Source organism: Novosphingobium sp., assembly GCF_027486195.1.
Taxonomy (GTDB): domain Bacteria; phylum Pseudomonadota; class Alphaproteobacteria; order Sphingomonadales; family Sphingomonadaceae; genus Novosphingobium.
Map to the genome: position 1 here is coordinate 57,322 of NZ_JAIXPP010000070.1, position 50,085 is coordinate 107,406.

The following is a 50,085-nucleotide window of genomic DNA, read 5'->3' on the forward strand; positions in this document are numbered from 1 at the left end:
GTGCAGATGGCGCTGATCGAACTGGAACTCGCCGGCCGCCTGATACGCCATGCCGGCGGGCGCGTCTCGCTCGCCTGAAGCGGCAGAACCTGCGCCGCTGGTTGGCAATAGTTCGGCATCAATTGACGCTACCGATTTTTACCTATTATGATCCGATTCGGACTTTGCCGGACGGCGAGGACAGGGGGACAGGATCATGAAAAGCCGCAATTCCATTGCCTTGGCGCTTGCGTTCACTTCGCTCACGCTGCCCGGTTTCGCCCATGCGGGAGATACACCGCCAGTTAAGATTTCCGGCAAGGAAGCCGTGAAGGGCGCCACGGGCGTCGCCGTCGCGGCTTTCAACGTGGGTTTCATTTTCGAATCGACCGATCAGACCAAGGCGACCGGCGGGCTGATGGGCGCGTTCGGTGGCACCACCAAGGCCAAGTCTTCGCTCGTCGGCGTTACGCCTGAAATGATGCAGAAGATCGCCGATGCCGCCTACGCCGATTTCACCGCCAAGCTTGCCGCGGCGGGCCTTGTGGTCAAGGATCCCAGCACCGTCTTCGCTGCCCCGGAAATGGCCAAGCCCCATGGCCAGACCTCACCACTCGATGTCGGAATCGCGCTTGAAAAGAACAGCAAGGGCAAGGCGACCTATGTGAAACCCGCCGTGCTGCCCACGCTGATCATGGTTGCAGGCGATTTCCAGGGCAGCGGCCTTTCCAGCATGGGCCTTGCGATGGATGCCGGCCAGGCAGGCTATGCCCTTTCGCAATACGCCAAGGCGGCAGGGGTGCCGGTGGTCGACGTCACCTACCTGATCGATTTCTCGGACCAGAAGCGCCCCGGCGCGTTCAGCTTCGGCGGGCTTGAGGTCAACGCCAATCTCTCGGTCGTGCCGGGCTATAGCCGGATGACCGTGTTCGGCGCCAACGGCAAGACGACGACGGTCACGCTCAATCAGCCGGTCTCGGTCGATGGCGATTTCATCGACAAGCGCGATGCCTCCAGCGGCACGGCCAAGACCACGCAGGCCGCCGCCAACGTTGCGGGTGGACTCATGGCGGCGATGGGCCATGGCGGCATGATGTTCGGCAAGACCCGCAAGTTCGAATTCAAGGCCAAGCCCGGCAATTACGAGGACGGCGCGGGCAAGGCAGCCGGTCTCGCCAACGATGTGCTGATAGGCCAGATCAACGCCTTGAAGTGACAGGGGGGAAGTGACAGCGGGCGTTCCGGACTGGACTTTCCTGAAAAGCTGCGCAGAACGCGGCGCTTGACGCGGGGCGCTTAGGGTCTCCACCCTCGCGCGTACGTGAAGCAGGAAAGTTCAGCCACACCCCATGCAGCTTGTCATCGTCGAATCCCCGGCCAAGGCCAAGACCATCGAGAAGTATCTCGGCCCCGGCTTCAAGGTCCTCGCGTCCTATGGCCACGTCCGCGATCTCCCCGCGAAGGACGGTTCGGTTCGCCCGGACGAGGACTTCGCGATGGATTGGGAGCTCTATGGCGACAAGGCGGCGCGGGTGAAGGCCATCGTCGATTCGGCCAAGGCCGCCGATCGCCTGATCCTCGCCACCGACCCTGACCGCGAGGGCGAAGCGATTTCGTGGCACGTGCGCGAGCTGCTGGCCAAGCGCAAGGCGCTGCCCAAGGAAGTCGAACGCGTCACGTTCAACGCGATCACCAAGGCCACCGTCACCGAGGCTATGAAGCACCCGCGTGAGCTCGATCAGGACCTGATCGACGCGTACCTCGCCCGCCGCGCGCTGGATTACCTGTTCGGCTTCACGCTTTCGCCCGTGCTTTGGCGCAAGCTTCCCGGCGCCAAGTCCGCTGGCCGCGTCCAGTCGGTCGCGCTGCGCCTGATCGTTGAGCGCGAGCGCGAGATCGAGACTTTCAAGACTCAGGAATACTGGTCGGTCGTCGCCACACTTGAGCAGGGCGGTACCCCGTTCAAAGCACGCCTCGTGCGCTTCGAGGGCGAGAAGCTGGAGCGCCTCTCGTTAGGTAACGAAGGGATTGCCCTGCGCGCCAAGGCCCTCGTTGAGGCCGCGACCTTCCGTGTCGAGGAAGTTGATACCCGGCCGACTCGCCGCAATCCTTATCCGCCGTTCACCACCTCCACGCTCCAGCAGGAAGCCGCGCGCAAGCTCGGCTTCTCGGCCAGCCACACCATGCGCGTCGCACAGACGCTCTACGAGGCGGGCGCGATCACCTACATGCGTACCGACGGCGTGCAGATGGATTCCAGCGCGATTCAAGCCGCGCGGGCGGCGATCAGCACGCGTTATTCCGGGCACTACCTCCCCGAGAAGCCGCGCATCTACGAAACTAAGGCCAAGAACGCGCAGGAAGCGCACGAGGCGATCCGCCCGACCGATTTCAGCCACGACCGTTACGGTAACGGGGATGAGGCCCGGCTCTACGACCTCATCTACAAGCGCGCGATGGCCAGCCAGATGGCCTCGGCGCTGATCGAACGCACCAGCGTTACCTTGCGCGAGGGCACCGGCAAGCACGAGCTGCGCGCGACCGGCCAGGTCGTAAAGTTCCCCGGCTTCCTCGCGGTCTACGAGGAAGGCCGCGACCAGAAGGCCGACGGCCCGGACGACGGTGAGGACGAGAGCAGCCTGCTGCCGATCATGAACCCCGGCGATACGCCCGCCAAGCGCGGGGTGGATGCCACCCAGCACTTCACCCAGCCGCCGCCGCGCTATTCCGAAGCCAGCCTCGTCAAGCGGCTTGAGGAACTCGGCATCGGCCGCCCCTCGACCTATGCTGCCACGCTGCAGGTCCTCAAGGACCGCAACTACGTCCGTACCGAGAAGAACCGCTTCTTCGCGGAGGAAAGCGGCCGCCTGCTGACCGCCTTCCTCGAACGCTTTTTCGAGCGTTACGTTGCGTACCAGTTCACCGCCGGCATGGAAGACGAGCTCGACGACGTCTCTGGTGGACGCGCCGCGTGGAAAGCCGTGCTCGAAGCGTTCTGGCGCGACTTCAAGCCCAAGTCCGACGAGGTGATGGAGAAGAAGCCGAGCGAGGTGACCGCCGAGCTCGATACTTTCCTTGAGGACTATCTCTTCCCCAAACGGGAAGACGGCAGCGATCCGCGCCTGTGCCCCAAGTGCCAGGCCGGCCGCCTCTCGCTGCGCGGCGGGCGCTATGGCGCCTTCGTTGCCTGCTCGAACTATCCCGAGTGCAAGTTCACCCGCAAGTTTGCCCAGGGCGGCAGCGAGGGTGAGGGCGGCGAAGGTGAAGATTCCGGGCTCGGCAAGGATCCGGTCAGCGGCCTTGAAGTCTCCCGTCGCACCGGCCGCTTCGGGCCCTACATCCAGCTCGGCGATGGTAAGGAAGCCAAGCGCGCTTCGATTCCCAAGGACATTCCCGAGCTCGATCTCGAATGGGCCCTCAAGCTGCTATCGCTCCCGCGCGAGATTGGCGTGCATCCGGAAACGGGCAAGATAATCACTGCAAGTATAGGGCGTTATGGCCCATACCTCGCGCATGATGGTAAGTATGGCCGACTTAAGTCGACGTCTGAAGTGTTCGAGACCGGTATGAACGCCGCCGTGGTCAAGCTCGCCGAAGCCGCCGCCGGGGCAGGGGCGCGGGGCAACCGCACGCCGGTTGAACCGATCAACACCTTCGGCCCGCACCCGACCTCGGGCGGTGAGATGAAGCTGCTGGCGGGCCGCTACGGTGCTTATGTCACTGATGGCACCACCAACGCCACGCTGCCCAAGGACGTGAAGCCCGAGGAACTGACCCTCGAACAGGCCATCGCCCTCATCGACGCCCGCGCCGCCGCTGCGCCCGCCAAGGGCAAGAAGAAGAAGGCTGCGCCGAAGAAGGCTGCCGCCAAGGCTCCGGCCAAGAAGCCTGCCGCCAAGAAGGCGCCTGCCAAGAAAGCCGCAGCGAAGAAATCCGCAACGTAACGCCATCCCAGCCCTCTCTCCTTCAGCGGGAGAGGGCTTGGATGAGGTGGATTTCAGCGCGGTGTAGCAAACCAGATCGTGTGCTTCGGCCCCTTGCCGTTAGAGCGCGCCGCGACGCGGATATCCTCGACCGCGAAGCCGTTCTTCTCCAGCCGCCGGGTAAACGCCGGGTCCGGACCCGCCGACCACACCGCCAGCACCCCGCCGGACGTGAGCGCCCGCCGCGCTGCCCGCAGCCCTGAACTGCTGTAAAGCGCGCCATTGCCATCGCGCACCACGCCGTCCGGGCCATTGTCGACATCGAGCAGGATCGCATCGTAATCGCCTTGCGCCCCGTCGATCACGCTGCCCACATCGCCCATGATCAGCCGCACGCGGGGATCGTCGAGGCATCCAGCTGCGACTTCCGCCATCGGCCCGCGCGCCCAGTCGATGATCTCGGGCACCAGTTCGGCCACCACGAGCTCTGCCTTTGGCCCCAGCACCTCCAGCGCGGCGCGCAAGGTAAAGCCCATGCCATAGCCTCCGATCAGCAGCGCCGGAGCAGGCCGTCCTTTCAGCCGACGAATCGTCTCTGTGGCGAGCGCGATTTCCGATCCGCTCATCCGGCTGCTCATCAGCTCGTTCTGACCCATCACGATCATGAAATCGCGGTCGTGGCGAAAGAGCCTGAGTTCGGTGCCGCCCGGCACTTCAGCCGTACCGAGCAGTTCACGCTGTATCATGTAGTAGTCCTTCCAGGGCGCCTCAGCGCAGGCTTTGCGCCACAGTATCCAGCTCTTCCTGCGGCACGATGATCGCGCCGCTGCGCGGGCTGTCGAGATCGAGGATCGTTACGTAGGCTGCCGCCAGCAGCGTGAAGAATAGCACAGAGCTGATCCCGCTGCGCCAGTCCGCGCGTCCGGTGGTGAAGCCCAGCAGCGCCGTGCAGGCACAGCAGTAAAGCGCCAGCAGCGCCAACACTTCGCTGGGAAGCCGAGCCGATCGCGCGGCATGGCGCTCGGTCGTGATGTCGCACATCGCGTTGTAGGCCTGCACCAGCACCGGCCCGCGCGTATCAGGCGGCATCGAGCGCAGTGCGGCAAACAGCGCATCGCCAAACGTACCGCATTCGCGCGCACTGGCCGAGTGCGCCGCCTGCCACGCATCGTCGGGCGCATTCCGACCGACTGCCGCACGCGTTCTGGCGTAGTGCGCCAGTTCTGCAGCAAGTGGCACGCGCTGGCGCTCCTCAAGCAGCGCCAGCCGGGTCGACATCGTGCCGATCGCATTTGCCTCCTCGATCACCAGCAGCCGCCGCGTCTCGTATCGGCCGATGGCAAGGCTGAAGGCAAAGGCCATGAGCAGCGCAAGCAGTCCGAATGCGCCCGAGAGCACATAGCTTTCGCCAGCTGTCTCGGTGCCCGTTCCCGCCCGCCGGTGCAGCGCCACGCCCAGACGCCACAGCGCGATCATTGCAAGAAGCAGTCCCACGCCCGGAAGCACCAGTGCAAACGCCGCCCCCATCGCCGCCTCCCTTACTTCACCCAGTCGAGCCCGATTTCCTCGTAGATTTCCTTGGCCTCGGCCCAGCCTTCCTCCACCTTCACATGGAGGAACAAGTGGACCTTCACGCCCAGCAATTCGGCCAGTTCCTTGCGTGATGCCTCGCCGATCGCTTTCAGCTTCGAGCCGCCCTTGCCGAGCACGATCGCCTTCTGGCTGTCGCGCGCGATCACGATCTGCTGGTGAATCTCGATCGAGCCATCGCGCCGCGTCGCGTAGCTCTCGGGCCGCACCGCGCTGTCATACGGCAGTTCGTCGTGCAACTGGCGGTAAAGCTGCTCGCGGGTGATTTCGGCGGCGAGCAGACGCTCGCTCGCATCGGAGACCTGATCTTCCGGATAGTGCCAGGCGCCCACCGGCATCCGTTCGGCCAGCTTCATCTTCAGCTCCGGCACCCCGTCACCGGTCAGCGCCGAGACGAAGAACACCTCATCGAACCCGCCCTGCGGCGACAGCTCCGCTGCCATCTCCAGCAGCGGTTCCTTGGCAATCGCATCGACCTTGTTGAGCACCAGGATCTTGCGCTCAGTGCGATCCTTCAGGCTCTCCAGGATGGGTTCCAGATAGTCGCGCTTCTTCTTGCGGCCATCGACCACCAGCAGGATCGCATCCGCACTTTCTGCGCCTTCCCACGCGGCGTGAACCATGGCGCGGTCCAGCCGCCGCCGCGGCTCGAACAGGCCCGGCGTGTCGGCCAGAATGAGCTGCACCCGCTCGCCGCCCGGCAGATCCTGCAGCGCGATCCCCATCAGCCGCGCGCGCGTCGTCTGCGCCTTGGCCGAGACGATTGCCACTTTCTGGCCGACGAGTGCGTTGACCAGCGTTGATTTACCCGCATTGGGCGCGCCGATCACCGCCACGAGTCCGCAATGTTCCGTCATGTTCGTATCACCCATAGCGCGCCATGAACGCCGCTGCTGCGCCGCGCTCTGCTTCCTGCTTGCTTGAACCTGTTGCCTGTTCGGCGCCGACGCCGGCCACTTCGACCCGCACGGTAAACACCGCCGCGTGATCCGGTCCGCTGCGCTCCAGCAGTGTGTAGACCGGCGGCTTGCGGCGATTGCCCGCCGCCCATTCCTGCAGCGCCGCCTTGGGGTGCTTGCGCTGCCCTGCGCCGCCCGCCATCGCCGGTTCCCACGACTTGCGCACAAAAGCGCGCGCGGCATCGAAGCCGCGTTCGAGGAACAAGGCCCCGATAAGCGCTTCCATCACATCGCCCAGCACATTGTCGCTCTGCCCAGCTCCATCGCCGCGGGCCTGCTTGCCGAGCCGGATATGCGGAACCACGCCCAGCGTGCGCGCGACCTCGGCACAAGTCTCGCGGCTGACGAGCACGTTCAAACGCTGCGAAAGCTTGCCTTCCGCCGCGTCGCTCAGTTCGTGCAGCCATTCCGCGATAGCGAGGCCGAGTACGCGGTCGCCAAGGAACTCGAGCCGCTGGTAATCGCGCACTTCGCCCATCGATCCGTGTGTCAGCGCTTCGTGCCACAGGTCGGGCCGGGCAGGGGCCTTGCCGGTCAGCGTGGCGATGAAGCCCGCGGTCTCCTCCGTAAGATTGGCGATCAGAACGTGCCCCCGATGCGGTCCGCGCGCAGCGCGGTGAACCATGTCCAAGGCAGGAACCAGTTGGCGCTGCCGTCGGTCGACCACATCACAATCGTGGCGCGGCCGATCAGGTTATCCTGCGGCACGAGCCCGATCCCGCCGCCCTCGACCGCCGGGAAGCGGCTGTCCATCGAGTTGTCGCGGTTGTCGCCCATCAGGAACACGTGCCCCGCTGGCACCACCACCGGCGGCGTATCATCCTGCGGCCGGTAGCCCAGATCGAGCACGTTGTACGACTTGCCGCCGGGCAGGGTCTCGCGGAACTGCGGATAGTGGCAGCTCTGGATCCCGTTCGGCTCCACCGCCTCGAACTCGGGCGCGATGCAGCTGGTGTTGGGCGACTGCCGGATCACGAAATCCGCAACCTTCACCTTGGGCACCGGAACGCCGTTGAGGTGCAGCTGCCCGCCGATCATTTGCACCGTATCCCCCGGCAGCCCGATGACGCGCTTGATATAGTCAACGTCATTGCCCGGCGGTGCCTTGAAGATCACCACGTCGCCGCGCAGAGGCTGGTTCGCCAGTATACGCTTCGGCAGCAGCGGCAGGCTGAAGGGCAGCGAGTAGGACGAAAAGCCGTAGGGCCACTTTGCCGCCAGCAAGTAATCGCCGTTCTCCAGCCGTGGCAGCATCGATTCCGAAGGGATGTTGAAAGGCGAGAACACGAAGCTGCGGAAGAATGCCACGATCAGCACCAGCTTGATCACGAACACCGGGAAGCTGTCTTCCTTGCGTTCCTTCTTCTTGTTCGCAGCCGGCGGCGGCGCATCCTGCACCGCAGGCGCCACGGTTGCCGTGCTCTCAGGCGTGTTTTCGGAGGGTTCAGTCATCGCAGCGGTCATGTGGAGGGGCCTCGCATCCGTCAAGCGCAGACTGCACGGATAGGGCCACGCAGACGAATTTAGCAGCCGCGCCGGTCGGCGATACCTTGCGCTTGGTCGAATGGGCGGGGTACGCCCGCATATCCCCTGGAGACGACACAATATGGCCGCCACCGATACCGCCCCGCTCTGGACCGCGCTTGAAAGCCTGCCTCGCCCCACGTTGACCGAGCTTTTCGCGGATCCTGCGCGGCTCGAGCGTTACGCGACTGTGCTCGATCTCCCCGGCGGCCCGATTCGCTTTGACTGGTCGAAGACGCACCTTTCGCCCGAAGTCGAAGCCGTGCTTGGCCAGATCGCGGAAGCGGTCGATCTTGCAGCCAGCCGCGAGGCTCTGTTTGCCGGCGCGCTCATCAACAACACCGAAGGCCGCGCCGCCACCCACACGGCCGAACGCGGCGTCGGCAATCCCGCCGCAGCCGAGGAAGCCGAGCGCTTTCATGAGCGCATGGCTGCGCTGGTCGAGGCAATCCACGAAGGTCTGCTGGGCGAGGTGAAGAGCCTCATCCACATCGGCATCGGCGGTTCCGCCCTCGGCCCCGCGCTCGCCATCGACGCGCTCGCGCGCGAGGATGCGAAGGTCGCGGTCCACGTCGTCTCCAACGTCGATGGCGCGGCGCTTGCGGCGGCCGTCGCCCAGTGCGATCCCGCCACCACCTTGATCGCGGTCGCCTCCAAGACTTTCACCACCACCGAAACCCTGATGAACGCCACCAGCGCGCTCGACTGGCTGCGTGAGGGCGGGGTGGAAGACCCCTATGGCCGCGTCGTCGCGCTCACTGCCGCGCCCGACAAGGCCGTGGCCTGGGGCGTCGACGAAACGCGCGTCCTGCCCTTCGCCGAAACGGTGGGCGGGCGTTATTCGTTGTGGTCCTCGATCGGCTTTCCCATCGCCCTCGCGCTGGGCTGGGACGGGTTTGCCGCGTTCCTCGCCGGCGCTGCCGCGATCGACCGCCACTTCCTCGAAGCCGCGGCCGCTGAAAACGCCGTGATCCGCGCCGCTTTCGCCGATCTCTACTACACGCAGGCGCGCCACTGCGGCAGCCGCGCGGTCTTTGCTTATGACGAGCGCCTCGCGCTGCTCCCCAGCTACCTCCAGCAGCTTGAAATGGAATCGAACGGCAAGCGCGTGACGGCTGGCGGCACCCCGCTCGTGCGGCCCAGCGCCCCCGTCACCTGGGGCGGCGTCGGCACGGATGCCCAGCACGCCGTGTTCCAGCTGCTCCATCAGGGCACGCACCTGATCCCGGTCGATTTCCTCGCCGTCAGCGTACCGGGCCATGATTTCGACCCGGCGCACCATCGCACGCTTCTTGCCAACTGTTTTGCGCAGGGTGCCGCGCTGATGGCCGGCAAGGCGGGCGGCGACGATCTGGCGCGCGACTATCCTGGCGACCGCCCCTCGGCCACGATCCTGTGCGACGAGCTCGGTGCCGCTACGCTCGGAAGCCTGATCGCCTTTCACGAGCATCGCACGTTCGTCTCGGCAATGATGCTCGGCCTCAATCCGTTCGACCAATTCGGCGTCGAGCTCGGCAAGGCCATCGCAAAGTCGATCGAGGCAGGTGATGCCACCTTCGATGCCTCGACCACGGCGCTGCTCGCGGCGGCGGGCATCGACGGTTAGCTCTTGGGCTGATCAGGGCGCGGCGGTCGCCTCGGCGGTCGGATGCGCCTGATCGAACCGCACTGCACCTGTGATCCAGACCGCCGACAGCAGCCCGATCGCCAGCAGCGTGCCGATCACTACCATCTTGATGAGGCTCCTGTCCTTGTCGCCGCCGCTGACTTCTTCGGTGTCGATATGCACCTCTTCGCCTTCGTGTTGCATGACAGGCCTTCCCGGAGCGGCCGGATTGGCCGCGTGGCGCAATAACGCGCCAGCCGCCGCCGATGTTCCGCGTCCATGCCGTGCGGGCTGCGAAACCTTGGCAATGGGGCATTGTCGCGGCGCCCCCCGATACCCCATATGGGCGCACGCCTGAGGAGCCTTTTGCATGACCGATACCCAGTACGATTATGATCTCTTTGTCATCGGTGCCGGGTCTGGCGGCGTGCGCGCCAGCCGCGTTGCCGCCAGCCACGGCGCGCGCGTTGCGGTGGCCGAGGAGTTCCGCGTCGGTGGCACATGCGTGATCCGTGGCTGCGTGCCCAAGAAGCTGCTCGTTTACGGCTCCCACTTCGCCGAGGAACTGCAGGACGCGGCCAACTACGGCTGGACGGTCGAAAACACCACGTTCGACTGGCCGACCCTGCGCGACGCTGTCCTGCGCGATGTCGACCGGCTCAACGCCGCCTACACTTCCACGCTCGAAACCCACAAGGTCGAGCGTTATCTTGAGCGTGCCGTCATCACCGGCCCCCATTCAGTCCGGCTTGCCTCGGGGCGCGAGATCACCGCGAAGCACATCCTCGTGGCGACAGGCGCCTGGCCGGTCATGCCTGAATTCGAAGGGTCCGAGCACTGCATCACCTCGAACGAGGTCTTCCACCTCGAACAGTTTCCCCAGCGCGTGGTGATTTCCGGCGCGGGCTATATCGCTATTGAGTTTGCCGGTATCTTCAACGCGCTTGGCAGTCACGTAACGGTGGTCAATCGCTCGGAGACGCTGCTGCGCACCTATGACGAAGCCCTGCGCGACCGGCTGCTCCAGATCACCATGGCGCGCGGCATCCAGTACCGCTTCAACTGCCCGTTCGAGAGGGTCGTCAAGCGTGAGGATGGCCTGCTCGAAGTCTGGCTCAAGGGCCAGATCGATCCGATCCTGGCCGATCAGGTCCTCGTCGCCACCGGTCGCCGCCCCAAGACGGACGGGCTCGGTCTTGAAACGGCAGGCGTCAAGCTGGGCGAGAACGGAGAGATCCTCGTCGATGAGCGGGCCCAGACCAGTTGCCCCAGCATCTATGCAGTGGGTGACGTAACGGACCGCGTGCAGCTCACTCCCGTCGCCATCCGCGAAGGCCAAGCCTTTGCCGACCGCGTGTTCGGCGGCAAGCACGTAACGATCGACTACAGCTGCATCCCGAGCGCTGTGTTCTCGCAGCCCCCGCTTGCCGGAGTTGGCCCGACCGAGGGGCAGGCGCGCAACAAGTACGGTTCGATCAAGGTCTATTCGTCGGATTTCCGCCCGATGAAGAACATCTTCGCCCATCGGCCCGAGCGCGGGCTCTACAAGATGATCGTCGATGCCGCGACCGATCGGGTGCTGGCGATCCACATGATCGGCCCCGAAGCGCCGGAAATCCTGCAGGCTGCCGCCATCGCGGTGAAGGCCGGGCTGACCAAGGCCGATTTCGATGCCACGGTCGCGCTGCACCCGTCGATGGCCGAGGAACTTGTGCTGATGAAGTGAAGGTTGCACAATGCAACCGACCCGTTAGTCTTCCCGGAAAGATATCCGGGGAGCACTGCGTGAACTTTCAAGGCAAGACCATCCTGCTGACAGGCGGCACCGATGGCATCGGCCTGCGCCTTGCCCGCCAATTGCGGGGCAAAGGCGCCAACCTGATCATTACGGGACGGACACCGGAGCGGATCGCGGCCGCCGGGGCAGAGGGCTTCGAAGTCATCCCAGCTGATCTCGCCGGGCCGGAAGGGGTGGAGGCCGTCATTGCGGGTCTCGCCGGCCGGCCCATCGATGTTCTCATCAACAACGCCGGCATGGGCGCGGCGCATGATTTCCGCGAGGCGCCGCCGCTCGAAGCGGACGACGAGCGCACGCTGTGGCTCAATGTGCACGCGCCGATCCGCCTGATCGGCAGGCTGATGGATACCTTGCGTAGCCGCCCCGAGGCGATGATCGTCAACGTCACTTCGGGCCTTGCCATCGCCCCCAATGCCGGCTCGCCGCTCTACTGCGCAACGAAGGCCGCTTTGCGCAGCTACACGATGGCTCTGCGCGCCCAGCTCAAGGGGACCGGCGTGCATGTACTCGAGGCGATGCCTCCGCTCGTCGATACCGCGATGACCGCCGGGCGCGGCAGCAGCAAGCTCAGCCCGGAGGAATGCGCCCGCCAGATCATCGCCGCAATGGAAGGCGGCAAGAATGAGGCCAATGTCGGCATGGTGAAAGTGCTGCGCGCGGTCTATTCCGTATCGCCTGCACTAGCCCGCTCCATCATGCTCCGCTTCTGAAGGAAACAGCCATGAGCAAGACAGTCCTCGTCTCCGGTGGCAGTGGCTACATCGCCGGGTTCATCATCCAGCAGCTGCTGGCCGAAGGCTGGACGGTCCACGCCACCGTGCGCAGCCTGAAGCGCGAAGCAGAGCTGCGCCCGCTGCTCGGCGGCACGGCGGAAACGCTGAAGTTCTTCGCTGCCGATCTTACCGCCGATGCCGGCTGGGCCGAAGCGATGGAGGGCTGTAGCCATGTGTTGCACGTCGCCTCGCCGTTCAGCAGCAAACCGCCGCGCAATCCCGATGAACTCATCATCCCCGCTCGCGAGGGCACTGTGCGCACGCTGCGCATCGCCAAGGCTGCCGGTGTTACGCGTTTCGTCCAGACGTCATCGGTCGCGGCCATCGCCTATGGCCACGGCAAGGGTCACCACCACTTCACCGAAGCCGACTGGACCAACATCCACAGCCGCGATGCCTATGCCTACGTCAAATCCAAGACCGTTGCGGAACGCGCTGCGCGTGAGTGGATGGCGAAGGAAGGAGCCGGCATGGAGTTCCTCTCCATCAATCCCGCCGCCGTGCTCGGCCCGGTCTGGAGCCCTGATTTCTCCGCCTCGATCGAGATGGTGAACCAGTTGCTCTCCGGCGCGCTCCCCGGCTGTCCCGATCTCGGTTTCGGCATTGTCGATGTGCGCGATCTGGCCGATCTCCACGTCCGCGTGCTCACCGAACCGGGGCTGGATGGCGAACGATTCATCGCCTCGGGCCCGTTCCTCAAGATGATCGAGGTTGCGCAGATCCTGCGCGCTGGGATGCCGCTGGAGGCGCGCAGGGTACCCACCCGGCGTCTGCCTGATTGGCTCGTCCGCTTCGCCGCAAAGTTCAATCCGCTGATCCGTCAGGTCGTCGGTGAGCTTGGCAATGTGCGCGATGCCAGCGCCGCCCACGCGCTCGAACGCCTCGGCTGGAAGACCCGCCCGGCAGAGGAATCGATCATCGATTGCGCAAAGAGCCTGATCGAACGCGGTATCGTGAAGGTCTGACGGGGGGTAGGGGGCTCGCCCCTCAGATCCCCGCGAACCACTGATACCCGCGGTGATCCTCCCAATAGCCACCGCCGCCACCGTGGATGCCATCAAGCGAGGCGACTGCCTCCACGCGCATCACATACTTGGCCTGCTTGTAGCCCAGCTGCCGCTCGACCCTGAGGCGCAGCGGCGCGCCGTGCCCCACGGCGAGCAGTTCGCCGTTCATGTGCGTCGCCAGGATCGTCTGCGGGTGGAAGGCATCAATCATGTCGATGCTCTCGTAATACGGAATACCCCCGGTGCTGTCCGCGCAATGGAACACCACGTACTTCGCGTTGGACGACATTCCCGCGCGCTTCAGGATCAGGCCGAGCGGCACGCCCGACCATTCGCCGATCGCGCTCCAGCCTTCCACGCAATCGTGCCGGGTGATCTGCGTGCGGCGCGGTGCCGACATCATCTGCGCCAGACTGATGCGCAGCGGATGTGCCACCATGCCGTCCACGCTCAGCGTCCAGTCGGCGAACTTGTTGGCGGCAAGCGCGTTGTACGCGCTCGTCCCCGGGTTCTGATTGCCGTTTTGGCGGAATACCGGCGACATTTCTGCCCGGCTGAACTCCTCCGCCAAGGCATTGCGGTCCGTTACGAGACGCTGGGCGCCATGGGTGGCCTTCTCGCCGAGGCTCAGCGCCGCTTTCACCGTGGGGGAGGCGTTGATCTGGTCGCAGCCCGCCAGCAGGAGCCCCGCGCCGCCCATCAGCGCGTTGCGCCGGGTGATCAGCGATGAGGGCGCGGGCATGATGATCCCTGACTTGTCGTCGCTCATTTCGAACGCTCCTTCGGCAGACGGTACCAGCCCGTGATGATCGAGCGCAGCTCGTTCAACGGCCCCGCCAGCACCACCGCCAGCAGATGAACCGTAATGAACAGCGCGAACCCGGTCGCGCAGAGGAAATGGATCGAGCGCGCCGAGGGCCGCCCGCCGAACACGTCCGCCAGCCACGGGAAGGCCGCGTTCAGCATGGGCGACATCGTGCAGCCGGTCAGGATCACCACCGGGATCAGCACGAAGAGCACGCCCAGATAAGCGATCTTCTGGAGCGGATTGTAGGCCCGCGCCGCATCACCGGTGGGAAAGCGCAACCGGGCATGTTCCTTGATGTCGTGCCACAAGTGCGAAAGGCTGCGCTCTTCACGCTTCAAGGCAAGATCACGCCGCAAGTGTCCGGAAACAATGTTGTAAAGCATGAACAGCGTCGCGCTGATCAGCAGCACCCAGGCAAACGCGAAGTGCCACTGGCGCGCATCGGCAAGGCTGTAGGTCGAAGGGATCGTCACCAGCGGCGGGAAGGCGTTCGCCGTGTTCTGCGCATAACCAAGTACGCCCGTCGTCGGGATCTCGATCCCCAGCACATAGAGGAAACCGCTGGTGCCGCGGTTGCCGATCACCAGCCACGGCGTATCGAGGTTCGCGCCGTACTCGCCCCAATAGAGCCGGGGATGTGCATTGAAGATCATCATCCCGCTCATCAGCATCACGAAGATGGAGAGGGCATTGATCCAGTGCCAGATCCGCACCGGCAGTTTCGTGCGGTAGATCAGCGGCGAAGCGCCCGCCTCTGCCCGGCTTGTCGGTCTGCCAGCCTCGCTGTCAGCAGTGTGTGTCGCCAAGTTCCCGCTCCCGCCAAGCCGCGCGCAGGCGTCAAGCATGCCCTACCGGGATGGAAGAGCAAGCGCCGCACAGACCGGTTCGGTCCGGCCTCGCAAAACGTTACATCACGCAGAAAAAATCACGTCAGTCTTCGTACCACCCGACGTCGACCGTCGCCACCTCGCCAAACCGGGCGCCTTTGGTGATCGATTGCCAGATGATCGGCCACGAGGTGCCGATCATGCTCAGGAATGGCCAGGGGTCCCGCTTGTCCCAGCTCACATCGCGTGTGGTAACGAGGGTTCTGAGCGCGGGGAGGAACCCCTTGCGCCGCAGCATCGCCCCCTGCGTCTCGGTCAGGCAGGCATAGAACTGCTGCAAGGTCCGCTCTCGCCGCACCCGCACCGGCCCAGTCCAGCCGGGCTCCAGCACTGCGCGGGCAATGTCCGCGCCTTCCCAGAAATGCACCCCGCTCGTCGCGCGCGGATTGCACTCGATGGCGTAGGGCACACCCGCCGCGTCGATGATGAAGTCGAAGGAGATGAACCCGCTCCACCCCGTTTCCGCCACAAAGCGCGTGACCCATGCTTCGATTGCCGGCACGTCCACCCGCTCGAACGCCACCGCGACCGAGCCGGACATCAGTGCCCCCCGGTAGACCATGGTAGCCGCCACGCGGCCGCCTTGAGCAATCGTGCAGGTGCTGTGCTCCTGCCCCTCGACAAACCGCTGCACCACCATCGGCTGCGCCGGATTGGCCGGGGGCAGGGGCTCGCCGCCGCGCAAGATGCTGAGGCCATTGCCCGAACACGAATAGACCGGCTTCACCACCACCGGACCGGACCGCGCGAGCGCCTCCGCTTCCGCGCTCCCCAGCGGAGCGCTTTCGGGAACCGCCAGCCCCATCGCCGCCGCCTTTTGCACAAAGCTGGCCTTGTCATGCAGCGCCAGCACTTCGCGCGGCGGCATCGTGAACAGCCGTGTGCCATCCGGCAGCATGCCCGCCAGATGCGCCACATGCATGGTCTCTTCCGAGACAGGCACAACAAGGTCCACACCCTCACGCTCCGCGATCTGAGCGAGCGCCGCGAGATAAGCCGTCTTTCCGGCGCTTGGTGGCGGCACCTTGAATTCGCGCGCTGCGTGCCGCGAAGCCCCCGCCAAGGTCCAGCCATAAGGCTCGGCCACCAGCACCCGGCACCCGGCCTTGCTGAAACCCCGAGCCAGATCGAGCGCCTTGGGCAGCCGTCCCAGCGTGAGCAGCACTGTCGTCATGACCTCACGCCCGCTTGGTCACTGGCGCCACCCGCACCATGATCTGCTTGGCAGGACGCGTCGTCAGCCGCGCCGCCGGGCGCACGGCGCCTGCGTCCTCGATATGGAAATCAAACCGGCGAAACAGCCGCGCGATCAGCAGCACCGCCTCGGTCAGCGCGAATGCTGCCCCGGCGCAGACGCGCGGGCCCTGTCCGAAGGGAATATAGGCCCCCGGCGTCAGCTCGCTCTCGCGCGCGGGCAGGAACCGGTCGGGATCGAACACATCCGGGTCTTTCCAGAAGCGCCGATGCCGATGCAGCACCCACGGCGCCACCATCACCAGCGCCCCGCGTTTCACGCGCCTGCCGCCGATCGTGGTCGCTTCGGTCGCCACGCGCGGCAGGAAGGTGATCGGCGGATAGAGCCTGAGCGTTTCACGAAACACGTTGCGGATCGTCGGCAGGTGCTTGGTTTCCTCGAAACCGATGGGGCCATCCTCGCCCGCCACCACGCGGATTTCCTGCCGCACCCGCGCCACCAGCTGCGGTTGCATCGCCAGCAGATAGAAGGCCCAGGTCAGCGCGCTTGCGCTCGTCTCGTGCCCCGCCAGAAACAGCACGCCCAACTGGTCGATAAGCTCCTCGCGCGTAAACGCCGTCCGCGTGAAATCATCGCGCGCCGCGATCACCGCCGCCGCGATATCGTCAAAGTGCTCGCCGTTCGGTCCCACATGGGTATCAAGCAGATCGCCCAGATGCCCCCGGATGCGTCGGCAAGCCTCCAGCACGAAGTCCTTTTGCGGCACCGGAGTCCAGGCCGGCGCCATGATCAGCCGCCGGATCTCGACTTGCGCGACGCTATGCTCGAACAAGGTGAAGGCATCGAACACATCGTGCGCCGCCCCGGTTTCCAGCCCGGTGCTGAACACCGTGCGGCAGATGATGTCCGCCGTCAGGTGGCTCATGGTAAGGTCGAGCGAGAACGCTGCGCCGTCCGCCGCGCGCGCTGCAAGCATCTCCTCGCAGGCCTGCGCGCCTTCCTGCATCGCCGGAAACGCGCGGTTCACCCGCATCATCGTGAAGGCCGGATCGATCATCCGCCGCTGCCGCTGCCATACCTCTCCGGACGAGACGAAGATCGAATCACCGATCAGCGGCGCGAGCGCATCGACCATCAGGTCGCTCTTGGGAAAGATGCCTTCCGGGTCAGACAGCACCCGCCGCACCTCGTCGGGCCGGTTCACGATCAGGATCGAGCGCCGCGAATAGCCCAGCGGGCCGACATCGCAGCGATAGGCGCTGGCCGGAAGCAGGCTCAGCAGATCGCCATCCCCGCGCAACGCCACGCGCAGCAGCGCGGTCACCGCGCCCAGTGAAGTCGGGCGCGGTGGCCGATAGCGGACAGGGCTTGCAGTCTGGCTCACAGTCTCGCTCACAGGGCTCCCCACTTGCTCTCCCGGTGTAATGTTATGTTTACACGGGGCGTGTCCAGTGGAATAGTCGCATGAAGACGAACCGGGGGACGTGATGGAACTGCTGCTGTTCCGCTGCCTGATAGCGGCGCATATCGCCGCCGGGGCAACCGGGGCTATCGCCTTCTGGATTCCGGTCGTCGGCCGCAAGGGCGATGTGAACCACCGCAAGTGGGGCCGCATTTTCACCAAGGCCATCCTGATCACCGGCTGCCTCGCGCTCGTGATGAGCCTTTTCACGCTCTACGATCCGATGGCCGTCCATCCGCACCTTGTCGGCAAGTTCGATGCCGATTTCGTGCGCGGCATTTTCGGCGTGATGATGCTCCACAATGCCATCCTCACGCTCAATCTCGCCTGGTATGGCTGGCTCTGCGTGCAGAACCGCCGCAACGTCGCGGCCAATCGCACCCCGCTCAATGTGGCGCTGCAGGTCCTTGTGATGATCGCCGCCGTCGTCTGCGCATGGGACGGCGCGCGCATCCATCAGCCGCTGATGATGCTCATTTCGGTCGTCGGCATGGCGACGGGCATTACCAATCTCGTGTTCCTCTTTTCGCGCAATCCTTCGCCGGTGATGTGGCTGAAGGAGCATGTGAAGGCGCTCGTCGGCGCTGGCATCTCGGTCTACACTGCCTTCCTCGCGTTTGGTTCGGTGCGGCTGTTCCCCGCGCTCGCGCTCCATCCGGCGATGTGGTCGGTCCCGCTCGTCACCGGCCTCATCATCCTCATCTACCACCGCATCCGCATCGACCAGAAGGCGGGCATCAGCGTGATCCCGAGGCTGCGTTCGCGCCGCGTCGCGGCTTCGGACTGACGTGGCGGCGAGAAAGGTCGTTGTTGTCGGCGCCGGCATGGGCGGCCTTGCCGCCGCTGCCGATCTTGCCCGGCAAGGTCTCGATGTCACCGTCGTCGAACGCGCCGCGAGCGTCGGTGGCAAGATGCGCCGGGTGGAAAGCGGCGGTCTGTCGATCGATGCCGGCCCCACCGTCTTCACCATGCGCTGGATCTTCGATGGCCTGTTCGGCGATGCGGGTGAGCGGCTGGAGGACCATCTCGGCCTGATCCCGGCCGAAACCCTCGCCCGCCACGCCTGGCAAAACGGCGGCAACCTCGATCTTTTCGCCGATGTGAACCGCTCCGCCGATGCCATCGGAGACTTTGCCGGGGCCGCCGAAGCTCGCGCCTATCTCGATTTCTGCGCCCGCAGCGCGGATATCTACAAGACGCTCGCCGCTTCGTTCATCGCGGCGGAGCGCCCCTCGATCCCCGGCCTCGTCGCGCGGCTTGGCCCCTTCGGAATCCCCGCACTGATGCGCACCGTGCCCATGCGCACCTTGTGGGGCGCGCTGGGCGATCACTTCAAGGACCCGCGCCTGCGTCAGCTGTTCGGGCGCTATTCCACGTATGTCGGCTCCTCGCCCTGGGCCGCACCTGCCACGCTGATGTTGATCGCCCATGTCGAACAGCAAGGCGTCTGGCTGGTGCGCGGCGGCATCCACGAAGTCGCGCGGGTGATTGCCGGGCTTGCCGCAAAGCACGGGGCGACCTTCCGGTTCGGTGCGCAGATGGACCGGATTATCGTCGAAGGCGGCCGCGTTGCCGGGGTAGAGCTGGGGGGCGGTGAACGCCTCGCCGCCGATGCCGTGGTGTTCAACGGCGATATCTCCGCGCTGACCGACGAGGTCCGCCCGGTTCCCGCGACGGCACCGCACAAGCGCTCTCTCTCCGCCGTCACTTGGTGCATCTCGGCGCGCACTTCGGGCTTCGATCTTGCCCACCACAACGTCTTTTTTGCAGACGATTATGGCGCAGAGTTCGATGCCATCTTCAAGGATCGCCGCATTACGCAAACGCCCACTGTGTATCTCTGCGCGCAGGACCGGGGGGAGGGGAGTGACCACCACGCTGGCACGCCCGAGCGCCTGCTAGCGCTGATCAATGCGCCTGCTGATGGTGACAGCGGCCCGCTGCCCGATACCCGGATCGCCGATCTCGCCAGCCGCTGTGTCGGCCTCATGAAGGATTGCGGGCTCGAACTTACGGCAACCGACGAGCCCGTCATCACCGACCCGTCCGGGTTCCACGCGCTCTTCCCGGCCAGCGGCGGCGCGCTCTATGGCCGCGCCAACCACGGCATGATGGGCAGCTTCGCGCGCGCCGGGGCGCGGGGGAAGGTCCCGGGGCTCTACCTCGCGGGCGGCAGCGTACACCCGGGGCCGGGTATTCCGATGGCCACGATGTCTGGCCGCATCGCCGCTGCGCGCCTTATCGCCGATCTCGCCGGTGACCGGCGCACGGTCATGCTGCCGGCCGACCAGCCCCCTTTGCGTTGACCAGGGCCTTGAGGCTCATGCGCGACCACTTCGGATGCGGCACGGTGTCCGGCCTCCCCAGAGCTTGAAGCCCCGCACGCAGCACCCAGCCGAGCTTCTCCTCGCGCGACGTGAACACGCGGGCATCCCACACGCGCGGGCCGCCCGCCGCCACCTTGCGCGCTATCGCGCCATAGATGCCCGCCGCCGAAAGGATCGCCCAGCGCTGGCGATACCCTAGCCGCGCCGCGCCGACCCGCGCCGAAGCTTCGTAGTCCGCCGCCAGCGCGGCAAGCCGCTTGGCCACATCGACGAGCGCAGCGCGGTAGCACGGGCGCAACTGCTCGCCCGGTGGAATGTCGGCCTCCGCCAGCCATTCGGCGGGCAGATAGCAGCGCCCGCCGCGGTCATCCTCCGCCACATCGCGCGCGATATTGCCGAGCTGGAAGGCCAGCCCCAGATCGCAGGCGCGGTCGAGCGTGTCGTCATCATCGGGCGCCACGCCCATGACAACCGCCATCATCACGCCGACGGCACCCGCGACATGGAAGCAATAGCGCAGGAGGTCCGCCTCGCTGCGCGGGGTCCAGTCCTCGGCATCCAGCGCAAAGCCGTCGATCACGTCCTCCGCCATGCCCCGCGTCAGCCCGCATTCGCGCGCGACCACGCCCAGCGCATCGAAGTTGGGATTGCCGGTCGGCAGCCCCGCCATGGCAAGATCGGTCAGCCTCCGGATCTGCGCGAGCCGCTCTGCGGCATCGCCCCCCGGCGTCGTCCCCAGTTCGCCGCCCAGGTCCTGCTCGTCAGCAATGTCGTCGCAGGCGCGGCACCAGGCATAGAGCAGCCAGACCCGCTCCCGCGTCGTCTTGTCAAACAGCTGCGAGGCTGCCGCAAAGCTCTTCGATCCCCGCGCGATGGTCTCACGGGCATGGGCAACAAGGGCAGCGCGATCCGGTTCCGGCAGCGCTGCAGCAGGTTCAGCCACGCCGCCTCACAAGTCTTTCGCGGACATCTGGATGATCGGTGTATGCGGCACATGCGCCGCCATCCGCGCCAGCAGGACATCGAGCGCATGCTCGGCCAGAATGATCCCGCCATGCACCGGCCGAATGAAGCCGACTTCGATCATGTGCGTCTGGAAAGCGAGCAGCTTGTCGTAAAACCCGAAGGGATTGAGCAGGCCTACCGGCTTGCTGTGATAGCCGAGCTGTGACCAGCTCACCGCTTCCCACAGCTCGTCCATCGTGCCCACCCCGCCGGGGAGCGTCAGGAATCCGTCCGAAAGGTCGGTGAAGGCCTGCTTACGCTCGTGCATCGTCTCCACGATGGTCAGACTCGTGCAATCGGGATTGGCAACCTCGGCTTCGGCCAGCGCGCGGGGGATCACGCCGATCACCTCGCCGCCCGCCTCCAGCGCACCTGCAGCGACCGCGCCCATCAGGCCCAGCCGTCCGCCACCGTAGACCACGCCGATCCCGCGCGAGGCCAGTTCGGCCCCCACATCGCGTGCCAGCGCAACATAGCGCGCATCTGCCGGCGATGCCGAACCGCAATAGACTGCCAGCCGTTTCACGCTGCTCTCACGCCCCCAGCAAATCCTCGATCATCAGCCCTGCGGTCGCCTTCGCGCTGCCGACCACGCCGGGTATGCCTGCACCCGGATGAGTGCCCGCGCCGACCAGATAGAAGTTCTTGATCGCGTCGTCACGGTTGTGCGCGCGGAAATACGCGGATTGCGTGAGCAGCGGCTCAAGACTGAACGCGCTGCCCTGATGCGCCGAAAGATCGATCGAGAAATCCTTGGGCGTATAGGAGAACTTCGTCACGATCCGGCTGTGGATATCCGGGATCAGGCGGCGGCCCACCTCGTCGAGCACGCGCTTTTCGAACTGCGGCCCGATTTCGTCCCAGTCGATCGGCAGCTTGCCCATATTCGCCACCGGCACCAGCGCATAGAACGTGCTCATCCCCGGGGGCGCCATGCTCGGATCGCTGACCGAGGGGTGGTGAAGATAGATCGAGAAATCCTCGGGCAGCACGCCGTGCTTGTAGATGTCGTCGAGCAGGCCCTTGTAGCGCGGACCGAACAGGATCATGTGGTGCGCAATACCCGGCCAGGTGCCTTCCACGCCGAAGTGCACAACGAACAGGCTAGGCGAGAACTTCTTCTTCTTCAGCGACTTGGCCCGCCTCTGCGCATGTCCGTTATCGGGCATGAGATCGGCATAGGAATGGACGATATCGCCGTTGGAAGCGACCGCATCGAAGTTTTCCTGCCAGCCGCTTTTCGTCCGCACGCCCGTCACCCGGTTGCCCAGCGAGTGGATGTGCTCCACTGCATCGCCCATCCGCACCGTGCCACCGAGGCGCTCGAAGTGCTTGACCATGCCGGCGATCAGCTTGTTGGTGCCGCCCTTGGCCCACCACACGCCGCCGTCCTTCTCCAGCTTGTGGATCAGCGCATACATCGCGCTCGCGGTCATCGGGTTGCCACCGACCAGCAGCGAGTGAAAGCTGAACGCCTCGCGCAGCTTTTCGTTTTCGATATAGCTCGAGACGATGGAGTAGACCGAGCGCCAGGCCTGATAGCGGATCAGCGGCGGCGCGGATTTGATCATCGACGCAAAGTCGAGGAACGGCACCGAGCCGAGCTTGACGTAGCCTTCCTCGAACACCCCGGCCGAGAACTTCAGGAATTCGGCGTAGCCGGCCACGTCGCGCGGGCTCAGCTTGGCGATCTCGGCGTTCAGCACGGCCTCGTCGTTGGTGTAGTCGAAGTTGGTCCCGTCGGCCCAGTTAAGCCGGTAGAACGGCTTGACCGGGACCAGCTCGACATCCTCGGAAATGTCGTGGCCTGAAAGCGCCCACAACTCCTTGAGGCACGGCGGATCGGTCACCACTGTCGGCCCGGCATCGAAGGTGAACCCGTCGCGCTCCCAGTAGTAGGCGCGCCCGCCCGGCTTGTCGCGCGCTTCGATCACGGTGGTCTGGATCCCTGCCGACTGCAGGCGAATTGCCAGCGCCAGTCCGCCGAAACCGGCACCGATGACGGCTACTTTCTTCATGATGAAACTCTAGGCTCCTGAAAACTTGAGCGGGGCTGGCTGCCGGCCCAGCCCCGTGATGGTGCCGAGCGCCCGCGGGATCGGGATTGGCGGAATGCCCGCCAGAATGCGAAACTTGTCGTACGAGGTTGATCGCCCCGAATAGAACCGCTCGATGAGTTGCGGCTTCATCGTGTAGAAACGCTCCAGGATGCGAAGACGTTCCTGCGGATAGGCCCCGCCGAACAACAAGGCGGAAAGCATGCGGTAGTAAGACTGGTTTTCCCAGTGCCCTTTAGCCCACTTGGCAGAGAATGCCTTGAGGCCTGCACCATCGAGCACATCATGGTGCGCCAGCGCGAGCGCGAAGCGCACCGCATCGGGCACCGAGTAGCTCGTCAAAGAATGAAACAGCCCCGCGCGCGATCCGGCGCGCGCCGTATCCTCGCCGCCATCGCGCCAGAAACCGGCAAAATCGCCGCCTGCCACTACCGGCAGCACGCCGTGCTCCTCGCCCAGCAGCGCTTCGACTTCCCATCCCCGCGCCGCGAGATAGGCGTCGATCCGCTGCTCGAGCAGCGGCCGGTCCAGCGCGCTGCTGTCCGAGTAGTAGGTGTCCTCCAGAAACACCACGTCGGGCGCAAAGGGCAGGGCGTAAATGAAGCGATAGCCGTCGATCTGCTCGACCGTCGCGTCCATCACGATCGGCCGTTCAAGGCCGTGCGGCGCCTTCAGCTTGAACTTGCGGCCGACGAATTTCTGCCAGCCGCCGGTGAAGTGCGAGACATCGCGCAATCCTCGCGTGTCGATTACCCCGCCGGCCTCGACCAGCGTGCCATCGCCCAGCATGACTTCAGTCTCGCTGCAACTCTTCACCGCCTGTCCGGTCAGGATGGCATCCTCCGGAAGTGCCGCGCGCAGCGCCGCGTCGAACTTCTCCGAGGTCATGGCGCTGTAACTAGTGCGCAGGTGGCGGCTGTGGCGCGGGAAATGGACGTTGTAGTCCGCCCAGGTCGCCTCGATCATCGGTGCGAGCAGTTCGGTCGCTTCGTGATCGGTATCGGTCGCAAAGAACGACCACACATGATTGCCGCCAAGGCAGGTGCCTTGCTCCACGACCAGCAGCGAAAGATCGGGACGATAGCGAGCAAGCGCAAGCGCAATCAGGCCACCTGCGAGGCCCCCGCCCAGGATCGCGATATCGCAGCGCCGTGCATTCATCACCTCTGGCGATAGGCGCTGGGCTGCAACGGTGCAACCTGCGCGGGCCTGCCCGTTCGTGAAGATGGGGGATAGACGAAGCGCCGCAAGGCAGGTGGGGTCCCGGGGATGGCCGTGGAGGTGGCCATCCCCGGGATCTTGCAAAGGGCAACCGGGGGAGTTGCCCTTCTCCCAGGGATTGTCGCGGCGGTCGGCCCTGAACGTGTGGAGTAGAAGGCAGGCCGGCAAGACAATGCCTATCTGCCGTTTTGCAGATTTCGGCGACCAAACCGCCACGTGAACAATCGGCAATCTTTCGCTTTCACCGGAAGGACTCAAGCGAGAATCCTGTTGCGTTTTGATGCGGATCAAGGCCTCCTTGCCGTCAGATGGCGAGAACCGCCGCAATCGGTCCAGTTGGCCCCACGAACGCACGCGGCAGGCACGCGGGCGACGCAAGAAGGGTCAAGGCCGCCAACAAGGAGAGTGTGATGGCAGAGCAGGTTGCACAGCATGTCGACGTCCTGATCGTCGGAGCCGGCATTTCCGGCATCGGGTCCGCCAAGCATCTGCAAGACCAATGCCCGGGCAAGACCTACGCCATCCTGGAAAGCAAGGACACATTCGGCGGCACCTGGGAAACTCACAAGTATCCCGGCATCCGCTCCGATTCCGATCTCTACACCTTCGGCTACCGCTTCAAGCCGTGGACCGGTGCTCCGATCGCTTCGGCCGAGGCCATCCTTACTTACATGGGCGAAGTGATTGAGGAAAACGGCATCACCCCGCACATTCACTACGGCCACACGATCACGTCGTGCAGTTGGTCGAGCGCGGACAGCCTGTGGACGGTACATGCCCGCCGCAAGGATGGCAGCGAGGTGATGTTCACCGCTGGCTTTCTGTGGATGTGCCAGGGCTACTACGATCACAAGACGCCTTACATCCCAGACTGGCCGAACAGGGCGAGCTACAAGGGTCAGTTCGTCCACGCCCAGCTGTGGGACCCGCAGACCGACGTTGCCGGCAAGCACGTCATCGTCATCGGATCCGGCGCCACGGCGGCGACGATCGTCCCGGCGCTCTGCGAAGCCGGTGCCAAGGTCACCATGGTCCAGCGCTCGCCGACGTGGTTCTACTGCGCGCCCAATGTTAGCGAACTGGCCGACCGGTTGCGTACGATCGGCGTTGACGAGCCGACGATCCACCGCGTCGTGCGGCAGGACTACATCTACAATTTCTACGAGATGGACCGCCGCAGCCGCGAGGAGCCCGAGGCCATGGCCGAAGACCTGCGCGCACTGATTCGCGGCTATGTGGGTGAGGATTTCAATTTCGAGCCGCACTTTACGCCGAAGTATCGCCCCTGGCAGCAGCGGCTTGCCCAGCTTCCCGATGGCGACATGTTCAAGCAGGTCGTCGCGGGCAATGCTTCTGTGGTCACGGACACGATCGAGACTTTCACCGAAAAGGGCCTGCGCGTCAGCTCCGGGCAGGAAATCGAAGGCGATATCGTCGTCGCCTGCACCGGATTCCGCCTGTCCGTGCTGGGCGAAATCCCCTTCGAGATCGACGGCGCGGCGGTCAACTGGGCCGATACCGTGAACTATCGCGGCATGATGTTCACCGGGGTACCCAATCTCGTCTGGGTCTTCGGCTACTTCCGCGCCTCGTGGACCCTGCGCGTAGACATCGTCGGAGATTTTGTCTGCAAGCTCCTCAATCACATGGATTCTGCAGGTGTCCATAAGGTCGAGGTAGCGCTGCGTGAAGAAGACAAGGACATGAAGATCCTGCCGTGGATCGATGCGGACAACTTCAATCCCACCTACCTCATGCGCGATCTCGACCGCATGCCAAAGCGCGGCGACAAGCCCGAATGGCAGCACAATCAGGACTACTGGAGCGAGAAGGAAGAGATCCCCTTCATCGATCCCGCCGCGAGTGAATTCGTCTACGACGGCCAGCGCGCCGAAGCCGCCGCTCTGGAAGCCGCGGAATAAGCGATTTCAGATCCTCCCCATTTTTCCCGCAGGGACAAATGGGGAGGTGGCCTGCCGAAGGCAGGTCGGAGGGGTAATTCCTCCCCGGCACGGGGAGGGAATAGAGGGCCACGCTCGGAGAAACGCAACGCCTGGCGTTCGAACAGCCGAAAAAGAAGAAAGGGGTTTCGCGCAGAGACGCAGAGGAAGCAGAAGGCGCAGAGGGGTTGTGTCTTCGGCGAAGCCGCTTTTGATTCGGATGCTGGGCCGGGATTGAAGCGGCCTTCGGCCGGGGAATCCTCTTCCCTTTCCCTTCTTCTCTGCGCCCTCTGCTTCCTCTGCGTCTTTGCGCGAAACCCCTTCTTCCTGTGCCCCTCAGGCTGCCTTCTTCCGCCCCATCCCCCGCGCGATTTCCTTCTTCAGATCGCGCACATAGGCATCGAAATCGAGCTGGATCGTGTGCCGCCGCGCCGCGTAGTAATGCCCGGTGTGGTATGCCTCATCGGCCTTGATGATCCGGTGCATCTCGTCCGCCGGCGGAGGGGCGTAGGCGCCCGCCAACGTGGCCGCGATCAGCTTCGATTGCTGTTCGGCAAAGTTTACCAGTGTCGGCAGCGGCTGGCCAAGCCCCGCATAGAACAGGTCCGGCACCTCGGGCTTCATGATCCGCTTGAACAGCGGCGGCGGCCGGTTGTCGCTATCGGCGCAGAGCGCGGGGTCGTCGAAGAAGGGGAAACGGATGTCATAGCCGGTCGCCCAGACGATGACGTCGATCTGCTCCCGGCTGCCGTCCTGAAACACCACGCCGTCGCCGTCCAGCCGCTCGATCCCGCCCTTCATCACCACATCGCCCGATCCCGCGCGCAGCAGGAACTCGCCAGAAACCGTGGCGTGGGCGTCAAACGGGCCGATCTCGGGCTCGGGCAGACCGTAGTCGCTCATCTTGCCCACCAGACCCTTGATCAGCCGTGCACCGATCGCGTTACGCACCTTGCGCGGCATCCACGCCGGGGCGGGGTTCTTGTCGATTGGCTGGCCCTTGTAATACTTGGGCAGCACCCAGACCCCGCGCCGGGTCGAAACGAACAGACGCGAAGCAATCGCGCGCTGCGAAAGCTCGGAGGCGATATCCATCGCCGAATTGCCCATGCCGACGACCAGCACGCGCTTGCCCCGGCAGTCCACCGGCTCGAACGCGCTGCGATAGGAATGGCTGTGGAGCTGCTCACCATCGAACGTGCCCGGATACTCCGGAATCCGAGCCGCCCAGTGGTGCCCGTTCGCCACCACCAGCGCCTCGTACGTCCGCGTCTCGCCGCTGGAAAGCCGCACTTCCCAGCCGCCGCCCGCCAGCCGCGTCGCCTTTTCGACCCGCGTGTTGAAGTTGATCGCCTCGCGCAGCCCGAAATGATCGGCGTAGTCGCGGAAGTACTGCAGGAGCTGCGAGTGGTGCGGAAAGTCCGGCCAGTCCGCCGGCACAGGATAGTCCTCGAAGGCCAGCCGCCACTTCGAGGTATCGATATGCAGGGTCTGATAACAGGCCGATAAGCCATTGGGATTGTTGTAGTACCAGTTCCCGCCGATATCGTCGGAGGCATCGAACTCCTCGTAAGCGATGCCATAGTCCTTCAGCCGCTTGGCGACCGTTATCCCCGAGCAGCCCGCCCCGATAATGCAGACCCGTGCATTGGTCATGGCGGCTCAATCCTGCTCGAGGCGCACCGGCATTGCGCTGAAGCCATGCAGGAACGGGCTCGCCAGCCGCGTCGGCGCGCCCGTGGGCACCACCCGCAGCCGCCGCGTCACGATCTCGTCGATCACCGCCGCGATCTGCACTTCGGCCAGCCGCGCGCCCACGCAGCGGTGGATGCCATGGCCAAAGGCGATATGCCGCCGCGCGTTCTCGCGGGTCACATCAAACCGCTCGGCATCCGGGAACACGCTCTCATCGCGGTTGCCTGAAATGTACCACATCACGATCTTCTCGCCCTCGCGGATGAGCTGCCCGCCCACTTCCACATCGCGCGTCGCGGTGCGGCGCATATGCGTCACCGGCGATTGCCAGCGGATGATTTCCTGCGCGGCATTGGTGCTCAGCGTCGGGTCCGTGCGCAGCCTTTCCAGCTCCTCCGGATATAAGTGAAGAGCCTCGACCAAACCACTGATCGAATTACGTGTCGTATCATTCCCCGCCACGATCAGCAGCGCAATATTGGCCAGTCGCTCCAGCGCCGGTAGTTGCCCCATCGCTTCGGAATGCACCATCCGGCTCAGCAGATCGTCCGTCGGCGGCAACGCGCGCCGCGCATCGAGTTCGCGGTCGAAGCGCTGCAGCATCTCGCCCATCTGCTTCATCCATTCCGCGCGGTACTCCGGCGTCAGGTTGTCCGCCGAAACCCCGCTGCCATAGTCCGACCAGCGCTTGAGATCGCGCCACTCCTCGAACGGGAAGTCGAACAGGCTGCACAGCATGCCCAGCGTCTGCGGGATCGCCAGTTGCTCCACCCAGTCGAACGTTTCGCCAAGGGGCAGCGCATCGAACAGCATCTTTGCCCGCTCGCGGACTTGGGCTTCCAGCTTGATCATCTGCCCCGGGCTGAAGGCAGGCGCGATCACCTTGCGCTGCGCGGTGTGGATCGGCGGATCCTGCGCGATGAAATTCGGGAACTCGCTTTCGTTGATCGATTCGGCAATCGTAATGTTGCCGCGCTTCCACGAGGAGGAGAACACGTCCGGAATCAACTCGATTTCCTGGATGTGCTCCAGCGTCACCGCCGACCAGTACCCGCCGAACGGGCTCTCCGGCCGCCAGCTGATCGGCATTTCTCGCCGCAGGAACGCAAACGGCTCGCGCCACGTGTCCTGCGTGTAGAGCGCATCGGCGCTCACGTCATAAGGGTTGATCGCCCGTTCACGCGTGAGGGTCTGGCTCGCCATGTCCTGCTCCTTGGGCCCGCTCGCTTGCGTGGCGGGATGTTGTGCGCAAGTATGTTTAATCGCCTGATTAAAGTCCAGCCCCGATTGCGCCCGGCCTTGGCAGTGGACGCACGGTGGATTTGGTTCTAAACCGCTGCCATCCCCGGGGAGCCAGTGCGGCTGAGAGGGGCTGGTCACGCAGCCCGACCCGTCGAACCTGAACCCGTTAGCACGGGCGGAGGGAGCGGTCGGCCTTGAGGCCAAGCGCCCGCTTTCCGCCCGCTCAAGGAGCGTGAAAGATGGCCGATATCAATTCCCGTCTCGAAAATGGCCCGCAGGCCACGCCCATCGGCGTCACCACTGGCCCGATCCGCGGCAGCCGCAAGATCCACGTCGAAAGCCCGCGCTTTCCGGGCCTCACCGTTGCCATGCGCGAAATCTCGCTCGAACCCTCTTCGGGTGAGCCGCCCTTGCGCGTTTACGACACCTCCGGCCCCTATACCGACAGCAATGCCGTGATCGATATCGCCAAGGGCCTCCCGCAGCTGCGCCGCGAGTGGATCATGGGCCGCGGCGATGTCGAGGAATACAGCGCGCGGGAAGTGAAGCCCGAGGACAACGGCCAGCTCGGCCCTGATCGCTCCGGCGGCGTCCCCGGCTTCCCCAATGTCGTCCAGAAGCCGCTGCGCGCCAAGGCCGGCGCTAATGTCAGCCAGATGCATTATGCCCGCCAGGGCATCATCACCCGCGAGATGGAATATGTCGCCATCCGCGAAAACCTCGGCCGCCGTCAATTGAAGGAAGCCCTCGTTCGCGATGGGCAGGACTGGGGCGCCGCGATCCCGGACTACGTGACCGCCGAATTCGTGCGCGACGAAGTCGCCCGCGGCCGCGCCATCATCCCCAGCAACATCAACCACCCCGAATCCGAGCCGATGGCCATCGGTCGCAACTTCCTCGTCAAGATCAACGCCAATATCGGCAACTCGGCCGTCGCTTCCGACGTTGCGAACGAGGTCGAGAAGATGGTCTGGTCGGTCCGCTGGGGTGCGGACACCGTCATGGACCTCTCGACCGGCCGCAACATCCACGACACGCGCGAATGGATCCTGCGCAACAGCCCCGTGCCGATCGGCACGGTGCCGATCTACCAGGCGCTCGAAAAGGTCGGCGGCATTGCCGAGGACCTGACGTGGGAAATCTTCCGCGATACGCTGATCGAGCAGGCGGAGCAGGGCGTCGATTACTTCACGATCCACGCCGGCGTGCGCCTGCCTTACATCCCGCTCACCGCCAAGCGCGTGACGGGCATCGTCAGCCGCGGCGGCTCGATCATGGCCAAGTGGTGCCTCGCGCATCACAAGGAATCGTTCCTCTACGAGCACTTCGACGAGATCACCGAGATCATGAAGGCCTACGACATTGCCTATTCGCTGGGCGATGGCCTGCGTCCGGGCTCGGTGGCGGATGCCAACGACGAAGCCCAATTCGCCGAGCTCTACACCCTGGGCGAGCTCACCAAGCGCGCGTGGGAGCAGGACGTTCAGGTCATGATCGAAGGCCCCGGCCACGTGCCGATGCACAAGATCAAGGAGAACATGGACAAGCAGCTGGCGGCCTGCGGCGAAGCCCCGTTCTACACCTTGGGGCCGCTCGTGACCGACATCGCGCCCGGCTACGACCATATCACCAGCGGCATCGGCGCCGCGATGATCGGGTGGTTCGGCACGGCGATGCTCTGCTACGTCACGCCCAAGGAGCACCTCGGCCTGCCCGACCGCGATGACGTCAAGGTCGGCGTCGTCACCTACAAGCTCGCCGCCCACGCTGCGGACCTCGCCAAGGGCCACCCGGCTGCCAAGCTGCGCGACGATGCCCTCAGCCGCGCCCGCTTCGAGTTCCGCTGGCGCGACCAGTTCAACCTCAGCCTCGATCCGGACACCGCCGAGCAGTACCACGACCAGACGCTCCCGGCCGAAGGCGCCAAAACCGCGCACTTCTGTTCGATGTGCGGTCCCAAGTTCTGCTCGATGAAGATCACGCAGGAAGTGCGGGAGTTTGCCGCCAAGCAAAACGCGGAGATCGCGACGTTCGTGGCGAACGAGGCCGAAGCCGAAGCCGGCATGGCCGAAATGAGCGAAAAGTACCGCGAAGCTGGCAGTGAGCTTTACCTGCCGGCTGCGGAATAACCTCAATCCCTCCCCGAGCTTGTCTCGGGGAGGTGGCAGCCCGCAGGGCTGACGGAGGGGTTGGGGCTGGAGGGGCACACGCGCCTGCGCAGCTGTCCTTATTGCCAATTCATCCCCCTGGCGTTATAACCTCCGTATGAACGCGACCCTCAAGATCACCAAGATCGGCAACTCCGCCGGGATCATCCTCCCTCGTGAGGTGCTCACGCACCTCGGCGCAGAGGTGGGTGAGACGCTCTCGGTCGTGACCACGCCGGGCGGTATCGAACTGCGTGCCGAAGAGCCAGACTTCGAAGCGCAGATGGCAGCGGCGCGCGAAGTCATGGCGCGCCGCAAGCGGGCCTTGCGCGAACTCGCCAAGTAACCATGCCGACAGGCTGGATCTGGGTTGCGCCCGAAGTGGCGCGTGCGGCGCATGCCGAACAGCTTGCCGAACATGGCGGGGCAGAGGGTGCGCGCGATGATGGCCTGCTTGAAAGCGCTTTCGCCCGACCACGCAATCTGGCCGATTACGGCAATCCCGATGTCACCGCGCTAGCCGCGTCCTATGCTTACGGCATTGCTCGTAACCATCCCTTTGTTGATGGTAACAAGCGCACCGCAGCGGTCGTTGCGGAAACCTTTCTCATGCTCAACGGCTTTGTGCTTACCGCGACCGACGCCGAATTGGTCATCGCCATTCTCGCCCTCGCCGCCGGCGAACTCACCGAGGAAGAACTCGCCGACTGGTTCCGCCAGCACGTCCGCGAAGCCTGAACACGCAGGCTACAGGCGCTTCAGCCGCACCAGTGCCGCATCGAGTGCGGAGAGAAAGCGCGAGCGGTCGGCCTTGGAGAACGGGGCCGGCCCACCGATCACATCACCCCCCGCGCGCAGGTCCGCCATGATCGCGCGGGTGGCGATCTGGCCGCCGATGGAATTGGCGGTGAAGGGTTTGCCGGTGGAAGACAGCACTTGCGCACCTGCCTTGAGGCAGCGATCCGCCAGCAGGATATCGGCGGTCACCACCACGCAGCTTGGGGTGGCTTCCGCCGCGATCCAGTCGTCCGCAGCATCGAATCCGTCGCTCACCACCACGCGCCGCACCAGGGGATGCACCGGAACGCGGAAGGGGGCATTGCTCACCACCACGACGGCGACTTCATGCCGCCACGCGACTTTGTAGATCTCGTCCTTGACCGGGCAGGCATCGCCATCGACCAGAATACGCAGCGGGGCAGGGGTCTCGCTCATCGTCGGCCCTTGCCACAGCATTTCCGCTGGTGACAGGCCCGATCGTTCAGGTGCTGCGCTTCATGTTGTCGAGCCCGGCGACCACACCCGGCTTCTGGCTGGGATTGGAGGCGTTCTGCTTCTTGGGTGCTTCCGCCTTGGGCTTGCGCACTTCGCGGTTCGATTTTTTCTGGCTCTTGGCCATGCTCGCTCTCCGTCCGGACGGTATGGCCGGAGATCAGCTCTAGGCCTTTGGGCCTTGCTTGGCCAGCAATCCCGGCGGGCCATGGCGAGCGGGCACGAAAAAGCCCCCGCAGAGCGCCGGAATGGCGTTCGTCGGGGGCTTTGTCAGCGTCTTCGCCATCAGGGCAGCTACTGCCCCGTCAGGATCAGTTCGAAGCGACCTGGATGCCGAGCGCGCGGGCTTCGGCCTGCGTGAATTCGACCGCCTGGTTGTTGAACGTGCCGGTCACGTAGCGGCCACGCACGTGCAGTTCGAACGGGGCCTTGCCGTTGAAAGCGGTGCCGCGGATCACTCGCTCGCCGCCAGCCACTTGCGTGGTGTAGGTGTAGGTCACACCCTCGTGGGTGAACTTCGCGGCAGTCTCGTCAGCATGAGCGAGGGCCGGAGCAGCGATCAGGGCAGCAGCGGCAGCGATCTGGAAGGACTTGAGAAACATGGCAAAATCTCCTTGAAAATCGGAAGAATTTGCCTTCGAGCACCCCTGTTTTCTTGTTGAGAGCGATATGGTGCAGCGCACAATTGCCCGCAAATGTAATGAACGCCGCTCCAGTTGCAAAACACGCAACTTGCCTGTTCCGTCCTCCGATCTACGCGCGCACCGAGGCCGAACAAGGGCAGCGAAGATCAGCGCTTTTTCACGAACTCGGCGCGCAGCACGAGGCCTTTGATCCCGTCGAACCGGCAGTCGATTTCCTGTGCGTCGCCGGTCAGGCGGATCGACTTGATCAGCGTCCCGCGCTTCAGCGTTTGCCCCGCGCCCTTGACTTCAAGATCCTTGATCAGTGTGACCTGGTCACCATCCGCAAGAAGGTTCCCCACCGCATCGCGCACCTCAACAGTGCCTTCCGCCGCGCGCTTGGCGGCAAGCTCGGATGCCGGCAGCCACTCACCACTGTCTTCGTCGTAGACGTAGTCTTCATCGCCGCTCATGACTTGTTCGCTTCCCGAAAGGGCAGGACGCCCGAAACCCATAAGGCCAGCCACACGAGGACCGGCTGCAGAAACATCCGCGGCACATGATAGCCAAGGCCCAGTCCGTGATCGGGCCGCGCCATGTCGCGGATGAAGTGAACGATGTTGGCCGGGAATACGCAGACGGCATAAGCCGCGAGGCCCCAGCCTGCAGCCCGGCGCAAAGCCGGAGACCACGGTTGAAGCAAGCCCGCCGCACCCGCCAGTTCGGCCACGCCGGTCAGCGCGATCACCAGTTCGGGCTGCGGCACCCATGTCGGCATGATGCCGAGGAATGGGCGGGGGGCAAGCAGATGCAGCACCCCGGCCAGCGCGTAGAGCAGCGCCAGAACCCAGCGCGTCAGGGTGCGGATGCGGCTCAGTCGCGCAGCAATTCGTTGATACCGGTCTTGCTGCGGGTCTGCGCATCGACCGTCTTCACGATCACGGCGCAGTAGAGCGACGGCCCGGGCGTACCATCGGGCAGGGGCTTGCCGGGCATGGCGCCGGGCACGACCACGGCATAGGGCGGCACGCGGCCCATGTGGACCTCGCCCGTCGCCCGGTCGACGATCTTGGTCGAGGCACCGAGGTACACGCCCATCGAAAGGACAGCACCTTCGCCCACGATCACGCCTTCGGCGACTTCGGAGCGCGCGCCGATGAAGGCGCCGTCCTCGATGATCACCGGGCCAGCCTGCAGCGGTTCGAGCACCCCGCCGATCCCGGCGCCGCCGGAGATATGCACGTTCTTGCCGATCTGCGCGCAGGAGCCGACCGTTGCCCAGGTATCGACCATCGTGCCTTCATCCACGCGGGCGCCGATGTTCACGAAGCTCGGCATCAAGACCACGCCCTTGGCGATATGCGCCCCGCGCCGCGCGACCGCACCGGGAACCACGCGGAAACCCGCCTCGCGGAAGCGGTTCTCGCCCCAGCCTGCGAACTTCGAGGGAACCTTGTCGTAGGCCGGCGCGCCGCCTGCACCATGCTCGATCACCGCGTTGTCATTGAGGCGGAACGAGAGCAGTACTGCCTTCTTGAGCCATTGGTTGACGGTCCATTCCCCGTCTACCTTTTCGGCCACGCGGACCTTGCCGCTATCCAGCAGTTCGAGAGCGGCATCCACCACTTCGCGCACCGCAGCACTCGCGGGCGTGACGTTGGCGCGGTCCTCCCACGCGGTTTCGATGGCGGCCTGCAGCTCTGCGGTCATGATCGGGGCTCCCGGGGAAATCAGAGCGCGCGGCCTAACCGAGCGCACGCTCGCGGGCAAGCGAATCGAGCCATTGCGGCAGATCGTCGATGACGAGATCGATCGCGGCATCGTCCTTGGCCCGGTCGCCCCATTCGCTGGCGCAATCGATCCAGACAGTCTGCATGCCCAGCGCCTTGGCCGGCGGCAGGTTGCGCGCTGAATCCTCGACGAAGACCGCATGCTCGGGATCAAAGCCGAACGCCTCGATCAGCCCATGGTAAGCGGACGGTTCGGGCTTGGGCTTGTAGTCCATCGCGATGACATCCCACATGCCCTCGAACAGACCATCGAGGCCGAGCGCGGACAGCACCCGTTCGGCATAGGGTTTGTCGCCATTCGTGAAGATCAGCCGCCGCCCGGGCAGGGCAGCGATACGCTCGGCAAGGCGGGGGGCCTGCGCCAGCACCGACATGTCGACATCGTGCACAAAATCGAGGAACTCGCGCGGGTCGATAGAGTGGTAATGCATCAGTCCGGCCAGCGTGGTGCCGTGATCGTGGAAGTACATCTTCTGCACCCGGCGCGCCTCGGTCGCATCGCAGCCGAGCAGATTGGCGATGAACTGGCCCATGCGCTGGTCGATCTGGCCGAACAGGCCGCAGGCTGGGGGATAGAGCGTGTAATCGAGGTCGAAGATCCAGCAATCGACGCGGCCGGGGTCAAAGGGCAAGGGACAAGCTCCCGGCCAGCTTGAGATTGACGGGCTTTTCGGAGAAGAGGGCGGCCATGGCCAAACCCGTCGAGACTGATCTTTTCATGCCGGCCACCATGCCAGCGAACGGGATCGCTGTCAGCGCCGGAAACGGACCGGCTTTGCAATCCGGGTTGGTCGTGGGTGTCGACGAAGCGGGGCGCGGGCCGCTCGCGGGGCCAGTTGTGGCCGCCGCCGTCGTACTTGGGGCCGCGCCGCCCAAGGGACTGGCCGATTCCAAGGTGCTCAGCGCTGCGCGCCGCGCGAGGCTAGAGCCTGCGATCCGGGAGACCTGCCACTGGGCCCTTGGCATCGCCGAGGTGGAGGAGATCGACCGGCTTAACATCTTCGCCGCGACGATGCTGGCGATGACCCGCGCCGTGGCCGCGCTTGCCGCGCAGCTGGGCGAAAGCGGGATCGGCATCGTGCTGGTCGATGGTAACATGACACCGGCTAAGCGCTGCGCGGACTGGGTCTGGCCCGCGCGGGCCATTGTGAAGGGTGATGCCAGCGAACCTTGCATTTCCGCCGCATCGATCCTTGCCAAGGAGCACCGGGACCGCTTGATGCGCGCCGCAGCCGAGGTGTTTCCGCACTATGGCTGGGAGCGCAACGCGGGGTATGGAACCGCGGAGCACCTGTCCGCCCTGCGCCTCCACGGTGCGACCCCCCATCATCGCCGCAGCTTTGCTCCGGTGGCGGCGGTCATCGGCTGAGCCCGCCGAAACTTTTTTCGCCGGTGAATCCGGCCAGCCACACCCACCAGATATGGCGTGCGGCGGATCAGGCGGACTCCAGATATAGACGCGGACTCGTTCCGTTCTCACCCTGCTAGGTGTCGCGACTCGCCAAAATCCGGCGAGTCGCCGCTTGACGGCGAGTCCCGGATGATTCACCAGTCGGGCTGCATCAGCAGGGGACAAGGCAGCGATGGTGGTTCTGGCAAAGGAACGTCAGGCGAAGGCGGCAGCGCGTGCGCTGCGCAGCAATGCAGCGGCAGCGGTCAGCAAACTGGCGCTTCCGCTCGGGCAGATCCTGCGCGGTGACTGCATCGAACGGATGCGCGAACTGCCTTCCGGCTCGATCGACCTGATCTTCGCCGATCCGCCCTACAATCTGCAACTTGGCGGCGATCTCGCGCGGCCCGATGGCAGCCATGTCGATGCCGTTACCGACGATTGGGACAAGTTCGACAGCTTCGAGCGCTATGACACTTTCACCCGCGAATGGCTCACCGAGGCACGCCGGCTGTTGAAGCCCGATGGCGCGATCTGGGTGATCGGATCGTATCACAACATCTTCCGCGTCGGCGCGCTGCTGCAGGATCTGGGCTTCTGGATCCTCAACGACATCGTCTGGCGCAAGGCCAATCCGATGCCCAATTTCAAGGGCACCCGCTTCACCAACGCGCACGAAACGCTGATCTGGGCCTCGCGCAGCGAGAAGGCGAAGTACACCTTCAATTACCGGGCGATGAAGACGCTCAACGACGAACTGCAGATGCGGTCTGACTGGGTACTCCCCATCTGCGGCGGCCCGGAGCGAATCCGCAAGGACGGCGTGAAGGCGCACCCGACGCAGAAGCCCGAAGCGCTGCTTTACCGTGTTATGCTGGCGACGACCAAGCCCGGCGATGTCGTGCTCGATCCCTTCTTCGGCACCGGCACCACCGGTGCGGTCGCCCGCCGCCTCGGCCGCGAATGGATCGGCTGCGAGCGCGAAGAAAGCTACATCGCGGTGGCCGAAGAACGCATCGCGGCTGCGCTCCCGCTCGATGAAAGCGCGCTCACCACGATGATGAGCAAGCGCAGCGCACCGCGCGTCGCGTTCGGCCAGCTTGTCGAAAGCGGCATGATCGCGCCGGGCGCACAGCTGTTCGATCGCAAGCGCCGCTGGACCGCGAATGTACGCGCCGATGGTTCGATCCTCTCCGAAGCCGCGTCCGGCTCGATTCACGGGGTCGGCTCGGCGGTGCAAGGCGCGCCGGCCTGCAATGGCTGGACCTTCTGGCACATCGAGCACGAGGGCGAGGTCAAGCCGCTTGATGCGCTGCGCCAGCTCTATCTGCTTGCGGTCGAGGACTGACATGCTGCCGCTGCTGGGCTTGATGCCCGATCCGCTGGTGCTGCGCTGCCATGCGCGCTGGACCAAGGGGATGGTCCTGCTTGCGGTTCGCCTCGCCGCGCGCCGCCGCGCGCGCTAGACCGCTGCCATGGCGCAAAAACTCTACATCCGCCCGATCGCCTTTGCCGAGAGTCCGCAGAGCGAGGAGGGCGGAGCGATCCGCCTTGCCGGCGGGCTTGTCTATGTGTCGCGCTTTGCTCTGATCGTGCGCGATGGCGGCAAGGTCGTCTCGCGGCGCCGCTTCAGTGCTGACGAGGCGAACGCCGTGCTGGGCGCGCTTCCCGACGCGCTGGCGGCCGAAGCCGCAGCGCAGTGGGCCAATCTCAAGGCCCTACACGGCCCCCTTATCTGCGGCGCGCGCATGCTGCGGCTCGATCAGCCGCAGGTCATGGGCATTCTCAACGTCACGCCCGACAGCTTTTCCGATGGCGGCAAGTTTCTCGACAAGCCGGAGGCCGCGCTGGAACATGCCGCAGGCATGCTGGAGGCAGGCGCGGCGATCATCGACGTTGGCGGCGAATCAACTCGTCCCGGCGCCCCGGCCGTCTGGGAAGGCGACGAGGTCAAGCGCGTCGTTCCGGTCATCGCCAAGCTGGCCGCAAGCGGCGCTGCCATTTCCATCGACAGCCGCCGCTCGACCGTGATCGCCGAGGCACTCGCGGCGGGTGCGCATATCGTCAACGATGTCTCCGCGCTGCGCCACGATCCGCGCTCGATGGAAGTTGTCGCGGCCAGCGGCGTGCCGGTTGTGCTCATGCACGCGCCCGGCGCGGAAAAGGACCTTCATGCCGATGGCCACTATGCCGACGTGGTCCTCGATGTGTTCGATGGCTTGCGCGAACGCCGCGATGCGGCGGTGGCAGGGGGCATCGCGCGCGAGAAGATCCTGCTCGATCCCGGCATCGGTTTCGGAAAGTCGCTTGCCGAGAATCTGGCGCTGATCAACGCGCTGCCGCTGTTCCATTCGCTCGGCCAGCCACTGCTGCTGGGGGCCAGCCGCAAACGGATGATCGGCGCGCTGTCGGGCGAGGCACCAGCGCACCAGCGGCTTGGCGGCTCGCTGCTGCTGGCGGCGAAAGGGTTCGATGCGGGCGCACAGATGGTCCGCGTCCACGATGTGGCGGAGACGGTGCAGGCCCTGCGCGTCTGGCGCGGCCTGCGCGATGCGGCGCTGACGGACTTCAGCCAGCTCGGCGCTTGACCGGCAGCGGCGGCGCGCCAAGCGCCTCGTTGTCCTCGCCGATCCGCGGCGCGGGCTTCACCTCGAAGCTCCCCACCGAGAAGGTCACCGGGCTGCGCATCTTGAGGTATTCGCCCTCGGTCGGGTGGGTGCGCTGCTGGAAGAAATCGACCGCCTTGAGGTGCGGATCCTCGGTCACGTCATCGAGATCGCGCACCGGCATCGCCGGGATCTGGTGCTCGGCCATCTTTGCAGCCCATTCCGCCATGGTCAGCTTCGGCGTGCGCTTGGCCATTTCCTCGTAGAATTCGCTGATGTTGCGCATGCGCGAGGGGTAGTCGATGAAGCGCGGGTCCACGGCGAGCTCGGGCGCTTCGAGCAGTTCGATCACGGTATCGATCGCATCGGGCGTATAGGGCACGATCACCACATAGCCGTCCTTGGCGGGGAAGGGCTGGCGGAACGGATCGAGCTGACGCGGATAACCGGCGGGTTCCTTTGGTGGCACCAGCGTCTGCCCGTAAAGGTGCTCCTGCATCATGAAATGCGTGAATGCTTCGAACATCGGCACTTCAACGAACTGCCCTTCGCCAAAGCGCAGCTTGTGGATCACCGCCGCCATGACGGCGTAGGCGCCGTGCAGGCCTGACACCTTGTCGGCGATGAGGGAGGGCAGAAAGCGCGGAACCGGATTGCCGTCGACCCGCCCAAGTAGATTGGCCGTGCCGGTCGCGGCCTGGATAACGTCGTCGTAGGCCTGCAGATCGCTATAGGGCCCGCCCGAGCCGAAGCCGGTGCAGTGCACGTAGATAATGTCGGGCTTGATGGCTTTGACCGCTTCATACCCGAAGCCCAGCCGCTCGATCGCTTTGCCGCGCACATTGTGGATGAACACGTCCGCCTCGGCGAGTTGCGCGGCAAGCGCTGCCTTGCCGTCCTCGCTCTTCAGATCAAGCGCGAGGCTGCGCTTGCCCTTGTTGAGATTGAGCGTGCACGGCCCCATGCCGGGCGTCGCGCCAGGCTTGCCGGCATGGCGGAAGATATCGCCCCCCGGTACCTCGACCTTGATCACATCCGCGCCAAGATCGGCTAGCGTTTCTGTGGCATAGGGGCCGAACACCACGCTGGTCAGGTCAACAATGCGAATGCCTTCCAGCAGCTTCTGCCCAGCCATCATGCTCTCTCCTCGGGATGACCCGGTTTCATGCCGGGCTCTGGCCATTGCGGATCGATCCTCAGAGCGAGAATCCTCCATCGCTTACCAGCACTGCGCCGGTGGTGGAGGCTGCCATATTGGAGAGGAGGAAGCCGATCTGGCCGGCAATTTCCTCCGCGCTCGCAAACCTGCCGAGCGGCGAAGTCTGCTGCGCCAGGGCAGCAAGCACCGCTTCACGGCTGCCGAGACGCTCGCTTTCCTGGCGAATGAACTCCATCTTGTCCCAGATCGGCGTGTCCACCCCGCCAGGCGCGATCGCGTTGACGCGGATGCCATGGGGTGCGCCTTCGTTGGCAGCAATCCGCGCCATCTGGGCCATCGCGGCCTTGGACGCGCCGTAATCGATGGGGGCTTTCCCGCTGATGCCCGATACCGAGCTGGTCAGCACGATCGAGCCTGCGCGCGCGGCTTCGTCCGGTGAGGCGTGCATCATGCTCTGCATGGCACAGCGCAAGGCAAGGAACGCGCCATCGAGGTTTACCGACATGGTGTCGCGCCAATCGCTGAAGTCGAGATCCACGATGGGCTTGCCGGGGCCGGGCACGCCGGCGTTGATCACGGCGTGGTCGAGCCGCCCGATCTCGCTGGAGATCAATGCCCACAGCGCCGGATCGCTCACATTCCCGCCGTATGGCCGCACCTTGCACGAGAGGCCAAGGGTATCGAGTCCGGGCCGGTCGAGATCGACCAGCACCAGTTCGGCCGCGCCGCGCGCATCAAGCCAGCGGGCGCAGGCCGCGCCGATGCCGGACGCGGCACCCGTGATGAGGATCGTCTTGCCCGAAAAGTCGAAGTCGCCTGCCATGACGGCAAGCTAACCTCCGGGACGCATCCGCATCAAGCGACGTTGTCGATCCCGAGCTCCGAAAGCTTGCGATAGAGCGTCGAGCGTCCGATCCCGAGCCGCCGCGCGACTTCGGTCATGCGCCCGCGATAGTGGCCGATGGCGAGGCGGATCACGTCGGCCTCGATCTCTTCCAGCGGGCGCAAGTTGCCGTCCGCAGCATAGAGCGTGACCCCCGCGCCTTCGCTCTGGGCGGGCGCGGATCGCGGCGTTTCGCCGATCATGTTCGACAGGTTGGGGAAGTCCTGAGCGGTCAGCGCCTCGCCGTCGCAGAACACGGCGGCGCGGAACAGGGTCGCTTGCAGCTGGCGGACATTGCCCGGCCAGTCGTAGGCCGCAAGCAACGCCAGCGCGCCATCGGTGATGCCAAGCGGCCTCAGGCCAGGCTGTTCGCCGATGCGTGTCAGGAAGTGGCGGGCAAGCGCCGGAATGTCCGCCGCACGCTCACGCAGGGCCGGAAGGTGCACGTGAACCGTGCTCAACGCTTCGAGCAGAGCCGGATCGAACAACTGTGCTTCGACCAGATCATCCAGCGCGGCGTTGCTGCACACGATGACCCGCACGTCGAGCCGGAAGCTGTGGCGCGCGCCGATGGGCTGGATATCGCCGCGTTGGAGGAACTGGGCGAGCCGGGCCTGCGCCGAAAGACACAGCCGATCGATCTCGTCGATCACCAGCGTGCCGCCATCGGCATGTTGCAGCGTGCCGACATGGCGCTCGAACGCGCCGGGGAAGGCGCCTTTCTCGTGGCCGAAAAGCACCGATTCGATCTGGTTGGCGGGAATGCCGCCGGCATTGACGATGCGCAGGGGCGCCTTGGCGCGCGGGCTGGCCGCATGCATCGCCCGCACCAGCATTTCCTTGCCGGTGCCGCTTTCGCCCTCGATCAGCACGGTGTTCTGGGTCCGCGCGGCCTTTGCCGCGACGGCCAGCGCGGCGCGGAAGCTGGGGGCAGCACCGATCATCGAATCGAAATCGAGCGTGCCGGTGAACTTTTCGGTGAGCGGTTGCAGCTCTTCGGGCGATTCCTCGCGCCGGGTCGCCGTGCGCAGAGCCTGGAGCAGCCGGTCGGGCGCAACCGGCTTGATCAGATAGTCCGAAGCACCCGCACGCATCGCCTCCACCGCGAGCAGCGGCGAAGCGCTGGTGGTGATCATGAGGATGGGCAGCGCGGGCCGACGCGCCTTGAGCTCGGCGATCAGGGCGCACGCGCTGTCACCCGGAACCCATTGATCCAGAATGATTGCGTCGAGCTGCATGCCCTGCCGCGTGCCGAGCGTGGCAATCGCCGTCTCGGAATCGCGAGCGATGATCGTGCGCCAGCCTTCACGCGCGGCCAGTGCCGAGATGAGGCGGCACTGCGCTGGTTCGTCGTCAATCAGCATGAGCAGCCGATCAGTGGGCTCTGCCATGGCTTTCCCGGTCCTTTTGCATAGTGCCGGGGTCTAGCCCAATTGGGTAAAGACCAGATTAAGTGCAAACCCTCCGGTTCCGCTTGAGCCGGGGTTGCGCCGCCGCTAGAGGATGCGATCAATTGGTCGTTTAAACGCAATCAGGAAGGGTTTGTCATGGGCGCCACGAACAATGCCGGGAACAACATGAAGGCAGCGACGGCCACCTACGAAGGCTTCGTCGGCATGGTCAAGATTGCCACGCCGGTGATCGCAGTGATCGTGCTCTTCGTCATGTACCTGATCGCCTGAGCTCGCGCATGGGGGCGACAACAACGATCGCGGTCCTGCGCGAGCGGGCCAGCGGTGAGAACCGGGTGTCGGCGACGCCCGAGACGGTGAAGAAATTCATCGGTCTCGGTGCTGCCGTGCGCGTGGAAACGGGTGCAGGCATGACCGCCTCGATCAGCGATGAGGCCTATCAGGCCGCTGGCGCCGAGATCGTGGCGAGCGGGGCGGCAGCCGGCGCGGATATCGTGCTGGGCGTGCAGGGGCCGGAAGTCGATCTTCTCGCCGGGGCCAATCCCGGGGCGTGGATCGTCGCCGGGCTCGAACCCTTCGCCAAGCGCGAGCGCGTCGATGCCTATGCCGCTGCCGGGTACGAGGCGCTGGCGATGGAGTTCATGCCGCGCATCACACGCGCGCAGTCGATGGATATCCTCTCCTCGCAATCGAACCTCGCCGGTTACAAGGCGGTGATCGTGGCGGCGGACCTTTATGGCCGCGCGTTCCCGATGATGATGACCGCGGCAGGCACCGTTTCGGCGGCCAAGGTCTTCGTCATGGGCGTCGGCGTGGCCGGCCTTCAGGCGATCGCCACCGCGCGCCGCCTTGGCGGGCAGGTTTCCGCCACGGACGTGCGCTCGGCCACCAAGGAGCAGATCCAGTCGCTCGGCGCCAAGCCGATCTTCGTGGAGAACGTCGCGGGGATCGAGGGTGAAGGCGCGGGCGGCTATGCCACCGAAATGAGCCCGGAATACCAGGCGGCGCAGGCCGAACTGGTTTCCAGCCACATTGCCAAGCAGGATATCGTGATCACCACCGCGCTGATTCCGGGCCGCCCGGCACCGCGCCTGATCACCGATGCCCAGATCGCAACGATGAAGCCCGGCTCGGTGATCTTCGACCTCGCCGTCGCATCGGGCGGCAATGTCGAGGGATCGGTCGCGGACGAGGTGGTCGAAAAGCACGGCGTCAAGATCATCGGCTATTCCAACACCGCCACGCATCTTGCCGCAGACGCCTCGGCGCTGTTCAGCCGGAACCTGTTCAATTTCCTGTCCGCCTTCTGGGACAAGGAGCAGGGCAAGCCCGTGCTCGACGAGGAAATCGGCAATGCGATCCGGCTGACGCAAGGCGGCAAGGTCGTCAACGAACGACTGCTCGGGTGAGGGGGCTTTAGAACATGGACTTCATTTCAATCCTGAGCGTGTTCGTGATGGCCTGCTTCGTGGGCTATTACGTGGTATGGTCGGTCACGCCCGCGCTCCACACGCCGCTGATGGCGGTTACCAACGCCATCTCCTCGGTCATCGTCGTCGGCGCGCTGGTTGCCGGCGCTGCTGAGGGATCGGTCGTTTCCAAGTGGCTGGGGCTGCTGGCCGTGGTGCTGGCCAGCGTCAACATCTTCGGCGGCTTTGCTGTCACCGAGCGCATGCTGGCGATGTACAAGAAGAAGGAGAAGAAGTGATGGAGCACATCACCACTCCTCCCTGGGCCATGCTCGCCTATCTGGTTGCGGGCGTCCTGTTCATCATGGCGCTGCGCGGGCTTTCGAGCCCCGCCACGTCGCGTGCGGGCAACCGCTATGGCATGATCGGCATGACCATTGCGATGGTCACCACGCTGGCAACGCACGGCCTCGCCAGCCTGCCTGAGATCGCGGGCGCGATTGCGGTCGGCGGCGGCCTCGGCTTCGTCACGGCGCGCAAGATCAAGATGACCGACATGCCGCAGCTCGTGGCTGCCTTCCACAGCCTCGTCGGCATGGCTGCCGTGCTCGTCGGCCTTGCTGCTTACCTCAACCCCATCGCGTTCGGCATTGCCGGGCCGGACGGGGTGATCGAGGTGCAGAGCCGCATCGAGATGGGCCTCGGCATCGCTATCGGTGCGATTACCTTCTCGGGCTCGGTCATCGCGTTCCTCAAGCTCAACGGCAACATGAGCGGTTCGCCGATCATGCTGCCCGGTCGTCACGCCATCAATTTGGGCACCTTGCTCGGGATCATTGGCCTTGTCGGCTACTTCACCGTGGACCAGAGCCCGTGGGTGATTGCGGTGATCACCGCGCTCAGCTTCGCCATCGGCTTCCTGCTGATCATCCCGATCGGCGGCGCGGACATGCCGGTCGTCGTCTCGATGCTCAACTCCTACTCGGGCTGGGCCGCGGCGGCGATGGGCTTCACGCTCCACAACACCGCGATGATCATCACCGGCGCGCTCGTAGGCTCGTCGGGTGCGATCCTCTCGTACATCATGTGCAAGGCGATGAACCGCAGCTTCATTTCGGTGATCGCAGGCGGCTTTGGAGCAGCGCCTGAAGCAAGCAGCGGCGGCGCAGCCAAGGTCCAGCGTCCGTGGAAGCGCGGCGCAGCGGAAGACGCGGCCTACCTGATGAAGGAAGCCGAAAACGTCATCATCATCCCGGGCTACGGCATGGCGGTGGCGCAGGCCCAGCACGTGCTGCGCGAGATGGGCGATCTGCTCAAGAAGTCCGGCGTCAACGTCAAGTACGCCATCCACCCTGTCGCGGGGCGCATGCCCGGCCACATGAACGTGCTGCTCGCCGAAGCGAACGTGCCTTATGATGAAGTCTTCGAACTCGAGGACATCAACGGCGAGTTCGCGCAGGCCGATGTCGCGTTCATCATCGGCGCCAACGACGTGGTCAATCCGGCGGCAAAGACCGACAAGTCCTCGCCGATCTACGGCATGCCCGTGTTCGACGTCGACAAGGCCAAGACGGTCATGTTCATCAAGCGCTCGATGGGCGGCGTGGGCTATGCCGGCGTCGACAACGATGTGTTCTACATGGACCAGACCATGATGCTCCTCGCCGACGCCAAGAAGATGGTCGAGGACATCAACAAGGCGCTTGCCCACTGATGCGGTGCTGGTCGGGGATCGCAGCCGTGCTGGCAATTGCGCTGGCAGGCTGCGCCCCGGCCAAGCTGGCCGAAGGGCGCGTGCGCTCGGCCTTGATGGACGCAGGCCTCTCGCAGCCCAACGCAGCCTGCATGGCTGAGCGGATGACCGACCGACTCACGCTCGGCCAGCTGCGCAAGTTGCAAGCGCTGCAAAGCCCCAAGCGCTCCATTGCGGACTACGTGATAACCGTCCGCCGCGTGGGTGACCGGCAACTGGTCGAAGTCACCGTCAGTTCCGCGCTGCTTTGCGCCAGTGGTCTGGCGCCCGAGAGGAAGCCGGGCTAGGGCGCGACATCCGCTTAGCCTGGAGGTCTAGCTCGAACATGCAGGTCACGTCGTGACGGAGCGCGCACCCTGGGCCTGCGATCCCGAACGCTCGCGCGGCCGCGAATTCACGCTGGCCGGAGAAACCGTACGCGGCCCCCGCAGCGTGTTCCAGCGCGACCGCGACCGCATTATCCACTCCATCGCGTTCCGCCGCCTGCGCCACAAGACGCAGGTGTTCATCGCGCCCGATGGCGATCACTACCGCGTGCGTCTCACCCACAGCCTCGAAGTCGCGCAGATCGGCCGCGTGATTGCCCGCGCGTTGGGGCTGGACGAGGATCTCACCGAAGCGCTCTGCCTTGCGCATGATATCGGCCATCCGCCGTTCGGCCATGCAGGCGAGGATGCGCTGGAAGAAGCGATGGCCGAGCACGGCGGCTTTGATCACAACGCGAACACGCTGCGCGTTTTGATGCGGCTCGAAAGCCCCTATCCCCGCCACGATGGCCTCAATCTCACCTGGGAACTGCTGGAGGGCCTCGCGAAGCACAATGGCCCGGTCTACCATCCGACGTGGGCGCTCGCCGAACTCGACGCCGCCCTCCCGCTCGATCTGGCGCAACACGCCTCGCTCGAGGCGCAAGTCGCGGCGATTTCCGACGATATCGCCTATGATAACCACGATATCGACGATGGTCTGCGCGCCGGGTTCCTCACGCTCGATACGCTGCTCACACTGCCGTCGCTCGAAGCCCAGTGGCGCGATATCGAGGCCCGCTTCCCCGGCGCCCCGCGCGACCGCCTGCTGCGCGAACTGGTGCGCGGGCAGATCGGCCGCATGGTCAACGACGTCATCGGCGAAACGCAGCGGCGGCTGAAGGAGAGTGGCGCGCAGACCTGCGATGAAGTGCGCACTGCAGGCCGCACACTTGCTGGCTTCTCACCCGCGATGGCGGCGGAAGAACGCACCTTGAAGGCCTTCATGTACAAGTCGCTCTATCTGCATCCCGAGCAGGTCGGCACGGCCGACCGCGCGCGCGCGGTGATCGCGCGCCTCTTTGCGACCTATCGCGCCGCGCCGGAAAACCTCCCCGAAAGCTGGCGCGAGAGCCTGCCGGAGAGCGAACCTGCACGCAGCCGCCATATCGCCGACTTCATGGCCGGCATGAGCGACAAGTATGCGATGGATTGCTACGCGAGGCTCTTCGGAGAGCGGCCCGAAGGCCTCAGCAACGTCTAGTTGTGGATTGCATCGGAACCGGCCTTACCCACCGATTCGATATCTCGTCCCGCGCCTTTCACGGTGTTGCAGGCGGCCGTGCCCAATAGCAGGCTGGCAAGTGCCACGGAAAAAATCACCTTGCGTACCATGTTCGTTATCCCTTTAATCGGCTGATTAAGCCGCGCGCCCAAGCAGGGCTGCATGTGCCCTGCATGAGGCAGGATAACGTGTGGAAACCCCCAAGGTTCCGACGCGGCATGAGGGTGAGGACCGGTATATGCGCGAGACAGCAGGCTTCGAGACTTTCGACGCGTTCTTCCGATATTGGACCGAGCAGACGCCGGACGCAGTCTCGCACGAGCAGGATGGCCGCAAAACGACCTTTGCGCAGCTCGAACTGTTCTCACGTCGGTATGCAGCGTTCCTGCGCGAACACGGCGTGGCGAAGGGGGACCGAATCGCCTGGATCGGCAAGAACTGCGATCTCTATTTCCAGATGCTGCTGACCTGCGGGCGCATCGGCGTGGTGATGGTGCCGATCGGATGGCGGCTCGCCCCGGCCGAGATGGCCTATATCCTTGAGGACACGCGCGCGAAGCTGGTGTTTGCGGGTGAGGGATTCGAGGCCGTCTCGCATGAACTCGCCGCCGCTGCACCCCAGAAGCCCGGCGTGATCGAGGAAGGCGAAGCACGCGCTGCGATCCCCGCATGCCCTGCCGACCCGATTGACGCGGCTGAACCGGATGCGGCATTTCTCCAGCTCTACACGTCCGGTACCACCGGCAAGCCCAAGGGTGCGGTGCTGTGCCAGCGCAATTTCATGGGGCTGCGCGGGCCCGCGCTCGAGGCTGAACTGCCGTGGGCGCAGTGGACCCCGGACGATGCTATTCTTGTCTGCATGCCTTGCGCGCATATCGGCGGAACGGGTTTGGGCACCATGGCCTTCTGCGGCGGCGCGCGAGCGATCGTGCAGGCTGAATTTACCGCCGAGGGTGCGCTCAAGGCTATCGGGCAGGGAATCACCCGGTTCTTCATCGTGCCCGCCGCACTGCAGATGCTGATCCAGCATCCCAAAGCCGCTGAAACGGATTTCACCCACCTCAAATACGTTATGTACGGCGCCGCCCCGATCCCGCTCGAACTGCTGCGGCAGGCGGTCACCACGATTCCCAACGCCGATTTCATCCAGATGTACGGGATGACCGAGACGACCGGAACCATCGCGGTGCTGCCGCCGTGGGATCATGATCTGGCTGGCAATGAGCGGATGCGCTCGGCGGGCAAAGCCTGCCCGGGGGTGGAAATCCGCATCACCGATCCCGCCGGAAACGAAGTGCCTCGCCGCACGGTGGGCGAGATCCAGATCCGCTCCCCCGCCAACATGCTGCATTACTGGCAGCTACCCGAGGCGACCGCGAAGACGATGACCGCCGATGGCTGGATCTGCACCGGCGATGCTGCCTACATGGACGAGGATGGCTACATCTTCATCCAGGACCGCATCAAGGACATGATCATCTCGGGCGGCGAGAACGTCTACCCGGCCGAAGTCGAAAGCGCGATCTATGGCCATCCGCAGGTCGCCGAAGTTGCGGTGATCGGTGTGCCCGATGCGCGCTGGGGTGAGGCGGTGAAGGCCTGCGTCGTCCCGCGCGAGGGCTGCGAGGTGGATGAGGCCAGTGTGATCGCCTGGGCCCGCGAGCGCATCGCCGGGTTCAAGGTGCCCAAGTCGGTCGACGTGATCCCCGCGCTCCCCCGCAATCCTTCGGGCAAGATCCTGCGGCGCAATCTGCGCGAACCCTATTGGGAGGGCATGGAGCGGCAGGTCAACTAGGCAGCGGGAGAGCGCTCCCCGGCGCGGCTGCCGCGCACCTGTTCGCGCCAGGCGATGATCAGCCCCGCCGCGATGATCGCGGGGGCGCCGATCCAGGTCTGCGCCGGGGGCAGGTGCGCGAAGAACAGCCAGCCCCACAGCGTCGCCCATCCAAACTGCGAATAGTCCATGACGATGACGCTCGAGACGCTGCCATAGCGCAGCGCCGCCGTCATCAGCAGCTGCGCCATGAGCCCCGTCGCACCGATTCCGGCAAGCATGGCCCAGCCCGCAAGGTCGTGATGCGGCAAGCCAGTGTGCAGCATGAACAGCGCGAACGGCGGGGTGCAGAAGGCGGAAAACCAGAACACCACGCTCACCGGCTCTTCGGTGCGGCCGAGATCGCGCAGCTGGATCGAGATGAGCGCCACCATGAAGGCGGCGCCGATCCCCGTTGCAAGGCCCAGCAGCGGAAGGTGTGCGCGGTCGGGGCCGGCGATGATGACAACACCGGCGAGCCCGAGGAGCACGGCAGTCCACCGCCAGATGCCCACCTTTTCGCGCAGCAGCACGACCGCCAGCAGCACCGCGAAGATCGGTGCGGTGAAGCCCAGTACAGTTGCTTCCGCCAGCGGCAGTATCTGCACCACGCCGAGCGTCAGGAACATGCCGAGCCCGCCGATCAGCGCGCGCCGCGCGTGAATCCAGGGGCGCTTCGTGGCCAGGCGGCCGATCTGTCCCCGCGCCGCGAGCCAGCCCAGCAGGGCAATGCCGGGGAAGAACTGGCGCCAGAACAGGGTTTCGGGCAGCCAGATGCCATGTTCGCCGCTCAGCTTGACCAGCAGCAACATGACCGAAATTGCCGCCATGGCCAAAAGGCGCAGGGCGAGCGCATAGATCGGGCGTTGCGTGGGCGGCATGGCCCCCGCCCATAAGGCAGGGGCTACGCGGATCAAGCGTTTACGCTGCCAGGTTAGAGGCAGGCCTCGAGGTAGGCCTGATCGAACCCGAACTGGCGGGCCTTTTCGAGCGTATAGGGACGCAGGCCCGAGGGGCGGAATTCGCCGATGATCTTGCCGTCCTCGTTCTCGTCGAGATACTCGAACTTGAACAGTTCCTGCGTCACGATCACATCGCCTTCCATCCCGATCACCTCGGTGATGTTGGTGGTGCGGCGCGAACCGTCGCGCAGGCGCTTGACCTGCACGATGAGATCGACCGATTCGGCGATCTGGCGGCTGATGGCTTCCTTGGGGATCTTGATGTCGCCCATCAGGATCATGTTTTCCATACGGCCAAGGCATTCGCGCGGGCTGTTGGCGTGGAGCGTACACATCGA

At 65.0% G+C, this 50,085-nt stretch carries 51 protein-coding genes, 1 pseudogene and 1 riboswitch (1 of these 53 only partly in view); of the genes and pseudogenes, 23 read left to right on the forward strand and 29 right to left on the reverse strand.

Annotated elements, in window-relative coordinates; genetic code table 11:
• The 3 genes from dprA to topA form a co-directional block, all read left to right on the forward strand.
• Positions 1–78: the 3' portion of a DNA-processing protein DprA gene (gene dprA, locus Q0071_RS13195; protein ID WP_298170015.1), read on the forward strand. 1,062 nt of this gene lie to the left of the window's left edge; only the last 78 of its 1,140 coding nucleotides appear in the window; the start codon falls outside the window, past its left edge; its stop codon occupies positions 76–78.
• A gap of 118 nt (positions 79–196) precedes the next feature.
• Complete coding sequence (locus Q0071_RS13200; RefSeq protein WP_298170018.1) at positions 197–1,195, forward strand: hypothetical protein; 999 nt, start codon at positions 197–199, stop codon at positions 1,193–1,195.
• 133 nt (positions 1,196–1,328) lie between these two features.
• Positions 1,329–3,923 carry a type I DNA topoisomerase gene (gene topA / locus Q0071_RS13205; protein WP_298170021.1) on the forward strand — a complete coding sequence of 865 codons (2,595 nt, stop codon included), beginning with the start codon at positions 1,329–1,331 and terminating at the stop codon, positions 3,921–3,923.
• A gap of 53 nt (positions 3,924–3,976) precedes the next feature.
• Here the strand turns inward: topA and Q0071_RS13210 are convergent, their stop codons facing one another.
• The 5 genes from Q0071_RS13210 to lepB are packed head-to-tail and all read right to left on the reverse strand — an operon-like array spanning position 3,977 to position 7,903.
• Entirely contained in the window at positions 3,977–4,648 is a 672-nt protein-coding gene (locus tag Q0071_RS13210; protein WP_298170024.1) for a spermidine synthase, read from the reverse strand.
• A 22-nt stretch (positions 4,649–4,670) separates the two neighbouring features.
• A complete protein-coding gene (locus tag Q0071_RS13215) occupies positions 4,671–5,429 on the reverse strand; it encodes a hypothetical protein (protein ID WP_298170026.1) in 759 nt (252 codons plus the stop codon).
• An 11-nt stretch (positions 5,430–5,440) separates the two neighbouring features.
• The gene (gene era, locus Q0071_RS13220; protein WP_298170029.1) at positions 5,441–6,349 is read right to left on the reverse strand and encodes a GTPase Era; all 909 of its coding nucleotides are present in this window, start codon (positions 6,347–6,349) and stop codon (positions 5,441–5,443) included.
• Positions 6,350–6,356: 7 nt separating this feature from the next.
• Entirely contained in the window at positions 6,357–7,076 is a 720-nt protein-coding gene (gene rnc / locus Q0071_RS13225; RefSeq protein ID WP_298170031.1) for a ribonuclease III, read from the reverse strand.
• Positions 7,031–7,903, reverse strand: a complete 873-nt coding sequence (gene lepB / locus Q0071_RS13230; RefSeq protein WP_298170034.1) for a signal peptidase I — start codon at positions 7,901–7,903, stop codon at positions 7,031–7,033. The genes rnc and lepB overlap by 46 nt, the downstream gene beginning before the upstream one ends.
• Positions 7,904–8,057: 154 nt before the next feature.
• On the opposite strand from lepB, the gene pgi reads away from it, so the two are divergent.
• Positions 8,058–9,581, forward strand: a complete 1,524-nt coding sequence (gene pgi, locus Q0071_RS13235; RefSeq protein ID WP_298170037.1) for a glucose-6-phosphate isomerase — start codon at positions 8,058–8,060, stop codon at positions 9,579–9,581.
• Positions 9,582–9,593: 12 nt separating this feature from the next.
• On the opposite strand, the gene Q0071_RS13240 is transcribed toward pgi, so the two are convergent.
• Entirely contained in the window at positions 9,594–9,785 is a 192-nt protein-coding gene (locus Q0071_RS13240; protein WP_298170039.1) for a hypothetical protein, read from the reverse strand.
• Between the two features lie 166 nt (positions 9,786–9,951).
• Here Q0071_RS13240 and gorA point away from each other — a divergent pair, with 166 nt between their 5' ends.
• The 3 genes from gorA to Q0071_RS13255 are packed head-to-tail and all read left to right on the forward strand — an operon-like array spanning position 9,952 to position 13,117.
• Complete coding sequence (gene gorA / locus Q0071_RS13245) at positions 9,952–11,307, forward strand: glutathione-disulfide reductase (RefSeq protein WP_298170041.1); 1,356 nt, start codon at positions 9,952–9,954, stop codon at positions 11,305–11,307.
• 59 nt (positions 11,308–11,366) lie between these two features.
• Complete coding sequence (locus Q0071_RS13250; protein ID WP_298170044.1) at positions 11,367–12,089, forward strand: SDR family NAD(P)-dependent oxidoreductase; 723 nt, start codon at positions 11,367–11,369, stop codon at positions 12,087–12,089.
• 11 nt (positions 12,090–12,100) lie between these two features.
• Entirely contained in the window at positions 12,101–13,117 is a 1,017-nt protein-coding gene (locus tag Q0071_RS13255) for an aldehyde reductase (protein ID WP_298170047.1), read from the forward strand.
• Positions 13,118–13,139: 22 nt separating this feature from the next.
• Here the strand turns inward: Q0071_RS13255 and Q0071_RS13260 are convergent, their stop codons facing one another.
• The 4 genes from Q0071_RS13260 to Q0071_RS13275 form a co-directional block, all read right to left on the reverse strand.
• Positions 13,140–13,928 carry a molybdopterin-binding protein gene (locus Q0071_RS13260; protein WP_298170051.1) on the reverse strand — a complete coding sequence of 263 codons (789 nt, stop codon included), beginning with the start codon at positions 13,926–13,928 and terminating at the stop codon, positions 13,140–13,142.
• The gene (locus Q0071_RS13265) at positions 13,925–14,773 is read right to left on the reverse strand and encodes a cytochrome b/b6 domain-containing protein (RefSeq protein WP_298170054.1); all 849 of its coding nucleotides are present in this window, start codon (positions 14,771–14,773) and stop codon (positions 13,925–13,927) included. Before Q0071_RS13265 ends, Q0071_RS13260 begins: the two co-directional genes overlap by 4 nt.
• Before the next feature lie 124 nt (positions 14,774–14,897).
• Positions 14,898–16,028, reverse strand: a complete 1,131-nt coding sequence (locus Q0071_RS13270; RefSeq protein WP_298170057.1) for an ATP-grasp domain-containing protein — start codon at positions 16,026–16,028, stop codon at positions 14,898–14,900.
• A gap of 4 nt (positions 16,029–16,032) precedes the next feature.
• On the reverse strand, positions 16,033–17,445 hold the full coding sequence (locus Q0071_RS13275) for a cytochrome P450 (RefSeq protein WP_298170060.1): 1,413 nt from the start codon (positions 17,443–17,445) through the stop codon (positions 16,033–16,035).
• Positions 17,446–17,533: 88 nt separating this feature from the next.
• On the opposite strand from Q0071_RS13275, the gene Q0071_RS13280 reads away from it, so the two are divergent.
• Complete coding sequence (locus Q0071_RS13280) at positions 17,534–18,298, forward strand: hypothetical protein (protein WP_298170063.1); 765 nt, start codon at positions 17,534–17,536, stop codon at positions 18,296–18,298.
• 1 nt (position 18,299) lies between these two features.
• Positions 18,300–19,817: a 1-hydroxycarotenoid 3,4-desaturase CrtD gene (gene crtD / locus Q0071_RS13285; protein ID WP_298170065.1), complete on the forward strand. Its 1,518-nt coding sequence runs from the start codon at positions 18,300–18,302 to the stop codon at positions 19,815–19,817.
• Here crtD and Q0071_RS13290 read toward each other — a convergent pair.
• Genes Q0071_RS13290 through crtY form a run of 4 tightly spaced genes read right to left on the reverse strand, consistent with a single transcriptional unit; the run spans position 19,783 to position 24,061 of the window.
• On the reverse strand, positions 19,783–20,781 hold the full coding sequence (locus Q0071_RS13290) for a phytoene/squalene synthase family protein (protein WP_298170068.1): 999 nt from the start codon (positions 20,779–20,781) through the stop codon (positions 19,783–19,785). The genes crtD and Q0071_RS13290 overlap by 35 nt on opposite strands.
• A 6-nt stretch (positions 20,782–20,787) precedes the next feature.
• Positions 20,788–21,369: a TIGR00730 family Rossman fold protein gene (locus tag Q0071_RS13295; protein ID WP_298170071.1), complete on the reverse strand. Its 582-nt coding sequence runs from the start codon at positions 21,367–21,369 to the stop codon at positions 20,788–20,790.
• A gap of 7 nt (positions 21,370–21,376) precedes the next feature.
• Positions 21,377–22,861 (reverse strand): phytoene desaturase, encoded by a 1,485-nt coding sequence (locus Q0071_RS13300; RefSeq protein WP_298170074.1) that lies wholly within the window; start codon positions 22,859–22,861, stop codon positions 21,377–21,379.
• A gap of 9 nt (positions 22,862–22,870) precedes the next feature.
• Positions 22,871–24,061 (reverse strand): lycopene beta-cyclase CrtY, encoded by a 1,191-nt coding sequence (gene crtY, locus Q0071_RS13305; protein WP_298170077.1) that lies wholly within the window; start codon positions 24,059–24,061, stop codon positions 22,871–22,873.
• 470 nt (positions 24,062–24,531) lie between these two features.
• Here crtY and Q0071_RS13310 point away from each other — a divergent pair, with 470 nt between their 5' ends.
• Positions 24,532–26,043 (forward strand): NAD(P)/FAD-dependent oxidoreductase, encoded by a 1,512-nt coding sequence (locus tag Q0071_RS13310; RefSeq protein ID WP_298170080.1) that lies wholly within the window; start codon positions 24,532–24,534, stop codon positions 26,041–26,043.
• Positions 26,044–26,397: 354 nt separating this feature from the next.
• On the opposite strand, the gene Q0071_RS13315 is transcribed toward Q0071_RS13310, so the two are convergent.
• Positions 26,398–27,717 (reverse strand): NAD(P)-binding domain-containing protein, encoded by a 1,320-nt coding sequence (locus Q0071_RS13315; protein ID WP_298170082.1) that lies wholly within the window; start codon positions 27,715–27,717, stop codon positions 26,398–26,400.
• 6 nt (positions 27,718–27,723) lie between these two features.
• Complete coding sequence (locus Q0071_RS13320) at positions 27,724–28,959, reverse strand: cytochrome P450 (protein ID WP_298170085.1); 1,236 nt, start codon at positions 28,957–28,959, stop codon at positions 27,724–27,726.
• 133 nt (positions 28,960–29,092) lie between these two features.
• A riboswitch (TPP riboswitch) is annotated at positions 29,093–29,199 on the forward strand.
• Positions 29,200–29,237: 38 nt separating this feature from the next.
• Between Q0071_RS13320 and thiC the strand changes: the two genes are divergently transcribed.
• From thiC to Q0071_RS13335, 3 genes are all read left to right on the forward strand, one after another.
• On the forward strand, positions 29,238–31,127 hold the full coding sequence (thiC, locus tag Q0071_RS13325) for a phosphomethylpyrimidine synthase ThiC (RefSeq protein ID WP_298170087.1): 1,890 nt from the start codon (positions 29,238–29,240) through the stop codon (positions 31,125–31,127).
• A 136-nt stretch (positions 31,128–31,263) separates the two neighbouring features.
• The gene (locus Q0071_RS13330) at positions 31,264–31,491 is read left to right on the forward strand and encodes an AbrB/MazE/SpoVT family DNA-binding domain-containing protein (RefSeq protein ID WP_298170092.1); all 228 of its coding nucleotides are present in this window, start codon (positions 31,264–31,266) and stop codon (positions 31,489–31,491) included.
• Between the two features lie 2 nt (positions 31,492–31,493).
• Positions 31,494–31,883, forward strand: coding sequence for a type II toxin-antitoxin system death-on-curing family toxin (locus tag Q0071_RS13335; RefSeq protein ID WP_298170094.1), 390 nt, complete (start codon positions 31,494–31,496; stop codon positions 31,881–31,883).
• A gap of 9 nt (positions 31,884–31,892) precedes the next feature.
• Here the strand turns inward: Q0071_RS13335 and Q0071_RS13340 are convergent, their stop codons facing one another.
• The 7 genes from Q0071_RS13340 to Q0071_RS13370 all read right to left on the reverse strand — a co-directional run bounded on the left by Q0071_RS13340 (position 31,893) and on the right by Q0071_RS13370 (position 35,462).
• Positions 31,893–32,360, reverse strand: a complete 468-nt coding sequence (locus Q0071_RS13340) for a YaiI/YqxD family protein (RefSeq protein WP_298170097.1) — start codon at positions 32,358–32,360, stop codon at positions 31,893–31,895.
• Between the two features lie 46 nt (positions 32,361–32,406).
• The gene (locus tag Q0071_RS13345; protein ID WP_298170100.1) at positions 32,407–32,544 is read right to left on the reverse strand and encodes a hypothetical protein; all 138 of its coding nucleotides are present in this window, start codon (positions 32,542–32,544) and stop codon (positions 32,407–32,409) included.
• Positions 32,545–32,728: 184 nt separating this feature from the next.
• On the reverse strand, positions 32,729–33,019 hold the full coding sequence (locus Q0071_RS13350; RefSeq protein WP_298170103.1) for a hypothetical protein: 291 nt from the start codon (positions 33,017–33,019) through the stop codon (positions 32,729–32,731).
• Between the two features lie 188 nt (positions 33,020–33,207).
• Entirely contained in the window at positions 33,208–33,513 is a 306-nt protein-coding gene (locus tag Q0071_RS13355) for an alkylphosphonate utilization protein (protein ID WP_298170105.1), read from the reverse strand.
• Complete coding sequence (locus Q0071_RS13360) at positions 33,510–33,917, reverse strand: DoxX family protein (protein WP_298170218.1); 408 nt, start codon at positions 33,915–33,917, stop codon at positions 33,510–33,512. Before Q0071_RS13360 ends, Q0071_RS13355 begins: the two co-directional genes overlap by 4 nt.
• A complete protein-coding gene (gene dapD, locus Q0071_RS13365) occupies positions 33,914–34,750 on the reverse strand; it encodes a 2,3,4,5-tetrahydropyridine-2,6-dicarboxylate N-succinyltransferase (protein WP_298170107.1) in 837 nt (278 codons plus the stop codon). The genes Q0071_RS13360 and dapD overlap by 4 nt, the downstream gene beginning before the upstream one ends.
• Before the next feature lie 34 nt (positions 34,751–34,784).
• Positions 34,785–35,462, reverse strand: a complete 678-nt coding sequence (locus Q0071_RS13370; RefSeq protein WP_298170110.1) for a pyrimidine 5'-nucleotidase — start codon at positions 35,460–35,462, stop codon at positions 34,785–34,787.
• 98 nt (positions 35,463–35,560) lie between these two features.
• Between Q0071_RS13370 and Q0071_RS13375 the strand changes: the two genes are divergently transcribed.
• The 3 genes from Q0071_RS13375 (at position 35,561) to folP (ending at position 38,808) form a co-directional block, all read left to right on the forward strand.
• The gene (locus tag Q0071_RS13375) at positions 35,561–36,199 is read left to right on the forward strand and encodes a ribonuclease HII (RefSeq protein ID WP_298170221.1); all 639 of its coding nucleotides are present in this window, start codon (positions 35,561–35,563) and stop codon (positions 36,197–36,199) included.
• 214 nt (positions 36,200–36,413) lie between these two features.
• Positions 36,414–37,568 carry a DNA methyltransferase gene (locus Q0071_RS13380; RefSeq protein WP_298170113.1) on the forward strand — a complete coding sequence of 385 codons (1,155 nt, stop codon included), beginning with the start codon at positions 36,414–36,416 and terminating at the stop codon, positions 37,566–37,568.
• Between the two features lie 127 nt (positions 37,569–37,695).
• Complete coding sequence (folP, locus tag Q0071_RS13385) at positions 37,696–38,808, forward strand: dihydropteroate synthase (protein ID WP_298170116.1); 1,113 nt, start codon at positions 37,696–37,698, stop codon at positions 38,806–38,808.
• On the opposite strand, the gene Q0071_RS13390 is transcribed toward folP, so the two are convergent.
• From Q0071_RS13390 to Q0071_RS13400, 3 genes are all read right to left on the reverse strand, one after another.
• Positions 38,789–39,961 (reverse strand): CoA transferase, encoded by a 1,173-nt coding sequence (locus Q0071_RS13390; protein ID WP_298170119.1) that lies wholly within the window; start codon positions 39,959–39,961, stop codon positions 38,789–38,791. The two genes, folP and Q0071_RS13390, sit on opposite strands and share 20 nt — an antisense overlap.
• Before the next feature lie 61 nt (positions 39,962–40,022).
• A complete protein-coding gene (locus Q0071_RS13395) occupies positions 40,023–40,808 on the reverse strand; it encodes an SDR family oxidoreductase (protein WP_298170123.1) in 786 nt (261 codons plus the stop codon).
• Positions 40,809–40,840: 32 nt separating this feature from the next.
• Positions 40,841–42,259 (reverse strand): sigma-54 dependent transcriptional regulator, encoded by a 1,419-nt coding sequence (locus Q0071_RS13400; protein WP_298170126.1) that lies wholly within the window; start codon positions 42,257–42,259, stop codon positions 40,841–40,843.
• Positions 42,260–42,415: 156 nt separating this feature from the next.
• Between Q0071_RS13400 and Q0071_RS13405 the strand changes: the two genes are divergently transcribed.
• The 6 genes from Q0071_RS13405 to Q0071_RS13430 are packed head-to-tail and all read left to right on the forward strand — an operon-like array spanning position 42,416 to position 46,951.
• Positions 42,416–42,550: an aa3-type cytochrome c oxidase subunit IV gene (locus Q0071_RS13405; RefSeq protein ID WP_298170130.1), complete on the forward strand. Its 135-nt coding sequence runs from the start codon at positions 42,416–42,418 to the stop codon at positions 42,548–42,550.
• A gap of 8 nt (positions 42,551–42,558) precedes the next feature.
• Complete coding sequence (locus tag Q0071_RS13410; protein WP_298170188.1) at positions 42,559–43,689, forward strand: NAD(P) transhydrogenase subunit alpha; 1,131 nt, start codon at positions 42,559–42,561, stop codon at positions 43,687–43,689.
• A 14-nt stretch (positions 43,690–43,703) separates the two neighbouring features.
• A complete protein-coding gene (locus tag Q0071_RS13415; RefSeq protein WP_298170191.1) occupies positions 43,704–43,988 on the forward strand; it encodes a proton-translocating transhydrogenase family protein in 285 nt (94 codons plus the stop codon).
• The gene (locus Q0071_RS13420) at positions 43,988–45,403 is read left to right on the forward strand and encodes an NAD(P)(+) transhydrogenase (Re/Si-specific) subunit beta (protein ID WP_298170194.1); all 1,416 of its coding nucleotides are present in this window, start codon (positions 43,988–43,990) and stop codon (positions 45,401–45,403) included. The genes Q0071_RS13415 and Q0071_RS13420 overlap by 1 nt, the downstream gene beginning before the upstream one ends.
• Positions 45,403–45,729 (forward strand): hypothetical protein, encoded by a 327-nt coding sequence (locus Q0071_RS13425; RefSeq protein WP_298170196.1) that lies wholly within the window; start codon positions 45,403–45,405, stop codon positions 45,727–45,729. The genes Q0071_RS13420 and Q0071_RS13425 overlap by 1 nt, the downstream gene beginning before the upstream one ends.
• A gap of 52 nt (positions 45,730–45,781) precedes the next feature.
• Positions 45,782–46,951, forward strand: coding sequence for a deoxyguanosinetriphosphate triphosphohydrolase (locus Q0071_RS13430; protein WP_298170199.1), 1,170 nt, complete (start codon positions 45,782–45,784; stop codon positions 46,949–46,951).
• Here Q0071_RS13430 and Q0071_RS13435 read toward each other — a convergent pair.
• Positions 46,948–47,082, reverse strand: coding sequence for an entericidin A/B family lipoprotein (locus Q0071_RS13435; protein WP_298170202.1), 135 nt, complete (start codon positions 47,080–47,082; stop codon positions 46,948–46,950). The genes Q0071_RS13430 and Q0071_RS13435 overlap by 4 nt on opposite strands.
• Positions 47,083–47,210: 128 nt before the next feature.
• Here Q0071_RS13435 and Q0071_RS13440 point away from each other — a divergent pair, with 128 nt between their 5' ends.
• Positions 47,211–48,767: a long-chain-fatty-acid--CoA ligase gene (locus Q0071_RS13440; protein ID WP_298170205.1), complete on the forward strand. Its 1,557-nt coding sequence runs from the start codon at positions 47,211–47,213 to the stop codon at positions 48,765–48,767.
• On the opposite strand, the gene Q0071_RS13445 is transcribed toward Q0071_RS13440, so the two are convergent.
• Both Q0071_RS13445 and Q0071_RS13450 read right to left on the reverse strand, forming a co-directional pair.
• Positions 48,764–49,666, reverse strand: coding sequence for a DMT family transporter (locus Q0071_RS13445; protein ID WP_298170207.1), 903 nt, complete (start codon positions 49,664–49,666; stop codon positions 48,764–48,766). The genes Q0071_RS13440 and Q0071_RS13445 overlap by 4 nt on opposite strands.
• A gap of 53 nt (positions 49,667–49,719) precedes the next feature.
• Positions 49,720–50,085, reverse strand: a pseudogene (locus tag Q0071_RS13450) (CpaF family protein); the annotation flags it as partial.

Excerpts from the sequence above, each read along its gene's own strand:
- Q0071_RS13410 (WP_298170188.1), top strand. The coding sequence starts at position 42,559 with ATGGGGGCGACAACAACGATCGCGGTCCTGCGCGAGCGGGCCAGCGGT.
- Q0071_RS13440 (WP_298170205.1), top strand. The coding sequence starts at position 47,211 with ATGCGCGAGACAGCAGGCTTCGAGACTTTCGACGCGTTCTTCCGATAT.
- Q0071_RS13395 (WP_298170123.1), bottom strand. The coding sequence starts at position 40,808 with ATGGCAGGCGACTTCGACTTTTCGGGCAAGACGATCCTCATCACGGGT.
- thiC (WP_298170087.1), top strand. The coding sequence starts at position 29,238 with ATGGCCGATATCAATTCCCGTCTCGAAAATGGCCCGCAGGCCACGCCC.
- Q0071_RS13350 (WP_298170103.1), bottom strand. The coding sequence starts at position 33,019 with ATGTTTCTCAAGTCCTTCCAGATCGCTGCCGCTGCTGCCCTGATCGCT.
- Q0071_RS13340 (WP_298170097.1), bottom strand. The coding sequence starts at position 32,360 with ATGAGCGAGACCCCTGCCCCGCTGCGTATTCTGGTCGATGGCGATGCC.
- Q0071_RS13405 (WP_298170130.1), top strand. The coding sequence starts at position 42,416 with ATGGGCGCCACGAACAATGCCGGGAACAACATGAAGGCAGCGACGGCC.
- rnc (WP_298170031.1), bottom strand. The coding sequence starts at position 7,076 with ATGGTTCACCGCGCTGCGCGCGGACCGCATCGGGGGCACGTTCTGATC.
- Q0071_RS13420 (WP_298170194.1), top strand. The coding sequence starts at position 43,988 with ATGGAGCACATCACCACTCCTCCCTGGGCCATGCTCGCCTATCTGGTT.
- Q0071_RS13400 (WP_298170126.1), bottom strand. The coding sequence starts at position 42,259 with ATGGCAGAGCCCACTGATCGGCTGCTCATGCTGATTGACGACGAACCA.
- lepB (WP_298170034.1), bottom strand. The coding sequence starts at position 7,903 with ATGACTGAACCCTCCGAAAACACGCCTGAGAGCACGGCAACCGTGGCG.
- Q0071_RS13315 (WP_298170082.1), bottom strand. The coding sequence starts at position 27,717 with ATGACCAATGCACGGGTCTGCATTATCGGGGCGGGCTGCTCGGGGATA.
- Q0071_RS13445 (WP_298170207.1), bottom strand. The coding sequence starts at position 49,666 with ATGCCGCCCACGCAACGCCCGATCTATGCGCTCGCCCTGCGCCTTTTG.
- Q0071_RS13390 (WP_298170119.1), bottom strand. The coding sequence starts at position 39,961 with ATGGCTGGGCAGAAGCTGCTGGAAGGCATTCGCATTGTTGACCTGACC.
- Q0071_RS13270 (WP_298170057.1), bottom strand. The coding sequence starts at position 16,028 with ATGACGACAGTGCTGCTCACGCTGGGACGGCTGCCCAAGGCGCTCGAT.
- Q0071_RS13210 (WP_298170024.1), bottom strand. The coding sequence starts at position 4,648 with ATGATACAGCGTGAACTGCTCGGTACGGCTGAAGTGCCGGGCGGCACC.
- Q0071_RS13215 (WP_298170026.1), bottom strand. The coding sequence starts at position 5,429 with ATGGGGGCGGCGTTTGCACTGGTGCTTCCGGGCGTGGGACTGCTTCTT.
- era (WP_298170029.1), bottom strand. The coding sequence starts at position 6,349 with ATGACGGAACATTGCGGACTCGTGGCGGTGATCGGCGCGCCCAATGCG.
- Q0071_RS13380 (WP_298170113.1), top strand. The coding sequence starts at position 36,414 with ATGGTGGTTCTGGCAAAGGAACGTCAGGCGAAGGCGGCAGCGCGTGCG.
- folP (WP_298170116.1), top strand. The coding sequence starts at position 37,696 with ATGGCGCAAAAACTCTACATCCGCCCGATCGCCTTTGCCGAGAGTCCG.
- Q0071_RS13435 (WP_298170202.1), bottom strand. The coding sequence starts at position 47,082 with ATGGTACGCAAGGTGATTTTTTCCGTGGCACTTGCCAGCCTGCTATTG.
- Q0071_RS13415 (WP_298170191.1), top strand. The coding sequence starts at position 43,704 with ATGGACTTCATTTCAATCCTGAGCGTGTTCGTGATGGCCTGCTTCGTG.
- topA (WP_298170021.1), top strand. The coding sequence starts at position 1,329 with ATGCAGCTTGTCATCGTCGAATCCCCGGCCAAGGCCAAGACCATCGAG.
- Q0071_RS13345 (WP_298170100.1), bottom strand. The coding sequence starts at position 32,544 with ATGGCCAAGAGCCAGAAAAAATCGAACCGCGAAGTGCGCAAGCCCAAG.
- Q0071_RS13335 (WP_298170094.1), top strand. The coding sequence starts at position 31,494 with ATGCCGACAGGCTGGATCTGGGTTGCGCCCGAAGTGGCGCGTGCGGCG.
- dapD (WP_298170107.1), bottom strand. The coding sequence starts at position 34,750 with ATGACCGCAGAGCTGCAGGCCGCCATCGAAACCGCGTGGGAGGACCGC.
- Q0071_RS13255 (WP_298170047.1), top strand. The coding sequence starts at position 12,101 with ATGAGCAAGACAGTCCTCGTCTCCGGTGGCAGTGGCTACATCGCCGGG.
- Q0071_RS13310 (WP_298170080.1), top strand. The coding sequence starts at position 24,532 with ATGGCAGAGCAGGTTGCACAGCATGTCGACGTCCTGATCGTCGGAGCC.
- Q0071_RS13355 (WP_298170105.1), bottom strand. The coding sequence starts at position 33,513 with ATGAGCGGCGATGAAGACTACGTCTACGACGAAGACAGTGGTGAGTGG.
- Q0071_RS13320 (WP_298170085.1), bottom strand. The coding sequence starts at position 28,959 with ATGGCGAGCCAGACCCTCACGCGTGAACGGGCGATCAACCCTTATGAC.
- Q0071_RS13260 (WP_298170051.1), bottom strand. The coding sequence starts at position 13,928 with ATGAGCGACGACAAGTCAGGGATCATCATGCCCGCGCCCTCATCGCTG.
- Q0071_RS13375 (WP_298170221.1), top strand. The coding sequence starts at position 35,561 with ATGCCAGCGAACGGGATCGCTGTCAGCGCCGGAAACGGACCGGCTTTG.
- pgi (WP_298170037.1), top strand. The coding sequence starts at position 8,058 with ATGGCCGCCACCGATACCGCCCCGCTCTGGACCGCGCTTGAAAGCCTG.
- Q0071_RS13330 (WP_298170092.1), top strand. The coding sequence starts at position 31,264 with ATGAACGCGACCCTCAAGATCACCAAGATCGGCAACTCCGCCGGGATC.
- Q0071_RS13240 (WP_298170039.1), bottom strand. The coding sequence starts at position 9,785 with ATGCAACACGAAGGCGAAGAGGTGCATATCGACACCGAAGAAGTCAGC.
- crtY (WP_298170077.1), bottom strand. The coding sequence starts at position 24,061 with ATGAATGCACGGCGCTGCGATATCGCGATCCTGGGCGGGGGCCTCGCA.
- Q0071_RS13300 (WP_298170074.1), bottom strand. The coding sequence starts at position 22,861 with ATGAAGAAAGTAGCCGTCATCGGTGCCGGTTTCGGCGGACTGGCGCTG.
- gorA (WP_298170041.1), top strand. The coding sequence starts at position 9,952 with ATGACCGATACCCAGTACGATTATGATCTCTTTGTCATCGGTGCCGGG.
- Q0071_RS13200 (WP_298170018.1), top strand. The coding sequence starts at position 197 with ATGAAAAGCCGCAATTCCATTGCCTTGGCGCTTGCGTTCACTTCGCTC.
- Q0071_RS13425 (WP_298170196.1), top strand. The coding sequence starts at position 45,403 with ATGCGGTGCTGGTCGGGGATCGCAGCCGTGCTGGCAATTGCGCTGGCA.